General features: G+C 73.2%; 51 protein-coding genes (1 of these 51 only partly in view). 28 read left to right on the top strand and 23 right to left on the bottom strand.

The window, feature by feature from the left end; translation table 11 throughout:
• From ACFWUY_RS26620 to ACFWUY_RS26605, 4 genes are all read left to right on the top strand, one after another.
• Positions 1-93: the end of a sensor histidine kinase gene (locus ACFWUY_RS26620; protein ID WP_384114250.1), read on the top strand. The gene continues 1,341 nt to the left of window position 1, outside the view; the window shows 93 of its 1,434 coding nt (coding positions 1,342-1,434); its start codon lies beyond the left edge, outside the window; the stop codon is at positions 91-93.
• Positions 90-770 carry a response regulator transcription factor gene (locus ACFWUY_RS26615; protein WP_229314340.1) on the top strand — a complete coding sequence of 227 codons (681 nt, stop codon included), beginning with the start codon at positions 90-92 and terminating at the stop codon, positions 768-770. Before ACFWUY_RS26620 ends, ACFWUY_RS26615 begins: the two co-directional genes overlap by 4 nt.
• Positions 771-1,151: 381 nt before the next feature.
• The gene (locus ACFWUY_RS26610; protein WP_384114246.1) at positions 1,152-2,132 is read left to right on the top strand and encodes an alpha/beta hydrolase; all 981 of its coding nucleotides are present in this window, start codon (positions 1,152-1,154) and stop codon (positions 2,130-2,132) included.
• The gene (locus ACFWUY_RS26605; RefSeq protein ID WP_384114243.1) at positions 2,129-3,325 is read left to right on the top strand and encodes an acyltransferase; all 1,197 of its coding nucleotides are present in this window, start codon (positions 2,129-2,131) and stop codon (positions 3,323-3,325) included. Before ACFWUY_RS26610 ends, ACFWUY_RS26605 begins: the two co-directional genes overlap by 4 nt.
• 64 nt (positions 3,326-3,389) lie before the next feature.
• Here the strand turns inward: ACFWUY_RS26605 and ACFWUY_RS26600 are convergent, their stop codons facing one another.
• From ACFWUY_RS26600 to ACFWUY_RS26590, 3 genes are all read right to left on the bottom strand, one after another.
• Positions 3,390-3,860 carry an SUKH-3 domain-containing protein gene (locus tag ACFWUY_RS26600; RefSeq protein WP_384114239.1) on the bottom strand — a complete coding sequence of 157 codons (471 nt, stop codon included), beginning with the start codon at positions 3,858-3,860 and terminating at the stop codon, positions 3,390-3,392.
• A gap of 161 nt (positions 3,861-4,021) precedes the next feature.
• Positions 4,022-5,047, bottom strand: a complete 1,026-nt coding sequence (locus tag ACFWUY_RS26595; protein ID WP_384114235.1) for an aldo/keto reductase — start codon at positions 5,045-5,047, stop codon at positions 4,022-4,024.
• Positions 5,044-5,457 carry a MerR family transcriptional regulator gene (locus ACFWUY_RS26590; RefSeq protein WP_384114350.1) on the bottom strand — a complete coding sequence of 138 codons (414 nt, stop codon included), beginning with the start codon at positions 5,455-5,457 and terminating at the stop codon, positions 5,044-5,046. The genes ACFWUY_RS26595 and ACFWUY_RS26590 overlap by 4 nt, the downstream gene beginning before the upstream one ends.
• Before the next feature lie 61 nt (positions 5,458-5,518).
• On the opposite strand from ACFWUY_RS26590, the gene ACFWUY_RS26585 reads away from it, so the two are divergent.
• On the top strand, positions 5,519-6,352 hold the full coding sequence (locus ACFWUY_RS26585; protein WP_384114232.1) for a serine hydrolase domain-containing protein: 834 nt from the start codon (positions 5,519-5,521) through the stop codon (positions 6,350-6,352).
• 163 nt (positions 6,353-6,515) lie between these two features.
• On the opposite strand, the gene ACFWUY_RS26580 is transcribed toward ACFWUY_RS26585, so the two are convergent.
• A complete protein-coding gene (locus ACFWUY_RS26580) occupies positions 6,516-7,397 on the bottom strand; it encodes an NAD(P)-dependent oxidoreductase (RefSeq protein WP_384114229.1) in 882 nt (293 codons plus the stop codon).
• A gap of 109 nt (positions 7,398-7,506) precedes the next feature.
• Between ACFWUY_RS26580 and ACFWUY_RS26575 the strand changes: the two genes are divergently transcribed.
• Positions 7,507-8,106, top strand: a complete 600-nt coding sequence (locus tag ACFWUY_RS26575; protein WP_384114226.1) for a TetR/AcrR family transcriptional regulator — start codon at positions 7,507-7,509, stop codon at positions 8,104-8,106.
• Positions 8,107-8,157: 51 nt separating this feature from the next.
• On the opposite strand, the gene ACFWUY_RS26570 is transcribed toward ACFWUY_RS26575, so the two are convergent.
• Genes ACFWUY_RS26570 through ACFWUY_RS26550 form a run of 5 tightly spaced genes read right to left on the bottom strand, consistent with a single transcriptional unit; the run spans position 8,158 to position 13,828 of the window.
• A complete protein-coding gene (locus tag ACFWUY_RS26570; RefSeq protein WP_384114223.1) occupies positions 8,158-8,787 on the bottom strand; it encodes a hypothetical protein in 630 nt (209 codons plus the stop codon).
• Positions 8,784-10,307, bottom strand: a complete 1,524-nt coding sequence (locus tag ACFWUY_RS26565) for an ATP-binding protein (RefSeq protein WP_384114220.1) — start codon at positions 10,305-10,307, stop codon at positions 8,784-8,786. The genes ACFWUY_RS26570 and ACFWUY_RS26565 overlap by 4 nt, the downstream gene beginning before the upstream one ends.
• Before the next feature lie 8 nt (positions 10,308-10,315).
• Positions 10,316-10,999: a response regulator gene (locus ACFWUY_RS26560; RefSeq protein WP_384114217.1), complete on the bottom strand. Its 684-nt coding sequence runs from the start codon at positions 10,997-10,999 to the stop codon at positions 10,316-10,318.
• A gap of 43 nt (positions 11,000-11,042) precedes the next feature.
• Positions 11,043-12,656: a murein biosynthesis integral membrane protein MurJ gene (gene murJ / locus ACFWUY_RS26555; protein WP_384114211.1), complete on the bottom strand. Its 1,614-nt coding sequence runs from the start codon at positions 12,654-12,656 to the stop codon at positions 11,043-11,045.
• On the bottom strand, positions 12,653-13,828 hold the full coding sequence (locus ACFWUY_RS26550) for a lipid II:glycine glycyltransferase FemX (protein ID WP_384114204.1): 1,176 nt from the start codon (positions 13,826-13,828) through the stop codon (positions 12,653-12,655). Before ACFWUY_RS26550 ends, murJ begins: the two co-directional genes overlap by 4 nt.
• Before the next feature lie 207 nt (positions 13,829-14,035).
• Here ACFWUY_RS26550 and ACFWUY_RS26545 point away from each other — a divergent pair, with 207 nt between their 5' ends.
• Entirely contained in the window at positions 14,036-15,205 is a 1,170-nt protein-coding gene (locus ACFWUY_RS26545) for an Ig-like domain-containing protein (protein ID WP_384114201.1), read from the top strand.
• Positions 15,206-15,209: 4 nt separating this feature from the next.
• Here the strand turns inward: ACFWUY_RS26545 and ACFWUY_RS26540 are convergent, their stop codons facing one another.
• On the bottom strand, positions 15,210-15,878 hold the full coding sequence (locus ACFWUY_RS26540) for a pirin family protein (RefSeq protein ID WP_384114195.1): 669 nt from the start codon (positions 15,876-15,878) through the stop codon (positions 15,210-15,212).
• An 82-nt stretch (positions 15,879-15,960) separates the two neighbouring features.
• Between ACFWUY_RS26540 and ACFWUY_RS26535 the strand changes: the two genes are divergently transcribed.
• The 5 genes from ACFWUY_RS26535 (at position 15,961) to fabF (ending at position 20,846) form a co-directional block, all read left to right on the top strand.
• Entirely contained in the window at positions 15,961-17,142 is a 1,182-nt protein-coding gene (locus ACFWUY_RS26535) for a PucR family transcriptional regulator (protein ID WP_384114189.1), read from the top strand.
• Positions 17,143-17,231: 89 nt separating this feature from the next.
• A complete protein-coding gene (locus ACFWUY_RS26530) occupies positions 17,232-18,149 on the top strand; it encodes an ACP S-malonyltransferase (protein WP_384114181.1) in 918 nt (305 codons plus the stop codon).
• 18 nt (positions 18,150-18,167) lie between these two features.
• Positions 18,168-19,199 carry a ketoacyl-ACP synthase III gene (locus ACFWUY_RS26525; RefSeq protein WP_384114178.1) on the top strand — a complete coding sequence of 344 codons (1,032 nt, stop codon included), beginning with the start codon at positions 18,168-18,170 and terminating at the stop codon, positions 19,197-19,199.
• A gap of 56 nt (positions 19,200-19,255) precedes the next feature.
• On the top strand, positions 19,256-19,504 hold the full coding sequence (locus tag ACFWUY_RS26520; RefSeq protein WP_384114175.1) for an acyl carrier protein: 249 nt from the start codon (positions 19,256-19,258) through the stop codon (positions 19,502-19,504).
• A gap of 79 nt (positions 19,505-19,583) precedes the next feature.
• On the top strand, positions 19,584-20,846 hold the full coding sequence (gene fabF / locus ACFWUY_RS26515; protein ID WP_384114167.1) for a beta-ketoacyl-ACP synthase II: 1,263 nt from the start codon (positions 19,584-19,586) through the stop codon (positions 20,844-20,846).
• Between the two features lie 242 nt (positions 20,847-21,088).
• Here the strand turns inward: fabF and ACFWUY_RS26510 are convergent, their stop codons facing one another.
• Positions 21,089-22,600, bottom strand: coding sequence for a PQQ-binding-like beta-propeller repeat protein (locus ACFWUY_RS26510; protein ID WP_384114164.1), 1,512 nt, complete (start codon positions 22,598-22,600; stop codon positions 21,089-21,091).
• Positions 22,601-22,665: 65 nt separating this feature from the next.
• Positions 22,666-23,160 (bottom strand): DUF3145 domain-containing protein, encoded by a 495-nt coding sequence (locus ACFWUY_RS26505; protein ID WP_015033415.1) that lies wholly within the window; start codon positions 23,158-23,160, stop codon positions 22,666-22,668.
• A gap of 259 nt (positions 23,161-23,419) precedes the next feature.
• On the opposite strand from ACFWUY_RS26505, the gene ACFWUY_RS26500 reads away from it, so the two are divergent.
• Entirely contained in the window at positions 23,420-24,325 is a 906-nt protein-coding gene (locus ACFWUY_RS26500) for an SGNH/GDSL hydrolase family protein (RefSeq protein WP_384114159.1), read from the top strand.
• 60 nt (positions 24,326-24,385) lie between these two features.
• Here the strand turns inward: ACFWUY_RS26500 and ACFWUY_RS26495 are convergent, their stop codons facing one another.
• Positions 24,386-26,812: a glycoside hydrolase family 3 protein gene (locus ACFWUY_RS26495; RefSeq protein ID WP_384114156.1), complete on the bottom strand. Its 2,427-nt coding sequence runs from the start codon at positions 26,810-26,812 to the stop codon at positions 24,386-24,388.
• Between the two features lie 146 nt (positions 26,813-26,958).
• Here ACFWUY_RS26495 and ACFWUY_RS26490 point away from each other — a divergent pair, with 146 nt between their 5' ends.
• Together ACFWUY_RS26490 and ACFWUY_RS26485 are read left to right on the top strand one after the other, a co-directional pair.
• Positions 26,959-27,534, top strand: a complete 576-nt coding sequence (locus ACFWUY_RS26490) for a TetR/AcrR family transcriptional regulator (protein ID WP_384114153.1) — start codon at positions 26,959-26,961, stop codon at positions 27,532-27,534.
• A 32-nt stretch (positions 27,535-27,566) separates the two neighbouring features.
• Positions 27,567-28,280, top strand: coding sequence for a carbon-nitrogen hydrolase family protein (locus tag ACFWUY_RS26485; RefSeq protein WP_384114150.1), 714 nt, complete (start codon positions 27,567-27,569; stop codon positions 28,278-28,280).
• Positions 28,281-28,338: 58 nt separating this feature from the next.
• Here the strand turns inward: ACFWUY_RS26485 and ACFWUY_RS26480 are convergent, their stop codons facing one another.
• The 4 genes from ACFWUY_RS26480 to ACFWUY_RS26465 form a co-directional block, all read right to left on the bottom strand.
• Positions 28,339-29,157: a pectate lyase gene (locus ACFWUY_RS26480; protein ID WP_384114147.1), complete on the bottom strand. Its 819-nt coding sequence runs from the start codon at positions 29,155-29,157 to the stop codon at positions 28,339-28,341.
• 12 nt (positions 29,158-29,169) lie between these two features.
• Positions 29,170-30,000: an EI24 domain-containing protein gene (locus ACFWUY_RS26475; RefSeq protein ID WP_384114143.1), complete on the bottom strand. Its 831-nt coding sequence runs from the start codon at positions 29,998-30,000 to the stop codon at positions 29,170-29,172.
• A 120-nt stretch (positions 30,001-30,120) separates the two neighbouring features.
• Positions 30,121-30,543, bottom strand: coding sequence for an organic hydroperoxide resistance protein (locus ACFWUY_RS26470; protein ID WP_384114140.1), 423 nt, complete (start codon positions 30,541-30,543; stop codon positions 30,121-30,123).
• 64 nt (positions 30,544-30,607) lie between these two features.
• Entirely contained in the window at positions 30,608-31,627 is a 1,020-nt protein-coding gene (locus ACFWUY_RS26465) for an NADP-dependent oxidoreductase (protein ID WP_384114137.1), read from the bottom strand.
• 105 nt (positions 31,628-31,732) lie between these two features.
• Here ACFWUY_RS26465 and ACFWUY_RS26460 point away from each other — a divergent pair, with 105 nt between their 5' ends.
• Positions 31,733-32,176 (top strand): MarR family winged helix-turn-helix transcriptional regulator, encoded by a 444-nt coding sequence (locus ACFWUY_RS26460; RefSeq protein ID WP_384114134.1) that lies wholly within the window; start codon positions 31,733-31,735, stop codon positions 32,174-32,176.
• Here the strand turns inward: ACFWUY_RS26460 and ACFWUY_RS26455 are convergent.
• Positions 32,173-33,114: a hypothetical protein gene (locus ACFWUY_RS26455; RefSeq protein WP_384114130.1), complete on the bottom strand. Its 942-nt coding sequence runs from the start codon at positions 33,112-33,114 to the stop codon at positions 32,173-32,175. The genes ACFWUY_RS26460 and ACFWUY_RS26455 overlap by 4 nt on opposite strands.
• A 253-nt stretch (positions 33,115-33,367) precedes the next feature.
• On the opposite strand from ACFWUY_RS26455, the gene ACFWUY_RS26450 reads away from it, so the two are divergent.
• From ACFWUY_RS26450 to ACFWUY_RS26435, 4 genes are all read left to right on the top strand, one after another.
• On the top strand, positions 33,368-34,429 hold the full coding sequence (locus ACFWUY_RS26450; RefSeq protein WP_384114125.1) for a rod shape-determining protein: 1,062 nt from the start codon (positions 33,368-33,370) through the stop codon (positions 34,427-34,429).
• A 75-nt stretch (positions 34,430-34,504) separates the two neighbouring features.
• On the top strand, positions 34,505-36,049 hold the full coding sequence (locus tag ACFWUY_RS26445; RefSeq protein WP_384114347.1) for a GAF domain-containing protein: 1,545 nt from the start codon (positions 34,505-34,507) through the stop codon (positions 36,047-36,049).
• Positions 36,050-36,261: 212 nt separating this feature from the next.
• Entirely contained in the window at positions 36,262-37,446 is a 1,185-nt protein-coding gene (locus ACFWUY_RS26440; protein ID WP_384114344.1) for an MFS transporter, read from the top strand.
• Positions 37,447-37,503: 57 nt separating this feature from the next.
• Positions 37,504-38,964: an acyl-CoA synthetase gene (locus ACFWUY_RS26435; protein ID WP_384114122.1), complete on the top strand. Its 1,461-nt coding sequence runs from the start codon at positions 37,504-37,506 to the stop codon at positions 38,962-38,964.
• A gap of 69 nt (positions 38,965-39,033) precedes the next feature.
• Here the strand turns inward: ACFWUY_RS26435 and ACFWUY_RS26430 are convergent, their stop codons facing one another.
• From ACFWUY_RS26430 to ACFWUY_RS26415, 4 genes are all read right to left on the bottom strand, one after another.
• Entirely contained in the window at positions 39,034-42,756 is a 3,723-nt protein-coding gene (locus ACFWUY_RS26430) for a S8 family serine peptidase (RefSeq protein ID WP_384114119.1), read from the bottom strand.
• Between the two features lie 155 nt (positions 42,757-42,911).
• Positions 42,912-44,183: an MFS transporter gene (locus ACFWUY_RS26425; protein WP_384114116.1), complete on the bottom strand. Its 1,272-nt coding sequence runs from the start codon at positions 44,181-44,183 to the stop codon at positions 42,912-42,914.
• A complete protein-coding gene (locus ACFWUY_RS26420) occupies positions 44,180-44,626 on the bottom strand; it encodes a GNAT family N-acetyltransferase (RefSeq protein WP_384114113.1) in 447 nt (148 codons plus the stop codon). The genes ACFWUY_RS26425 and ACFWUY_RS26420 overlap by 4 nt, the downstream gene beginning before the upstream one ends.
• A 187-nt stretch (positions 44,627-44,813) precedes the next feature.
• Positions 44,814-48,335, bottom strand: coding sequence for a BTAD domain-containing putative transcriptional regulator (locus ACFWUY_RS26415; protein WP_384114110.1), 3,522 nt, complete (start codon positions 48,333-48,335; stop codon positions 44,814-44,816).
• Between the two features lie 158 nt (positions 48,336-48,493).
• Here ACFWUY_RS26415 and ACFWUY_RS26410 point away from each other — a divergent pair, with 158 nt between their 5' ends.
• The 3 genes from ACFWUY_RS26410 to ACFWUY_RS26400 all read left to right on the top strand — a co-directional run bounded on the left by ACFWUY_RS26410 (position 48,494) and on the right by ACFWUY_RS26400 (position 51,485).
• The gene (locus ACFWUY_RS26410) at positions 48,494-49,261 is read left to right on the top strand and encodes an SDR family oxidoreductase (RefSeq protein WP_384114108.1); all 768 of its coding nucleotides are present in this window, start codon (positions 48,494-48,496) and stop codon (positions 49,259-49,261) included.
• Positions 49,262-49,401: 140 nt separating this feature from the next.
• Positions 49,402-50,007 carry an NAD(P)H oxidoreductase gene (locus tag ACFWUY_RS26405; RefSeq protein ID WP_384114105.1) on the top strand — a complete coding sequence of 202 codons (606 nt, stop codon included), beginning with the start codon at positions 49,402-49,404 and terminating at the stop codon, positions 50,005-50,007.
• Complete coding sequence (locus tag ACFWUY_RS26400; protein ID WP_384114102.1) at positions 50,004-51,485, top strand: MFS transporter; 1,482 nt, start codon at positions 50,004-50,006, stop codon at positions 51,483-51,485. The genes ACFWUY_RS26405 and ACFWUY_RS26400 overlap by 4 nt, the downstream gene beginning before the upstream one ends.
• 6 nt (positions 51,486-51,491) lie before the next feature.
• Here the strand turns inward: ACFWUY_RS26400 and ACFWUY_RS26395 are convergent, their stop codons facing one another.
• Complete coding sequence (locus tag ACFWUY_RS26395) at positions 51,492-51,974, bottom strand: MarR family winged helix-turn-helix transcriptional regulator (protein ID WP_384114099.1); 483 nt, start codon at positions 51,972-51,974, stop codon at positions 51,492-51,494.
• A 120-nt stretch (positions 51,975-52,094) separates the two neighbouring features.
• Between ACFWUY_RS26395 and ACFWUY_RS26390 the strand changes: the two genes are divergently transcribed.
• From ACFWUY_RS26390 to ACFWUY_RS26370, 5 genes are all read left to right on the top strand, one after another.
• On the top strand, positions 52,095-52,511 hold the full coding sequence (locus tag ACFWUY_RS26390) for an organic hydroperoxide resistance protein (protein WP_384114096.1): 417 nt from the start codon (positions 52,095-52,097) through the stop codon (positions 52,509-52,511).
• 281 nt (positions 52,512-52,792) lie between these two features.
• Positions 52,793-54,850, top strand: a complete 2,058-nt coding sequence (locus tag ACFWUY_RS26385) for a phosphocholine-specific phospholipase C (protein ID WP_384114093.1) — start codon at positions 52,793-52,795, stop codon at positions 54,848-54,850.
• A gap of 192 nt (positions 54,851-55,042) precedes the next feature.
• Positions 55,043-55,456, top strand: coding sequence for an SHOCT domain-containing protein (locus tag ACFWUY_RS26380; protein WP_384114090.1), 414 nt, complete (start codon positions 55,043-55,045; stop codon positions 55,454-55,456).
• Positions 55,457-55,564: 108 nt separating this feature from the next.
• Positions 55,565-55,972: an amphi-Trp domain-containing protein gene (locus ACFWUY_RS26375; protein ID WP_384114087.1), complete on the top strand. Its 408-nt coding sequence runs from the start codon at positions 55,565-55,567 to the stop codon at positions 55,970-55,972.
• A gap of 92 nt (positions 55,973-56,064) precedes the next feature.
• On the top strand, positions 56,065-56,451 hold a 387-nt coding region (locus ACFWUY_RS26370), incomplete at its 3' end, for a DUF2252 family protein (RefSeq protein ID WP_384114085.1).

The following is a 56,451-nucleotide window of genomic DNA, read 5'->3' as shown; positions in this document are numbered from 1 at the left end:
ACGACCGTCACCACCACGACCGCCACGCCTGCCACGCCTGCCACGCCTGCCACGCCTGCCACGCCTGCCACGACCGTCAAGGAACCCGAGTGACCATCCGTGTGATCATCGTCGACGACCAGGCCATGGTGCGGGCCGGTTTCGCCGCGCTGCTCGCCGCCCAGCCCGACATCGACGTGGTGGGCGAGGCCCCGGACGGGCGGCAGGGCGTGGACGTGGCACGGTCGACGCACCCGGACGTCGTGCTGATGGACGTACGGATGCCGGAGCTGGACGGGCTCGCCGCCGCCCGGGAGATCCTGCACCCGCCGACGGGGGTCACCCACCGCCCGAAGGTGCTGATGCTGACCACCTTCGACGTGGACGACTACGTGTACGAGGCGCTGCGCGCGGGCGCCTCCGGTTTCCTCCTGAAGGACGCGCCGCCGGCCGATCTGATCGCGGCGGTACGGGTGGTGGCGGCGGGCGAGGCGCTGCTCGCCCCGTCCGTGACCCGGCGGCTCATCGCCGACTTCGCCGCCTCCCGGCCCGCGCCGCGCAAGGACACCACGGCGCTGCGCCTGAACGGTCTCACCCCGCGCGAGACGGAGGTCCTCGAACTGATCGCCCGGGGGCTGTCGAACCAGGAGATCGCGGACCATCTGGTCCTCGCCGAGCAGACGGTGAAGACCCACATCGGCCGGGTCCTCGCCAAGCTGGACCTGCGCGACCGGGCGCAGGCGGTGGTCTTCGCGTACGAGTCGGGCCTGGTGACCCCGGGTACGTCGTGACGCGAGCAGGTCACGACCCGGGTGCGCCGTGACCCGGGCAGGTCCCACCCGGGTACGTCCCCGCCCGGACGCTTTCCCACCCGGGCACGTCGTGACCCGGGCAGGTGCCGGCGCGGGCACGTTCCCGCCCGCTCACGTCCTGACGCCCCGGCACGTGCCCTGACCTGCGTACGGGCGCAAGGTGCCGCCCCCGGGCCGCCGCGCGCACCTGCCACCCCCGGGGGGAAATCCCCACCCCTTCCCTGGTGTTGGCCGCTCCTCCACCCCCTACCCGGGTATCAGCCCACGGTTGGCTCTCCGGTGTGACGTGCCGTCACCCACCGTCTTCCTACCTTCCTCTCGCCGACGAACGAGCGAGAACCGGAGAGGGAGGGCGAGCCCATGCGCCGCTTTGCGAGGACCCTGACCACCGTTGCCCTGGTGGCCACCGTGATCGCCGGGACGGCCGGGTGGGCGTCCGGGAACACCCAGCAGGCCGTCACCGGCGCCCCGGCCGGGACGGGGGCGTGGCGGGCCGCGGGGCTGCCGGACCCGGAGCGGACGAGCCCTGCCGAGATCGCGCGCTTCTTCGCGGGACTCGACCCCGTACGACAGCGTGCGCTGGCCCGCACCCATCCCACGGTCGTCGGCAACCTCGACGGCGCACCCCTGGCCCTGCGGTACGAGGCCAACGCCCGTTCCACGGAAGGCCGGTACGACGGGGCGCGGGTCCTCGCCCACGATCCGCGCGGCCGCGGCCAGGTCGCCCTCGTGTACGGGGACCTGGCGCGGGCCGAGCACGTGGCGGTCCTCGTGCCCGGCTCCGACATCGACGCGCACCACGTGCGGCCGCTCGCCGACATGGCGACCGCCCTGCGCCGGGCGACCGGCGGGCGTACGGCGGTCGTCGCCTGGGCCGGGTACACCACGCCCGTCGGCGTCGGCCTCGACGCGGCCACCGGCCGGCTCGCCGAGGCCGGGGCCGGCCGGCTCAGCCGGTTCACCGACGGGCTCGCGGCCGTCGGGGCGGCCGAGCCGTCCGTGTTCTGTCACAGCTACGGCTCCGTGGTGTGCGGCCTCGCCGCCCACGCCCTGAAGGCCAAGGACCTGGTGGTCCTCGGCTCCCCCGGGATGCGCGCCGAGAACGTCGCCGAACTCGGCACCTCCGCCCGCGTCTGGGCCGCGAAGGATCCCGCCGACTGGATCGACCGGGTCCCGAACGTCGAGTTCGCGGGCCTCGGGCACGGCGCCGACCCCGCCGACCCGGCCTTCGGCGCCCGCCGGATCCCGGCCGACGACCGCACCGGCCACGGCGGCTACTTCGCGCCCGGCACCACCTCCCTGCGCGCCTTCGCCGCCATCGCCGAGGGGGACGTCCGATGAACAGGCTCATCGAGAAGGTCGAGGCGGGCACCCCCGTCCACCGCGACCGGGCGATCGACGGGCTGCGCGCCCTGGCCCTGCTCGCCGTGCCCACCGGGCACTGGCTGCTCGGCGGCTTCACGCTCTCCTCCGACGGCGCGATCCACAACGCGAGCCCGCTGGGCGCCTTCGCCGGCCTCGCGCCGGTCAGCTGGGTCCTCCAGATGCTGGGCGTCTTCTTCCTGGTCGGCGGCTACGCCTCGGTCCTGTCGTACCGGCGCCGCAAGGGCTCCACGGGTGAGTGGCTGAAGGGCCGCCTGGCCCGGCTCGGCCGCCCGGTCCTCGGGGTCACCGCCGTGTGGGCGGCGCTCCTGCCGCTGCTCCACTTCGGCGTCGGGGTGCCCGTGGACAGTCTGCGGACGGCGTCCACGCTGGTGATCCAGCCGCTCTGGTTCGTCGGGGTGTACTCGGTGGTCACCGCGCTCACCCCGCTGTGCGTACGGGCGGCCCGCCGCCTCGGCGTCTGGGCCGCGGCCCCGCTGCTCGGCTCGGTCGCCGTCGTCGACCTCCTGCGGTACGGGCCGTACGCCGACGCCGTGCCGTCCTGGCTGAGCCTCCTGAACATCCTGCCGGGCTGGCTGTTCGCGTACCAGCTGGGCGTCTCCTGGGGCGAGGGCCGGGTCACCCGGCGCCACGCGTGGGCGCTGCTCGCCGGCGGGGCCGCGCTCTTCGCGACCCTGCTGCTCGTCTTCGGCTACCCGGCGTCGATGGTCGGCGTCCCCGGCGAGGCCCGCACCAACTCGCATCCGCCGTCGCTGCTCGTCCTCGCCCTCGCCGCCGCGCAGAGCGGTGCGGCGATCCTGCTCCGCGACCGGCTCGGCGGGATCCTGAGGCGGCCCGCGCTGTGGGCGCCGGTCGTGCTGGTCAACCTGTCCGCGATGACGATCCTGTGCTGGCACCAGACGGCGATGCTGACCGCCGCGATCCCCGCCTCGTACCTCGGGGAGGTCCCGGGCCTGGTCGGCGCGCCGGACTCGGTCGGCTGGATCCTCGCCCGGCTGGCGTGGATGCCGGTCTTCGCCGGACTGCTCGTCCTGATCGGCCGGTACGCGCGCGGCTTCGAGTCCCCGTGGGCGAGGACAGGACCGGCCCGCCGCGCCTTCGCGGGGCTGCTCGCGGCGGGGTTCGCGGTGTTCGCCCTGGGGCTGGGATGAGGGATGTGGGGTGTGGGGTGAGGGGTCCTGGTCCGGCGAGGAGGAAGTCGTGTCCGGGATCGCGTCAGGCGAAGTACTTCCCCGCTTCCCGCCGGGGGCCGCGCAGCAGGCAGCTGACGGCCTCGTGGGTGTCCACCCCCAGGAAATAGGGACCGGTGTGGTGCATGAGGAAGAAGCGTCCGGTCTCGTCGATGAGGACCATTCCCCCGTCGAACTCCTCGTACCCGACCGGGAACAGTCTCCGGCCCAGGTCTCCGGCGAGCTCGGCCACGTCCTCGCCGCTCTCCTCGTAGATCCAGTGCGGGGTGAAGCCGATGGCGTCCGGCGGATGCCCGGGAACGACCAGGCGCAGCCCGCCGAACTCGCGCACGAAGGCCTCGGCGGCCCGGAACGGCTCGACGGGGTGCCCTTCGTCGGCGAAGCGTTCCGTCACGACCCGCAGGAGTCCGGGCAGTCGCTCACCGATGTCGCGCCCACGGGACCAACCCGCCTCGGTCAGGACGGCCTCGACCTGGTCCGCCGTCATTCTCGGCATGTCTCGCTCTCTCGTGGGTCGACATCCGGAAGACATGGACTCCGGGAGACGTGGACTCCGGGAGACGTGGACTCCGGAAGTCACCGACGCGCGGCGGTTCCTGGCGTCGTCCGCACGCGCCCGCCCGCGGGGCGGGCGCGGCAGCACGTCCGCGGGGGCTTCTAGACCTCGCGCGTCACGGAGGTGAAGCGCATGTCCGGGTAGCGGTCGCCCGCCACCAGACCGGCGATCGGCTCCAGTTCGGCGAGTTCGGCCTCGGTGAGGGTGATCCGGGTGGCGGCCGCGTTCTCCTCCAGGCGGGCCCGCTTGCGGGTGCCGGGGATCGGGACGACCGTCAGGCCGTGCACGGAGGCCCGCTGCTGCACCCAGGCGAGGGCGATCTGCGCGGGGGTCGCCCCGTGCGCGGCGGCGATCTTCCGGACCGGATCGAGCAGGGCGGCGTTCCGCTCCGCGTTCTCGCCGGTGAACCGGGGCTGGTACCGGCGGAAGTCGCCGCCCGACAGGTCCTTGGCGGCGTCCGCGAACGCCCCGGTCAGGAAGCCGCGGCCGAGCGGCGAGTACGGCACGAAGGTGACGCCGAGTTCGGCGGCGGCGCCGACGGCGCTGCGCTCCACGTCCCGGGAGAAGAGCGACCACTCCGACTGGAGGGCGGCGATCGGGTGCACGGCGTGCGCCTCGCGCAGTTCGGGCCCTGTGACCTCGCTGAGGCCGAGGTGACGGACCTTGCCCTCCTTGACGAGTTCGGCCATCGCGCCGACGGACTCGGCGAACGGGACCTCCGGGTCGCGGCGGTGCATGTAGTAGAGGTCGATGGTCTCGACGCCGAGGCGGCGCAGGCTGGCCTCGGCGGCCTTCCTGATGTAGGCGGGGTCGTTGCGGACGGCCCGGTGGGCCGGGTCGTCGGCGCGCCGCTCGATGGCGAACTTGGTCGCCAGGGTGACCTCGTCGCGGTGGGCGGCGAGGAAGGGGGCGAGGAACTCCTCGTTGGCGCCGCTGCCGTAGATGTCGGCGGTGTCGATCAGGGTGACGCCGGCCTCCAGGGCGGCGTCGAGGGTGTCGCGGGCGGCGGCCTCGTCGGTGTCGCCGTAGAACTCGCTGATGCCCATGGCCCCGAAGCCCTGGACGCCGATCTCGGGTCCGTCCTGGCCGCCGAGACGTATGGTGTCGATCCTGGTCACACTGGTCATGAAGCTGTGCCTCCGCATGCGGTCCCGTAATGGCTGATCTTGACGTCGAGCACGGCGAGCGTGTCCTGGAGCTCGGTGATCCGCGACAGGACGTCCTGCCTGGTGGTCTCCAGGAGCTCCCGTCGCGCGTCGCGGGTGTGGTCGCCCTCGCGGACCAGCTCGGCGTACCGGACCATGTCGGCGACCGGCATCCCGGTCAGCCGCAGTTTGCCGACGAAGCCCAGCCAGCCGAGGTCCCGTTCGGTGAAGCGGCGCTGGCCCGTGTGCGAACGGTCGACGTGCGGCATCAGACCGATCCGCTCGTACCAGCGCAGGGTGTGCGCCGAGAGGCCGGTCAGGGCGGCGACCTCGCTGATGGTGTAGTGGGTCCGGGGCGCACCCGGGTTCACGCCGGTGCTCGTGCTCGCCATCACGCTCATGCCCCCCACGCTAAAACGTTGGAGTGCGCTCGAAGCAAGTAGGCTCGGCCGCATGCAGAGCAGCGTGCCGAGCCTGGCGTCGATCGAGAACTGGCCCGTCCCCACCGCGTCCGCCGCCGTCGTCCGGGCGGACGGCACCCTGGCGGGGGCCCACGGCCCCACCGGGCGACGTTTCCCGCTCGCCTCCGTCACCAAGCCGCTCGCGGCGTACGCCGTCCTCGTCGCGTACGAGGAGGGGGCGATCGACCTCGACGAACCGGCCGGGCCCGAGGGGGCGACCGTCCGCCATCTCCTCGCCCACACCTCGGGGCTCGCCTTCGACGAGAACCGGGTCATGGCCGCGCCCGGCACCCGCCGCATCTACTCCAACACCGGCTTCGAGGCGCTCGGCGACCACGTCGCCAAGGCGACCGACATCCCCTTCGCCGAGTATCTGCGCCAGGCGGTCCTGGAGCCGCTCGGCATGACCGCCACGTCCCTGGAGGGCTCGCCCGCGAAGGACGGCGTGTCGACCGTGGACGACCTGGTGCGGTTCGCCGCCGAGGTGCAGGCGCCGCGACTGCTCGACCCGCGCACCGTCCTGGACGCGATGAGCGTCACGCACCCCGGCCTGACCGGCATCCTGCCCGGTTACGGGCACCAGAGACCGAACGACTGGGGCCTCGGCTTCGAGATCCGCGACGGGAAGTCCCCGCACTGGACGGGCGCCACCTCCTCGCCCCGCACCTTCGGGCACTTCGGCCAGTCCGGCACCTTCCTGTGGATCGACCCGGACGCGCGGGCCGCGTGCGTGGCGCTCACCGACCGGCCCTTCGGCCCGTGGGCGGTCGAGGCCTGGCCGCCGTTCACGGACGCGGTGCTCGCGGAGCTGCGCGCCGCCCGGTAGCGCCGGCACCCGCACGGCCCGCTCCTCGCAGGTCGGGGCACCTCCGTCGGCCACCTCCGCCGATCACGTCCGGCGATCACCTCCGCCGATCACGTCCGCCGATCACGCGGTCACGTCCGCCGATCACGTCCGGCGCGGTGAACCACTCGCCGGGCAGGGGCGGTCACGCCCCGGCCTTCTTCATCGACTCCACCAGGCTGGAGAAGCTGTCCCCGGCGTGGCCTGCGTCCATGCCGCGCCGGAAGAGTCCCGCGACCGCGGCCGGGAGCGCGGTGTCGACCCCCGCGTCGGCGTTGGTGTGCAGGACGTGCTCGACGCTGGCCATTCCCATGGCGAGGCGGTCCACGTCGCCGACGTGCCGGCCGGCGTCGATGCGTTCGGCGTAGAAGGAGAAGAATCCCGGCAGCGAGTTCGCGGTCTCCACGGCGTGCGGCAGGATGTCCGCCGCCGTCAGGCCGTTGGCGTCGGCGAGGGCGACGGCCTGCCAGTAGCTCAGCATGGAGGTCCAGAACATGACCATGCCGATCTGGTACATGAGCGCGGCGAGCCCGGGGTCCTCTCCCCGGTGGTCGGTCCGGCCCGTGATGACTTCGAGCGCGGCCCTGTGCCGGTCGAAGACCTCGCGCGGGCCGCTGTAGAAGGTCGACGATTCGGCCTGACCGATCCCGGAGGGCGGCACGGTGACGCCGCCGGTCAGCTGGACGGCGCCCCGCTCGGCTGCCCACCGGGCGGCGGCCCGGGCCTTCTCGGGCGTGTCCGAACTGAGGTTCACCAGGATCCGGCCGGCCAGCGCGGCCTCGGCGGGCTCCAGCGTGGCGTACACGGCGTCGTAGTCCGTGAGGCTGAGGACGACCAGCTCGTTGGAGGCGAGGGCCTTCTCCACGTCCGGCGCGAGGATCGCGCCGCGCGCGACCAGGTCGTCCGCCCGCGACGCGGTGCGGTTCCAGACGGTGACGTCGTATCCGCGGTCGAGGAAGGCGCCGGCCATGGCCTGCCCCATGGGGCCGAGGCCGATGACGGTGACCGACTGCTGGGTGCTGCTCATGACGAGTTCTCCATCTCTCACTAAAACGAGCGCTCTATTTAGCGCGTGGTGAGAACGTACCACAGCTCTAGAACGAGCGCTCTACCCAATGGGCCGATACGGTGGGTCCATGCAGACCAGCACACGGGACCGGATCGTCGTCGCCGCCTCACGCCTCCTGCAGCGGCAGGGCTACGTCGGCACGGGAATCAAACAGATCGCCCAGGAGTCACAGGCCACCCTCGGCTCCGTCTACCACTTCTTCCCCGGCGGCAAGGAGGCCGTCGCCGTCGCCGCGATCAAGTACGGCACCGAGGAGTTCTCGACGCTCCTGCGGAAGGCGCTGGACAGCGAGGACGACCCGGCGGAGGCGGTGAGGGCCTGTGCCCGGCAACTCGCCGACGAACTGCGCGAGTCGGGCTGGACCGACGGCTGCCCCGTCACGGCGGCGGCTCTGGAGACGCTCGGCACCGACTCGGAGATCCAGCGGGCGTGCGCCGACGCCCTGCGCGGCTGGGAGCAGTTGGTCCACGACAAGCTGCTGCGCTGCGGCTTCCCCTCCCAGAGCGCCCGGGAACTGGCGGTCACCGTCATCTGCGCCCTGGAGGGCGCCGAAGTCACCGCCCAGGTCAACCGCAGCGAGGAACCGCTCCAGGTGGTGGGCCGGCAACTCGCCCGTCTCGTGCGCTCGTACGAGGGCCGGCCGCCGTCGGCGAGCGACGGACGCTGACCGGAGGAACCGGGGCTAGGGCGTGCCCGTCGGATCATGGCCGGGCACGCCCTAGTCGGCGGCGTCGCAGCTGGTGGTGGGCAACGGCCCGTCGGGGCCGACGACCGAGACGTCGACCAGGCCGGCCGGGTGCTCCGCGTAGGCGGTCGTGCACACCAGTTGCCGGACCGCCGCCCCGGTCAGTTCCCTGACGGGGAACGGGGCCCGGAGCAGGAGCGTCCGGCGCGCGGAGGCGGTCGTGTCGACCGGTACGACGTGCGGCCCGCCGACGGTCTTCGGCAGGGCGGTGGTGACGCCGGCGGAGGCCTCGTCGGGCCGGGGGCCGGCGAGGAGCATGGCGAGGACCTTGTCGGTGGCGGACCGCGTCCTGCGCAGCTCTTCGGCGGACATCTCGTAGTCCGGACCGAATCCCTCGTAGGGGAGCCGGTCGGCCGCCGAGCCGTCCGAAGGGGACGTGCGCACCGCCTCGGGGACGTCGGAGCCCCGGGACACCGGCATCGACCGGCCGTCGGGGCCGAGGAAGTAGAGCACGATCCGCTCCTCGGGTATCGGCGCGACGATGACGGTCGCGGCCCCGCCCGCCTCGACGACGTCCGTCTCCTGTATGCCGCAGCCGGACAGCGCCGCCACGAGGGCGAGCGGGCCGAGCAGGGCCGCGGCGGCGGCCGTCCCGCGGTTCACAGCGGCGTCCGCACGGTGAAGACGGCCCCGCCTTCGGGATGGTTGGCGGCCGTGACGGTGCCTCCGTGCAGCCGTACGTTCTCCAGGGTGATCGCCAGGCCGAGACCGCTGCCCGCCGAGCGGGTACGGGCCCGGTCCGCCTTGTAGAAGCGGTCGAAGACGTGCGGCAGGACGTCCGGGTGGATCCCCGGCCCCCGGTCGGCGACCTCCGTCACCAGCTCGTCCCCCTCCGCGTACAGCCGTACCGTCACCGGCGCTCCGCCGTGCCGCAGGGCGTTGCCGACGAGGTTGGCGACGACGACGTCGAAGCGGCGCGGGTCGAGCCGGGCCCTGATCCCCTCGGAAAGATACGGGACGACCCGCGCGGGGTCGGTCCAGTGCCGGTGCTGGAGGGTCTTGCGGACGCAGTCGGCGGCGTCGACCTCGTCGGTGTGGAGTTCGGCGGCGCGCGCGTCGAAGCGGGAGATCTCCATCAGGTCCTCGACGAGCACGGCGAGTTTCCCGGTCTCGGCGCTGATCAGACGGACGGCGCGGGCGGTGTCGCTGTCGAGGCTCCCGGCGTCCTCGTCGAGGACCTCGGTGACCGCGAGCATCCCGGCGAGCGGGGTGCGCAGTTCGTGCGAGACGTCGGAGGCGAAGCGGCGGGCGCGGGCCTCGGCGTTGCGGAGTTCCGCGACGGAACGTTCCAGCTCGGCGGCGGACTCGTTGAACGTCCGGGCCAGATCGGCGAGTTCGTCGCTGCCCTTGGCATGGATACGGGTGTCGAGGCGGCCGCGCCCCATGCTGTGGGCCGCGTGGCGCAGTTCGCGCACGGGCCGGAGCACGCCCCGCGCGGCGATCAGCGCGGGGATGAGGGCGATGGCGAGGGCGGGGAGCGCGCCGTCGCGGGCGGCCATGACCATGGCCTCCACGTTCGCCTCCTCCGCGCCGAGGTCCATCACCGCGTAGAGCACCAGACCGGTGCGCTGGGGCGGCCCCTCGGCCGAGTGGGCCAGGAAGACGGCGGGGACGGCGATCGTGAGGTACGGGGTGCCGCCCTTGACCACCCGCTGGAAGCTGCCGTGCGGGATCGCCTGGTCGGTGGCGCGGGCCCGCAGCTCCGGGGTGATGACGGAGGAGGTGGGCCGGTCGGTGGAGGAGACGCGGATGTCGCCGTACTCGGCGTAGACGCGCCAGGGGCGCGGCTTGCCCTGGCGGGCGATCCGCAGGAGCGAGTCCCGCAGGGAGTCCGACTCGACGGGCAGCGTGATGTTGAGTGCCTCGACCTGCTCGCGGAAGGCGGACACGGCGGTGTCCTGGGTCTGTTCCAGGATCGCGTTGCGGGCGGCCCGGTAGGTGAGGGCGGCGGTGGTGCCGCAGCCCACGGCGGCCACCAGCAGGAAGGCGAGGACGAGACGGGTGCGCAGGCCGAAGGGGTGCGGGCGCAGGCGGGGGGCGCGGGCCTTCCGGCGCGTGGCCCGGTCGGGCTCCTCCTGGTCCTGGTCCTGGTGCTGGTGCCCGGTGTCCGGCTCCGGGCTCACGCAGGTCTTCACAGCGGTCCGAAGCGGTAGCCGAAGCCGCGCAGGGTCTGGATGTAGCGGGGTTCGCCCGGGGTGTCCTCGATCTTGTTCCGCAGCCGGCGGACACAGGCGTCGACCAGCCGGGCGTCCCCGTGGTAGCTGTGCTCCCAGACGTGTTCGAGGAGCTGCTGCCGGCTGAAGACCTGCTCGGGCGCGGCCGTGAGGTGCAGAAGGAGTTTCAGCTCGGAGGGGGCGAGGGCGATGCGCTCACCCGACTTGGCGACGGTGAGGCCGGCCCGGTCGATGGCCAGTTCCCCGTGGAACTCGACGGCGGACCGGCTGCCTCCGGGCTCCTCGATGCGGCGGAGCACGGCCCGGATCCGGGCCTCGATGACCTCGGTACGGGCGGGCTTGACGATGTAGTCGTCGGCGCCGGCCTCCAGGCCGATGACGACGTCGAAGTCGTCGCCGCGGGCGGTCAGCATGATGATCGGCAGCTGGCTGCTCTCGCGGACCCGGCGGCAGACCTGGACGCCGTTCATGCCGGGCAGCATCAGGTCGAGCAGCAGCAGGTCCGGCCGGAACTCGCCGAGCGCGTCGAGACCGGCCTCCCCGGTGGGCGCGGTCCGCACCTCGTGCCCGCGGCGGCGGAGCCCGAGCTCGACGCCTTCACGGACGGAGGGGTCGTCTTCTATCAGGAGCACGCGGGGCATGTGTGGAGTATCCCAGGGTCGGGGCGGGGGTCCGGCGGGGTCGTCACCGGCGGTGGAGGCGGGCGGAGGCCGAGGCGAGGAGGGTCCGGAGTTCGGTGAGGCGGAGCGGTCGGGCGAGGACCGCGAAGACGCCGATGACGGTCAGTGCCCCGGCGAGCCCGGCGGGCACCGCCCCCGCGGGCCCGGTGAGGTCGGTGACGAGGAGTCCGTACCCGGCGGCGGGGACGGCCGCGGCCAGCAGCCGTACGAGCGCGGGGGCGGCGCCGCCCGACGGTGTCCCGCCCAGTCGGCGACGCAGTACGTACGCCGTGAGGCCCCAGCCCGCCCACAGGGCCAGGGAGTACCCGGCCGCCATGCCCGCGACGGCCCAGTGCGTCGGCAGGTAGTGGTACGCGGTGAACGACAGGAGCGCGTTCAGGCCGGCGATCACCAGGTTGAGCAGGAAGGGGGTGCGGGTGTCGCGCAGGGCGTAGAACGCGCGGGTGCACACGTACTGGCCGGACAGGGCGACGAGGCCGGGCGCGAAGGCCATCAGGATCCAGGACATCGCGCGGATGTCGTCGGCGCTGGTCGCCCCGTACCGGAAGACGACCGTCATCAGCGGTACGGCGAGCGCGAGGAGGGCGCAGGCCGCGGGGACGACCGCCGCCGAGCTGGTCCGCAGCGCGTACGAGACGTCCCTGCGGACCCCCGCGAGGTCGCCGTCGGCGGCGGCGCCGCTCATCCGGGGCAGCAGCGCGGTGACGAGGGAGACGGTGATGATGCCGTGCGGGACGGTCCACAGCAGGTAGGCGTTGTTGTACGCGGCGAGGCCGCCGCCGCTGACGTCCTCGCCCGCCGAGGTGGCGAGCAGGGTGGTCACCCAGTACGCGCCCTGGTTGGTGAGGACGAGCAGCACCAGCCAGCCGGCCGAGCGCAGCGGTGCGGCGAGGCCGCTGCCGCGCCAGTCGAACCGGGGCCGCCAGCGGAAGCCGGCGGCGCGCAGCGAGGGCACGAGGGCGAGGGCCTGGAGGGCGATGCCGGCGGTGGTGCCCCAGCCGAGCAGCGCGGTCTCGCCGGGGGTGAGGGTGCCGCCGTCGCTGACGACGAGGAAGAGGCCGAAGACGGCGACGACGACCACGTTGTTGAGGACGGGCGTCCACATCATGGCGCCGAACCGGCCGCGGGCGTTGAGGACCTGGCCGAGGAGGGTGAAGAGCCCGAGGAAGAGGATCTGCGGGAGGCACGCGCGCGCGAAGGCCGCGGTCATCTCGCGCCGCTCGCCCGTGTAGTCGGTGTACAGGTCGACGACCTGGGGCGCGGCGAGGACCGCGACGGCCGTGATCAGGGTGAGGGCGAGCGCGCAGAGGGTGAGGAGCCGGTCGGTGTAGGCGACTCCGCCGTCGTCGTGCTCCTTGGCGGCCTTGACCAGTTCGGGGACGAAGACGGCGTTGAGGGCGCCGCCGAGGAGCAGCGTGTAGACGATGGTGGGGACGGAGTTGCCGACCGCGTAGCCGTCGGCGACGTAGCCCGCGCCGAGCGCGGCGGCGACGACGGCGGCCCGGACGAAGCCGGTGGCGCGGGAGACGAGCGAGCCGGCGGCCATGAGCGCACCGCTGCGCAGCGCGGACGGCGTGCCCTCGGCGCGGGGGCGTTCGGCGGTGAGCGTGGCCGTCATCGGCGGGCCATGTACGCCTGGAAGGCGCGGTACAGCGCGTGGTTGGTCGTGCCTCGCATCGGTGTCTCCCACTCCCCCAGGGTCTCGACGACCTGTCCGCCCGTGCCGAGCTTCCAGCGGAGGAGGCCGTGGGCGCGGTCGTCCGGATCGAGGGTGGAGGGTACCCCGCGCAGGTCGTAGACGGCGGCGCCGAGGGCGTGCGCGTCGAGCAGCATGCGCCACTGGAGGGCGTTGGAGGGGCGGACCTCGCGGCGGTGGTCGGCGGAGGCTCCGGTCTGGTACCAGACGCGGCCGCCCACGGTGACCATGGTGTGGGCGGCGAGGATCTCGCCCTCGTGGCGGGCGAGGTAGAGCTTCATGCGGCCGGGCTGTTCGGCGTTGAGGACGGCGTACTGGCGCTCGTAGTACGCGAGGGAGCGGCCGAGCCGGAAGCCGTCGCGCTCCTCGGTGATGCGGAGCAGCCGGTAGAACTCGGGCAGGTCGGCGGCGGATCCGACGGTGATCTCGACGCCTGACTTGCGGGCCTTGCGGACGTTGCGCCGCCATTCCTGGTTGAGGCCGTTCCACAGGTCGTCGGTGGTGCGGCCGGTGAGCGGGACCTGGAAGACGTGCCGGGGCTGGGCGTCGGCGCCGTCCTCGGACTCCCCGCCGCAGCGCCGCCAGCCGCGCGCCCGCAGGCGTTCGGCGACGACGGTGCCGAGCGGGTCGACCTCGTCGGCGAGGACGTCGGCGAGCCGGCGGCGTGGTCCGGTGCCGGCCTTGACGGTGGCGGCGCTCCAGCGCCGGTGGGCGGGTCCCGGTCCGATGCGCACGGCGAAGGCGCCCGAGGCGCGCAGGTGGCCGAGCAGCGGGTCGAGCCAGCCGTCGACGTCGGGGTCGGACCAGTCGGCGACGGGCCCTTCGGGAAGGTAGGCGAAGTACTTGCGGGTGCCGGGGAAGGGCCGCAGGAGGACGAGGGCGACGCCGGTCAGCGGTCCGGAATCGGGCCCCCAGCCGACGAGTTGGTGGTTCCAGCCGTCCTTGACCTGCGCCCAGGAGGGGACTTGGAGGAAGCTGGCCCCGTCGGCGCCGGTGCGGGTGGCGAGGAAGGCACGGTAGGCCTCGGGGGTCACGGGACCGAGCCGCAGGGCGCGGTGGTCGGCGGGTGCGGCCGTCACGAGCAGCGCTGACACAACGGGAGCCTCCTTGTTCCGCCCCTCGGTGGTGGGGCGCACAGCAGGCTCACAGCCGTTTTCGACGGAAGCGCGCGGTCAATGTGACCGGACCATGACCGTTGCGTCGCAGCCCTCGTCACATGGCCCTCGCGCGGCCTCCGGGCGCCGGGGGCGACCTACAGTCCAGGACATCCCACCCACTTCCCACCATCGCGGAGGTCTTCCGTGCTGCGCATACGCACACCCCGTCCCGTTCTCGCGGCCGTGGCCGTGAGCGTCTCCCTCACGGCCTGTACGGCGCAGGCGGCGAACGGCCCTTCGCGGGACCGGGCCTCCGCGTCGGCGGCTCCGCCCGCGAAGGTGACCGTCGTGGACCCGGCGGCCGGCCGGCCGGTGACCGTGACCGCGTCGGGCGGCACGATCGCCGAGGTCACGGTCGTCGACGCGGACGGCGGGGCCCTCACCGGACGCACGGGCGCGGACGGGGCGCGCTGGACCTCCGACCGCAAGGCGGTGCCGGGCGGCTCGTACACGGTGAAGGTGACCTCCCGTACGGCCGACGGCAAGGAGTCGACCACCCGGTCCTCCTTCACCACCCCGGAACCGGAGCGGGTCAACAAGCTGACCCTGGCGCCCGGCAAGAACACCACGGTGGGCGTCGGACACCCGCTGTCGATCGTCTTCGACCTGCCGGTGACGCGGAAGGCGGACGTGGAACGGCAGCTGAAGGTGACCACGTCGAACGCCACCGAGGGTTCCTGGGGCTGGGTCAAGGACTACTCGGGCCGGGACAGGGCCGACTGGCGGCCCCGGGAGTACTGGAAGCCCGGCACGAAGGTCACCCTGGAGGCGGACCTGAACGGCACGGACTCGGGCGGCGGCTGGTTCGTGCGGGACTACCGCACCGGCTTCACGATCGGCGCCTCGCAGATCGTGAAGGTCGACCTCGACCGGCACCGGCTGACCGTGCACCGGAACGGCCGGGCCGTCCGCACGATCCCGGTCTCCGGCGGCACCCCGGGCGGCGACAAGCGGTCCTGGCGGGGCACGGCCGTCCTGATGGCGAAGGAGGGCACCATCAACATGAACTCGGAGACGGTGGGCCTCGGCGACGCCTACGACAAGATGGTCGACCACTCGATGCGGCTGACCTGGTCGGGCATGTACGCGCACGCCGCCCCGTGGAACGCGGCGTACTTCGGCAACGCCAACAAGAGCTCCGGCTGCATCGGCATGAGCGACGCCGACGCGGCGTCCTTCTACGCCTCGGTGAACGTCGGCGACCCCTTCGAGATCAGCGGTCGCGACACGAAGGGGGTCGTGGCGGAGGGCAACGGCTACGGGGCATGGAACGTCAGCTGGGAACAGTGGAGGGCGAAGAGCGCGCTCGCCTGAAGGGTCAGCCCAGGGCCTTGCGCCGGTCCCGCATCTCCCAGACCAGGACCTCCGCGTCGCCCGTGGCGGCCAGCTCCGTCCCCCCGGTGCCGGTGAGGCGGGCCGCGTCGCCGGGGGCGAGGTCCTCGCCGTCCAGCCGCACCGTGCCGCGTACGACGTGGACGTACACGAAGTCGGCCGCCGGTACGGCGGTGCGGGCGCCCGCCGTCAGGCGGTGGACGTGCAGTACGGCGTCCGATTCCGGCAGGTCGTACGGCCCGTCGAGGCCGCGCACCACCTCGTACGACGGCTCCCCTCCCGGCGAAAGGGGCGCGAGCCACATCTGCACGAAGACCAGCGGTACGTCGGCGTCGTTGCGTTCGACGTGCCGGACGCCGCCGGCGGAGCCGAGGCGCTGGAGGTCGCCGGGGCGCACGACCGTGGTGTGGCCGGCCGTGTCGTGGTGGGTGAGCTCGCCCTCGACGACCCAGGTGACGATCTCGGTGTGGCTGTGCGGATGCTCGTCGAAGCCGGCGCCGGGCGCGAGGCGCTCCTCGTTGCAGGCGAGGAGGGCGCCGAAGCGGAGGTTGTCGGGATCGTAGTGCGGTCCGAAGGACAGGGCGTGCCGGGTCTCGATCCCGGCCGCCGGGTCGCCCCCGGGGTACCGCTCGGCGGCGCGCTGGATGCGTATCACGGGCCCCACGGTAGTGCCGCCCCCGGAGGCGAAGCCGCCCCGACCCCGCACGCCGCCGTCCCGATAAGGCAGTCTTGTCCCCGTGCCAGAACCCACGAACCGCCCTCACCCGCACACCGCGACCCTGAAGCGCCTCGAACAGTCCTCCGGGCGGCTCGCCGCCGGTGCCATCGCCCGCATGGACGAGACGCTTCCGTGGTACCGGGCGATGCCGCCCGAGAACCGGTCGTGGATCGGTCTGGTCGCCCAGGCCGGTATCGCCGCGTTCACCGAGTGGTTCCGGCACCCCGAGACCCCGCAGGCGATCTCGACGGACGTCTTCGGCACGGCGCCCCGCGAGCTGACCCGGGCGATCACCCTGCGCCAGACCGTGGAGATGGTCCGCACCACGATCGAGGTCATGGAGTCGGCGATCGAGGAGGTCGCCGCCCCCGGCGACGAGTCGGTGCTCCGTGAGGCGCTGCTCGTCTACGCCCGGGAGATCGCCTTCGCGACGGCCCAGGTGTACGCGCAGGCCGCCGAGGCCCGGGGCGCCTGGGACGCGCGTCTCGAATCGCTCGTGGTGAACGCGGTCCTCTCCGGCGAGGCCGACGAGGGCGCCGTCTCCCGCGCGGCGGCCCTCGGCTGGAACTCCCCCGACCACGTGTGCGTGATCCTCGGCACGGCCCCCGACGGTGACAGCGAGCTGACGGTCGAGGCGATCCGCCGGGCGGCCCGCCACGCCAAGCTCCAGGTCCTCACCGGTGTGCTCGGCGACCGTCTCGTCGTCATCGCGGGCGGCAACGACAACCCGCTCGCCGTGGCGAAGGCCCTGATCGGCCCGTACGCCGCGGGTCCTGTCGTGGCGGGCCCCGTCGTCCCCGACCTGCTCGCCGCGACCCGCTCCGCCCAGGCGGCGGCGGCCGGCCTCAAGGCGTGCACGGCGTGGCAGGACGCCCCGCGGCCCGTTCTGGCGGACGATCTCCTCCCGGAGCGCGCCATCGCGTCCGACCCTTCGGCGCGGGAGCAGTTGGTGGAGGAGATCTACAGACCGCTGGAGGAAGCGGGTTCGGCGCTCCTGGAAACTCTCAGTGTCTACCTGGAGCAGGCCAGCAGCCTGGAAGGCGCGGCCCGGATGCTCTTCGTCCACCCGAACACCGTGCGCTACCGGCTCCGACGTGTGACCGACGTCACCGGTTGGTCACCCTCCGACGTCCGCTCCGCGTTCACGCTGCGGATCGCGCTCATCCTGGGGCGCTTGGCCGACGGAGATACGCAGTCCTAGACTTTTGTCGAACATCGACAATTACCCCGACGGTTCTTCGTCCCTGTCCCCACGGGCGCTCGGAGCCGTCCCCAAGAGAGAGTGTGAGGGTGCTCGTACTCGTCGCTCCCGGCCAAGGCGCCCAGACGCCCGGCTTCCTGACTCCCTGGCTCGAACTCCCCGGTGCCGCCGACCGCGTCGCGGCCTGGTCCGACGCCATCGGGCTCGACCTCGCCCACTACGGCACGAAGGCGGACGCGGACGAGATCCGTGACACCGCCGTGGCCCAGCCGCTGCTCGTCGCCGCCGGCCTGCTGTCCGCCGCGGCGCTCGGCGCCGTGTCCCCCGGTGTCGTCGCCGGCCACAGCGTCGGCGAGTTCACCGCCGCCGCGTTCGCGGGCGTCCTCGACGACACCGCCGCGCTGCGTCTCGTACGCACCCGTGGGCTCGCGATGGCCGAGGCCGCCGCGATCACCCCGACCGGCATGTCGGCGCTGCTCGGCGGCGACCCCGAGGTGACCCTCCCGCATCTGGAGAAGCTCGGCCTGACCCCGGCCAACGTGAACGGCGCCGGGCAGATCGTGGCCGCGGGCACCATGGAGCAACTGGCCGCCCTGGAGGCCGACAAGCCCGAGGGCGTCCGCCGGGTCGTCGCGCTGCAGGTCGCCGGCGCCTTCCACACCCACCACATGGCCCCGGCCGTGGCGAAGCTGGAGGAGGCGGCGAAGCAGCTGTCCCCGGCCGCCCCGGCCATCCGCTACGTCTCCAACAAGGACGGACGGGTCGTCACCGACGGCGCCGAGATCGTGGCCCGCCTGGTCGGCCAGGTCGCGAACCCGGTCCGCTGGGACCTGTGCATGGAGACCTTCCAGGAACTCGGCGCGACCGCGCTGGTCGAGGTGTGCCCCGGCGGCACCCTCACCGGCATCGCCAAGCGCGCCCTGAAGGGCGTCGCCACGGTCGCCCTCAAGACTCCCGACGACCTCGACGCGGCCCGTACGCTCATCGCTGAGCACGCGGCCGTCTGACAAGGAGTGTCGAGAAGCATGTCGAAGATCAAGCCCAGCAAGGGCGCCCCGTACGCACGGATCCTCGGTGTCGGTGGATACCGCCCCACCCGGGTCGTGCCGAACGAGGTGATCCTCGAGACGATCGACTCGTCCGACGAGTGGATCCGCTCGCGCTCCGGTATCTCCACCCGCCACTGGGCCTCGCCCGAGGAGACCGTCGCCGCCATGTCGGTGGAGGCCTCGGGCAAGGCCATCGCCGACGCCGGGATCACCCCGGAGCGGATCGGCGCCGTGATCGTCTCCACGGTCTCGCACTTCAAGCAGACCCCGGCCGTCGCCACCGAGATCGCCGACAAGATCGGCGCCGGGAAGCCGGCCGCGTTCGACATCTCCGCCGGCTGCGCGGGCTTCGGCTACGGCCTGACCCTCGCCAAGGGCATGATCGTCGAGGGTTCGGCGGAGTACGTCCTGGTCATCGGTGTCGAGCGGCTCAGCGACCTGACGGATCTGGAGGACCGCGCGACGGCCTTCCTGTTCGGCGACGGCGCCGGTGCCGTGGTCGTCGGCCCCTCCGACGAGCCGCACATCGGCCCCACCGTCTGGGGCTCCGAGGGCGACAAGTCGGAGACGATCAAGCAGACCGTCCCGTGGAACGAGTTCCACGTGGGCGACGTCTCGAAGCTTCCCCTCAACGAGCAGGGCGAGATCAAGTTCCCCGCCATCACGCAGGAGGGTCAGGCGGTCTTCCGCTGGGCCGTCTTCGAGATGGCGAAGGTCGCCCAGCAGGCCCTGGACGCCGCCGGCATCTCGGCGGACGACCTGGACGTCTTCATCCCGCACCAGGCGAACATGCGGATCATCGACTCGATGGTGAAGACCCTGAAGCTGCCGGAGCACGTCACCGTCGCCCGCGACGTCGAGACCACCGGCAACACGTCGGCCGCCTCGATTCCGCTCGCGATGGAGCGGCTCCTGGAGAGCGGTCAGGCGAAGAGCGGCGATACGGCGCTCATCATCGGCTTCGGGGCGGGTCTCGTCTTCGCCGCGACGGTCGTTACCCTCCCCTAGGCACTCCGGTTCTTCCGGAAGCCCGAACCCAAGCACACACAAGAAGGAGCGCCACCATGGCTGCCACCCAGGACCAGATCGTCGAAGGCCTCGCCGAGATCGTCAACGAGATCGCCGGCATCCCGGTCGAGGACGTCCAGCTGGACAAGTCCTTCACCGACGACCTGGACGTCGACTCGCTCTCCATGGTCGAGGTCGTCGTCGCCGCCGAAGAGCGCTTCGAGGTCAAGATTCCGGACGAGGACGTCAAGAACCTCAAGACGGTCGGCGACGCTGCCGACTACATCCTGAAGAACCAGGCCTGATTCGGCCCTTGCTGACTCGGTCCGCCACCCGGCGGTGGCGCCGTATTCCGACCATCACACACATGGAGAACGAATTCCTGTGAGCTCGACCAATCGCACCGTGGTCGTTACCGGTATCGGCGCAACCACACCGCTGGGTGGCGACTCCGCGTCGACCTGGGAAGGTCTTCTCGCGGGGCGCTCCGGCGTCAGGCCCCTGGAGGGCGAGCGCTTCGCCGAACTGCCCGTGCAGATCGCCGCGACCGCCGCCGTCGACCCCGGTGACGTCCTTCCCCGCCCGCTCGCCCGCAAGCTGGACCGCTCGGCGCAGTTCGCCGTGATCGCGGCCCGTGAGGCCTGGGCCGACGCGGGTTACACCGCCCCGGCCGGCGACGACGAAACGATCGTTCCCGAACGGCTCGGTTCCGTCATCGCCTCCGGCATCGGCGGCGTCACCACACTGCTCGACCAGTACGACGTGCTGAAGGACAAGGGCGTACGCCGCGTGTCCCCGCACACCGTGCCCATGCTCATGCCGAACAGCCCCTCCGCCAACGTGGGCCTGGAGGTGAACGCCCGGGCGGGCGTCCACACCCCGGTCTCCGCGTGCGCGTCGGGTGCCGAGGCGATCGGCTACGCCGTCGAGATGATCCGCACCGGCCGCGCCGACGTGGTCGTCGCCGGCGGTACCGAGGCCGCGATCCACCCGCTGCCGATCGCCGCCTTCGCCAACATGATGGCGATGTCGAAGAACAACGACGAGCCGACGAAGGCCTCGCGTCCCTACGACACCGGCCGTGACGGCTTCGTGCTCGGCGAGGGCGCGGGCGTCGTGATCCTGGAGTCCGAGGAGCACGCGAAGGCGCGCGGCGCGCGCATCTACTGCGAGGTCCTCGGCCAGGGCCTGTCGGCCGACAGCCACCACATCGCGCAGCCCGAGCCGACCGGCCGGGGCATCGCCGCCGCGATGCAGAACCTGCTCGACTCGACGGACCTCAAGCCGTCCGAGGTCGTCCACCTCAACGCGCACGCCACGTCGACGCCGCAGGGTGACGTCGCCGAGATCAAGGCGCTGCGGAAGGTCCTGGGCGACGACCTCGACCACGTCGCCATCTCCGCGACGAAGTCGATGACCGGCCACCTCCTCGGCGGCGCCGGCGGCATCGAGACCGTGGCGACGGTCCTGGCGCTCCACCACCGCCTGGCCCCGCCGACGATCAACATCGACGAGCTGGACGAGGCCATCGAAGCGGACATCGTCCGCGACGAGCCCCGCGAGCTCCCGCAGGGCACGATCGCCGCGATCAACAACAGCTTCGGCTTCGGTGGCCACAACGTGGTCCTGGCGTTCCGCACCGTCTGACGCCACGCCCGACACCACGGAGGCCCGCTCCCCGCCCGGGGAGCGGGCCTCCGCCACACCCCCCGCCGGACGGAGTCCGGCACAGCGCCCCGAAGCCCGCGGAGCGGCGCGAGGGGCGCACGGGGAAGAGGCCAACAGCTTCGGCTTCGGTGGCCACAACGTGGTCCTGGCGTTCCGCACGGTCTGAGCCACACCCGACGTGTGAGGCCCGCCCCCGACCGGGGGCGGGCCTTTCGCGTGGGTCAGCGCAGGGCGAAGGCGGCCGGTTCGGCCTGGACCAGGACCTGGTTGAGGACGACGTGACCGCCGGGGACGGGGACCAGCTCCGGGTAGATGGAGACCTCCGGCTGCTTGCCCGTGCCGGGGGCGAGGACGCCCCGGACCTTGCCGGTGGCGCGGTCGAGGAGGGTGATCGTCGCGTCGTACCCGAGGTAGGCGACCCGGCCGTCGGGCTCGGTCGCGAGTGCCATCATCTGGGCGTCGCTGTCGTGCGCCCACACCTTCCGGCCGTCCTTCAGGGAGTACGCGACGACCGTGCTCGGAGAGGTCGAATCGCTCGCGGCGAGGGTGACGAGGAGGCCGTCGAGGACGAGGGGCCTGACGGTCCGGCCCTCGCGGACGCTCCAGAGGCCGGAGAGGACGCCCTCAGGACCGGTGAACGGCACGCTCACGGTCGGGGCTCCCTTGTCGTCGAAGCCGAGGAAGGCGTGGGTGCCCCGGGTGTCCGCCTCGTCGACGGCGAGGACGGCCGGGGAGACGGAGACCACCGAAGCCGAGGCCGTCGACTCGACGGGCAGGTCCCGGGCCCACCGCTGGGCTCCGGTACGGGTGTCGAGGGCGAGGAGCCGTGCCCCCTTGCCGCACTGTTCGACGACGAGGGTACGGGTGGCGTCGGCGTCGAGCGCCAGGACCCGGCACCCCTTGGCCACCGCCCGCTCCCAGCGCTGTTCGCCGGATTGGGCGGAGCGGGCCCGTACGGCCCGGTCCTCGGCGGTGACCGCGGTGGCGCCGCCGACGGCGAGGGCACCGCCGACGAGGCCCCCGCCACCGAGGGTCCGCTTCCACAGGACCTTGCCGTCCGGGGCGCCGACGGCGAGCAGGGTGGTGCAGGGCTTGTCGTGGCGGCCGTGGGCGATCAGGCCGACGCCCTCCCCGGTCTTCGGGGACATGGCGCAGAGCGCCTCCCGGGTGGGCGCGGGCACGCTCCAGCGGACGGTTCCGTCGGCGCCGTCGTACGCGAAGAGCCCGTCGATCCGCCCATGGGCGACGGTGGAGCCGAGGCCCCAGGAGCCGGCGCCGTGGTCGTATTTCTGGCCGGCGCCCGGGATCGTCCACGCGACGGCCGGCTTCCGGTCGGGGGACGGGGAGCCGGAGGCCGCGGGCTTCCCCGCGTCGTCCTCCCGCTCGTCGTCCTCGTCGTCGCCCGCCGCGATCCCCCAGACACCGGCGGCGAGGAGCGCGAGGGCCCAGACGACGGCGGCGGCCACGAGGGAGGACCGGCCTCGGAAGGCGGGGCCGGTGGTGCTGTCGGTCTTGGACGGGCCCGCGTGGCCGTGCGGCACCGCGTCCTGCCGCCCGGCCGTCGGTGTCGTACCGCCCCGCCGTGCCGCCCGGACCGTGACCCCCACGGCCGTGAGGACCACGGCGCACACCAGCGCCGCCCAGCCCGTCGGCCAGGCTCCGCCGACGACTCCCGCCCCCAGGAAGACCACCGCCGCGCCGAACAACGCCCCCGTCGCGCTGTCGCGTATCACGTCTCTCCCGCCCGGCGCGCCCCCGCGCGCCCGGACGGAATCTACAGCGCGCCGGTGAAACCCCGTCAGACGACCTGGTGGAGCCAGCGGACGGGTGCGCCCTCGCCCGCGTACCGGAAGGGCTCCAGTTCGTCGTCCCAGGGCTTTCCGAGGAGCTTGGCGATCTCGGCCTCCAGCTGGGTCTCGCCCTGCGCGGAACGCGCCAGGGCGGCCCGCAGCCGGTCCTCGGGGATCAGGATGTCACCGTGCATGCCGGTGACGGCGTGGAAGATGCCCAGGTCGGGGGTGGCGCTGTAGCGCTCGCCCTCGGCGGTGGGGCAGGGCTCCGCGGTGACCTCGAAGCGGAGCATCTGCCAGCCGCGCAGGGCGGAGGCGAGTTCGGACGCGGTGCCGGTGCGGCCCTGCCAGGAGAACTCGGCTCTCCAGGTGCCGGGGGACGCCGGCTGGCGGATCCAGTCGAGCTGGACCCGCGCGCCGAGGACACCCGCGACCGCCCATTCGACGTGCGGGCACAGCGCGCGCGGTGCGGAGTGAACGTACAGGACTCCACGTGTCGTCACCGGGACCTCCAGTGTGGGACGAGGTTCGCCTTCCCCAGCGGCCTCAGTAAACAGCATCAGGAGCGAAACATCACAAACCACCCAAAAAGGGACAGTATGTGACGTGATGTAATTTACCGGAGCCGGTCGGCGAAGGCGCCTCTGGTTCGACGGGGGAAAAGCTACCGTGCCGCGCCGTCGTCGGTGTGACGTACGGTCGGTCCGGGGGCGGGTGAACACGAAGCTTTCACCCGCCAGGACGCCGAAGGAGGGGCCGGGGATGCGCGGCCGACGCCGATTCCGTACCGCTGTCGCCACCGCGACGGCGGCACTGCTGTGCGCGGGGGTACTGTCCGGCTGCACCTCGGAAGAGCCCGCGGTGAAGACCGCCACGGCGGACCCGACGCCGAAGGCGGCACCGAAGCCGACGCCGAAGCCGGCCCCGCTGTGGGACGTCTCCCCCGGCTCCGTCGCCGCCGTCGGCGATTCCGTCACCCGGGCCTTCGACGCCTGCGACGTCCTCGCGGACTGCCCCGAGGTGTCCTGGGCGACCGGCACGGACACCACGGTGAACAGCCTGGCGCTCCGCCTCCTCGGCCCTGCGAAGGTGGCCGGCCGCAGCTGGAACCTGGCCCGGACGGGTGCGCGGATGGCCGAGCTTCCGGAGCAGATGGCCCAGGCGGCCGCCGAGAAGCCCGAGCTCGTGACGGTGATGATGGGCGCGAACGACGCCTGCCGGCCGACCCCGGACCTGATGACGCCGGTCGCCGATTTCCGCGCCTCCTTCGAGGCGGCGCTCGCCCGGCTGCGGGCGGGCGCGCCGAAGGCGCAGGTGTACGTGGCGAGCGTGCCCGATCTCAAGCACCTGTGGTCGACGGGGCGGCTGAGCCCGATGGGACTCGAGGTGTGGAAGCTGGGGATCTGCGGCTCGATGCTGGCGGACGCGACGGACCTGGGCCCGGTGGCGGAGCGGCGACGGACGACCGTCCATGAGCGGGTGGTCGCGTACAACTCGGTCCTGCGGGACGTCTGCGCGAAGGACACGCGGTGCCGGTACGACGGCGGGGCGGTCTTCGGTTTCCGCTTCGACGGCGGGCAGCTGAGCCCCTGGGACTGGTTCCATCCGAGCAAGGACGGGCAGGCGCGGCTCGCGGAGCTCGCGTACCGGCGGATCACGAAGGAGTGAGGGACCCCGGGGCGGTTGTCAGGTGCCGCCCCGGGGTCGGTCGTGGGGTTCCCCGGCAGGTCAGACCTCCAGGGTCACGGTCAGTCGGGTGTCGGCGAGGGAGTGGGCGGCCCGTACCTCGTAGCGGCCGGGGACGAAGGTCCAGGCGTTCTTCTCCTCGTCCCAGATCTCGAAGGCGCGGCGGGGCAGCGCGATCTGCGTCTCGACGGTCTCGCCGGGGCCGGCCTCGACGCATCCGAAGCCGGCGAGCCGGCGTTCGGGGCGGTCGGGGCCTCCGGCCTGCGGCGCCAGGTAGATCTGGACGACCTCGCGGCCGGTCCTGGCGCCGGTGTTGGTGATCCGGACGGTGGCCGTGTCCGGGCCCGCGACGAGGGAGTCGTACGACCAGGTGGTGTAGCCGAGGCCGTGGCCGAAGGCGTACGCCGGGGGCTCCTGGAGCCGGTCCCAGGCGCGGTATCCGATGAAGAGGCCCTCGTCGTAGGCGAGTTCGCCGTCGACGGGGGTGACGTCGGTGACGGGGGCGTCGGCGAGGGCGGCGGGCCAGGTGGTGGGGAGGCGTCCGCCGGGCTCCTCGGCGCCGGTGAGGACGTCGGCGAGGGCGGCGCCGCCCTCCTGGCCGGGGAACCAGGTGAGCAGGATCGCGGCCACGTCCTCGCGCCAGGGCAGCTCGACCGGGGAGCCTGCGTTGACCACGACGACGGTGTTCGGGTTGGCGGCGGCCACGGCCCGTACGAGGTCGTCCTGGCGGCCGGGGAGGGCGAGGTCCTTGCGGTCGAAGCCCTCGGACTCGACGCGCTCGGTGGTGGCGACGACCACGACGGCGGTGTCGGCGGCGCGGGCGGCCTCGACGGCTTCGGCGATCAGTTCGTCGGCGTCACGGCGGGGACCGAGGTGGACGAAGGAGAACACGACGGCCGGCAGCGGGACGGCGAACTCCTTGTCGAGGGTGTGGAGCAGGGACACCTCGACGGTCTCGCCGGCGGTGAGCTCGATCTTGGCGCGCTCGACCGGAGCGCCGAAGAGGGCCTCGAAGGGGTCGCTCTCGGGGCCCATGGCCTGGACGCCGTCGAAGACGGTCTCCCCGGCGACGGTGAGGGTGTAGGCGCCGAGGCCCCGGGTGCCGAAGGAGTGCGTGCCCGTCTCGCGCGGGGTGAAGGTGCCGACGACCTCGACGGAGGCGAGGGTGTCGTGGGTGACGCCGGCCGGCAGGTCGTCGCCGATCCACTGGACCTGCCCGTTGGGCAGGGAGCCCTCGCCGAGGAGCCGGCCCCCGGCGTCGCGGCAGCGGGCGCGGAGGGTGAACCCCTGGTCGGCGGGCGCGAGTTCGTCGCTGGGGTCGGCGCCGATCGCGTACGTCAGGGTCCCTTCGGGGAGGGCGGCGGTGAGGCCGTCCAGCGGGGAGACGACGTGGTCGGGGAAGACCTGGGCGGAGCCGCCGCCGAGGACGCGGGCGTCGCGGGCGGCGGCGCCGGAGAGGGCGACGGTGCCGTTCGCGGGCAGCGGGAGCGCTTCGTTCTCGTTCCGTACGAGGACGAAGCCGCGGCGGGCGATCTCGCGGGCGAGGGCGTCGCCGTCGATCGCGGCGGGCGGCTCGGTGACGGCCGGCGGGGCGCCTTCGAGGGCGCCGACGCGGGCGGCGAGCCGCAGCACGTTGCGTACGGCCGTGTCGACGGCGGACTCCTCGACCTCGCCGGCGCGGACGGCGGCGGCGAGGGCCTCGCCGTAGACGGTGACGGGGCCGGGCATGGCGACGTCGAGGCCGCCCTCGATGTCGCCGGTGGTGGAGCGGGCGGCCATCCAGTCGGAGACGTTGATCCCGTCGAAGCCCCACTCGCCGCGCAGGACCTCGTTCACCAGGTACCGGTGCTCGGTCATGGTCACGCCGTTGACCTGGTTGTAGGCGGTCATGATGCCCCAGGGGCGGGCGTTCTGGACGATGGCCTCGAAGGGGGCGAGGTAGAGCTCGCGGAGCGGGCGCGGGGCGATCCTGTTGTCGACGGTGAAGCGGTCGGTCTCGGCGTCGTTGGCGACGAAGTGCTTGACCGTGGTGCCGACGCCGCCGTCCTGCACGCCCCGCACGTAGCCGGTGCCGATCTCGCCGGTGAGGAAGGGGTCCTCGCTGTACGCCTCGAAGTGGCGTCCGCCGAGCGGCGTGCGGTGCAGGTTGACGGTGGGCGCGAGGAGGACGTGGACGCCCTTGCGGCGGGCCTCCTGGGCGAGGAGGCGGCCGGCGCGGCGGGCGAGGGCGGGATCCCAGGCGGCGGCGAGCGCGGTCGGGGACGGGAGGGCGACGGACGGGTCGTCGGCGGTCCAGCGGACGCCGCGGACGCCGACGGGGCCGTCGGACATGACCAGGGACTTCAGGCCGATCTCGGGCAGTGCGGGCAGGGACCACATGTCCTGGCCGCCGAGCAGCCGGGTCTTCGCGTCCAGGTCGAGCTTGGCGAGCGCCGCGTCGACGACCTCTTCGCGTGCCGTGTCCGTCATGGCCGTACCTCCTCGTTGACGTACTGGTGACCCCGATGCGGCCATCGTGCACCCCCACCCTGTAGAACGGTAGGTAACGTAATCTTCTTGTTATTTTTGCGGAAGCGGTACGGTCCTCTCGGAAACTCGGAAAGGGGGCCACGGCGATGGCGCGGGCCAGGAGTGAGGAGCGGCGGACGGACATCCTCCGCGCCGCCCTCGAAGTGATCGCCGAGCGCGGCTACCGGGGCGCCACCCTGGGCTCGGTCGCCGAACGGGTCGGGCTGACCCAGCAGGGGCTCCTGCACTACTTCCCGACGAAGGAGGCGCTGCTCGTCGCCGTCCTGGAGGAGCGCGACCGCTGGGACACGAGCGGCGGGCGTGACCGCGAGGGCTGGCGGCTCGACCTGCTCGAATCCCTCGTCGAGTACAACGCGATGCGGCCGGGGATCGTGCAGACCTTCTCCGCGCTGCTCGGCGAGAGCGTCACGGACGAGCACCCGGCGCGCGCCTTCTTCACCGAGCGGTACGCGCAGGTGCGGGCCAACATGGCGCAGGTGCTCCGCCTGGAGTTCGGCGAGCGGCTGCCGGGCGGACTCACCCCGGAGCGGGCGGCGCCCCTGCTCACGGCGGTGATGGACGGGCTCCAGTACCAGTGGCTCCTGGACCCGGCGGCGGTGGACATGCCGGCCGCCTTCCGTGACTTCCTGCGCCTCCTTCACGGGGGCGAGGAGCCGGGCTAGGAGCTCCGGGGGACGGGCGGGATGATGGCGTCATGATCGTCGCAGCCACCCAGTTCGCCCCGGTCGCCGGGGACATCGACGCCAACGTCCGTACGGTCGCCGGTCTGGTCCGGGCCGCCGGGGCCGAGGGGGCCCGCGTGGTCGTCTTCGCCGAGCTCTGCCTGAGCGGGTACGAGCCGTCCCTGATCAGGGACACCCCGGGGCTCGTGCTCACCGAGGACGACCCGCGCCTCGAAGCCGTACGGGAGGCCTGCCGCGCCGTCTCGGCGGCGGCCGTGGTCAACGGGCCGGTGCGGACGGACGGCGGACGGCCCGCGGTCACCACGCTGGTGATCGGTCCTGACGGGTCGCTCCTCACGCGCTACGACAAGCAGCACCTGTACGGGATCGAGCTGGAGGTCTTCGCGGCGGGCACCACCGACGGGCGGTTCACGCTCGACGGGGTCCGGTTCGCGACCGCCACCTGCTACGACAACCGCTTCCCGGAGCTGGCCGAGCGGGCCGTCGCCGACGACTGCGCGGTCTACCTGGCGAGTTCGGTGCTCTCCGCCGACAACGACTCGTTCGAGAAGGTGTATCCGGTACGGGCCCGGGACTTCGGGCTCTACGTGGTGCTCGGCAACGTCCTCGGGTCCAACGAGGACGGGGTCGGCACCGGGCTGGCCGGGGCCTGGGGTCCGGACGGGGAGCGGATCGCGGACGCGGGGAGCGACGGGCCGGGCTTCGTGCTCGCCGAGGTCGGCTGAGCGGGGCCGGACAGGGCGCCCGGCCCCCGCGGGCCGGGGGGCCGGGCGCCCACGGACGTCAGTCGTGGGAGAGGTCGCCCGCCGAGTAGCGGCAGGTGGTGCCGTCGGGGCCGGTGCCGATCTCCTTGGGCTCCTTGCCGGTGTTGTTGCCGGCGAAGCGGGTGCACGGCTTGATCTTCTTCTTGGTGTCGCCGTGGACGCGGATGTTCCGGAGGGTGGCGGTGTCGCCGTAGTTGGCGTTGACGCCGACGATCGACTTGCCGGGCGTGGTGATGTCGACGTCGTTGATCAGGATCGTGCGCGGGTACTGCTTCTTGCAGTTGCCGCAGGAGCGGACCAGCTTGCCGAAGTCGGACACCTGGAACTTGTTCACGACCAGCTTGCCCGCGCCGTTGAACTGGAAGACCTTGTCGGACGCGCTCTTCGCGCCGCCGCCGTGGACCGCGTACACGGCGGACGCCGAGGTGCCCTTGAAGGTGGCGGCGTCCTCGCCGACGTTCTCCCACCAGACGTTCTGGAGGGTGCAGCTGCCGAGACAGTGGACCCCGTCGGCGGCCGGGGAGCCGATGATCACGTTCTTGAGGACGGCGCCGTCCTTGAGGACGAAGACGGGCTGCTGGCTCTCGTCCTGGCCGTCGGAGCCCAGCTCACCGGTGCCGTAGAAGCGCTGGAGCTTGCCGTCGTACGTACCGGAGACCTGGATGCTCGCGGGGACCGCCTTGCTGCCCTTCGCCTGCGGCCAGGCCGCCACCGCGCTCGCGGCGCCCGCCGGGGCGAGCAGGGTGCTGGTGACGACGGCGGCGCCGGTGATGCCGAGGGCGCTCAGGCCGGCGATGACCGCGCGACGGCGGCCCGTCTTCCGCTTGTGGGACGTCATGGTGCTTCTTCCTTAGTGGGGGAGGTGGTACACCCCCTTGTCGCCACCGGCGGGAGGAAGGTTGCCGCCTTCTTGATCGTTCTCTTCGGCGTTCTCGTCGCCGGGCGTCTCGCCGCGCAGTTCACGGGCCATCAGGGTGGCGCCCGCGACGGCTCCCGGCATCAGGAGGACGGCGACGAAGGGCACCAGGAAGGAGAGGGTCAGCGGGACACCGAAGCCGAGGACGACCTTCCTGCGCCCGCGGAGCAGCCGCAGGTGCTCCTTGAACTCGACGCCCCGGCGCTGGAGCGCGACGGACGTCAGCTCATGGGTGAGGAAGAAGCCGGAGACACAGAAGCCGATGACGGGAACGACGGTCTGGCCGACCACCGGGATGAAACCGCAGGCGAAGAGCAGGATGCCGTAGAACGCGACCCGCAGCAGGACGCGGAGGCTGTCCCGGGCCGAGATCCACAGCTCGCGCCAGAGCGGCAGCCCGGACTCGGGCACCTCGCCGCCCTCGCTGCGGTCGACCGCCTCGGAGAGCGACTCGTAGAAGGGCTGGCCGACGAGCAGGGTGACGGCGGTGAAGGTGATGACCGCGAGGAAGAGCCCGAAGGCGAAGACCAGTGCCGTCAGGGTGCCGCGGAGGAAGCCGAGCCAGGGAGAGGACCAGTCGTCGGCGAACGGGGTCGCCCAGGCGGCCAGGTCGTCGGCGCCGTACCCGAGGCCGATCAGCGCGCCCACGTAGAGCACGAGGGTCACGAGTCCGGGCAACAGCCCGAAGCCGAACCACCGCCCGTGCCGGGCCACCCACTGCTGGCCCTGCACCAGGAAACCGAAACCCACCCCGAGATCGCGCATGGGGGTCACTTTATCGGTGGCTTCATCAGTGGCGTCCGGGGCGTCCGCCGGGCGGCCGGGGGTGCGGCGAGGGCCGCACCCCCGGTGGGGATGCGGCCCGTCGGTCCCGCGCGTCCGGACTCAGACGGCGAGCTCGACCGTGATGTTGCCGCGGGTCGCCTTGGAGTACGGGCAGACCTGGTGCGCCTTCTCGATCAGGCTCTTGGCGGTCTCGGCGTCCACGTTCGGGATGGTCGCCGAGATCTTGACGATGATGCCGAAGCCGTCGTCGTTCTTGCCGATGCCCACCTCGGCGGTGACCGTCGAGCCGGAGACGTCGGCCTTCTCGTTGCGGGCGACGACACCGAGCGCGCCCTGGAAGCAGGCGCTGTAGCCCGCCGCGAAGAGCTGCTCGGGGTTGGTGCCCGCACCGGAGCCGCCCATGGCCTTGGGCGGGTTGACGACGAGGTCGAGCTGGCCGTCGTCGCTGGCGACACGGCCGTCACGGCCGTTCTCCGCGGTGGCGACGGCGGTGTAGACGACGTCGGAGTGCTGGATCGACATGCGAGGTACTTCCTTCATGGGTTCGCCGCGACTCGCGCCCACGATCGCGACGGCTGAGGGAAGACTATCGGGTCGTCGATACGATCATCTTTCCGGTGTTGTCGCCGCGGAGCAGTCCGAGGAAGGCCTCCACGCCGTTCTCCACGCCCTCGACGAAGGTCTCGCGGTGCTTCAGCTCGCCGGAGGCGAGCCAGCCGCCGACCTCCTGGACGAACTGCTGCTGGAGGCCGTAGTGGTCGCCGACGAGGACGCCCTGGAGCCGCAGCCGCTTGCCGATGATCATCGCCATGTTGCGCGGGCCGGGGACCGGCTCGGTGTCGTTGTACTGGGCGATCATGCCGCAGATGGTGGCGCGGCCGTGCACCTTGAGCGAGGAGATGGCGGCTTCGAGGTGGTCCCCGCCGACGTTGTCGAAGTAGACGTCGATGCCGTCCGGGGCGGCCTCGCGGAGCTGCTCCTTGACCGGGCCGTTCTTGTAGTTGAAGGCGGCGTCGAAGCCGAGCTCCTCGACGAGCCACTTGACCTTCTCGTCGGAGCCGGCGGAGCCGATGACCCGGGAGGCGCCCTTGAGCCGCGCCATCTGGCCGACCTGGCTGCCGACGGCTCCGGCGGCGCCGGAGACGAAGACCGCGTCGCCCTCCTTGAAGGAGGCGACGTCGAAGAGGCCCGCGTAGGCCGTGAGGCCGGTCATGCCGAGCACGCCGAGGTAGGAGGAGAGGGGCGCGAGCGCCGGGTCGACCTTGGTGGCGTGCTGGGCCGGGACGTCGGCGTACTCGCGCCAGCCGAGGCCGTGCAGGACGTGGTCGCCGACGGCGAAGCCCTCGGCGTTGGAGGCGACGACCTCGCCGACGGCGCCGCCGTCCATGGGGTGGTCGAGCTTGAACGGCGGAATGTACGACTTCACGTCGTTCATCCGGCCGCGCATGTACGGGTCGACCGAGAAGTGCAGGTTTCGCACCAGGACGCGGCCTTCGGCGGGCTCGACGACCGGGGTCTCGCGGAGGGCGAAGTCCGCGGGAGCGGGCCAGCCGTGCGGACGGGCGACGAGGTGCCACTCACGGCTGGACGCGGGAAGAACGGACATGAGCACGGCCTCCGGTAAAGCTTGAGATCAGAAAAGGTTCACTTCCTGAAACAACCATGCGCCTGGATATTTCATGTTGTCAAGTATCTGGGTAGGATGTGTGCCATGGCCACCCCACGCACGGACCCCCTGACCGTCGAAGTCGTCGAGCTGATCGGCACGGTCGTGGCGCGCTACTACGCGGAGTACGAGCAGGCGGCCGCGCAGCACTCGCTGACCGGCGCCCAGGCGCGGGTCCTCGGCCTGCTCTCGATCGACCCGCTGCCGATGCGCCGCATCGCCCAGAAGCTGAAGTGCGAGCCGTCCAACATCACCGGGATAGTGGACCGCCTGGAGGCCCGCGGCCTGGTGGAGCGGCGCCCGGACCCGGACGACCGCCGCGTCAAACTGGCCGTCCCCACCGAGGAGGGCCGCGCCACGACCCGCCGGCTGCGCGAGTCCCTCGACTTCGCCCGCGAACCCCTCGGCGAGCTGACCGTGGCCGAGCGCACCCTGCTGCGGGACCTCCTGAAGCGGATGCTCGGCGAGGACCCCGCAAACCCGTCTTAGACGCACCACCAGAGGAAGCGGGTGCAGGTCGGCTCCGGGGACGGGGTCGCGGTCGGCGTGCGGGGCGTGGTCGAGGGGGTGGGGCCGCCGGTCGTCGCCGTGGGAGGCGGGGTCGCGTCCCCCTCCGTGGCGGACGCGGTGGCGGTGGCGGTGGGCGTGGCGGGCGGCGTGACGGACGGGGACACCGGTTCCGTGGGCGTCGGCGACTCCTCGGGTGCGTCCCCGCTCCCGGCCCCCGTTCCGGATCCCGTCCCCGTACCGGAGCCCGTGCCCGGACCCGTACCGGAGCCGGATCCCGAGCCCGAGCCGGATCCCGTACCGGATCCGGAGCCCGTGCCCTTTCCCGTACCCCCGCCCGTGCCCGATTCCGCGCTCACCCGGCGGGGGCGGGTCGGCGTCTCCGAGACCGGGGACGGGCCCGAGCCGTCCGGGAGGGCGGTGTTCTCGACGGGTTCGGGGGACGTCGTGACCTCGGGGACGTCCTGCTCCTCGACGGTCGTGGCGGCGCCCAGCGCCTCCGGCTCCTCCAGGGCCAGCCGTGCCAGGGTCAGCGACCCGGCGGCGAGCACCAGGCCGAGCGTCCCGACCAGGACCGTACGACCCCGGCGCCCCCGGGCCCTCCTGCTCCCGCGCGCGGCGGAGCGGCCCTGGGCGGCTCGGCGGCCACGGGCGGCACGGCGGCCGCCGTCGGCACGGCTCGGCGGCTCGACGACGTCGAGCTCGTAGACGTGCTCGGACCCGGCGGGTTCGACGGGCCCGGCGGGATCGAAGGGCTCTGCCGGCGCGAACGGCTCGGTCGGCCACGTCGGCTGGACCGGCCGGCCGGTCCGGACGGGTATGTGGGGGGTCTCGTACCGCAGTTCCTCGACGGGGGTCCCGCACCCGGCACAGGCGAGGGCCCCGTTGAGATGCCGCCGGCACGCGTGGCAGTAGTCCATGGGCCCCGCAGGCTATGCGGCCCGGTGCGGCCGCAGGTAGGCGCGGAAGTGAGGATCCTGTGAGGAAGCCGCAGGTCGGCGGCGGTGCGTCGCGATTCTCCCGCTTCGGTACGTCCCGGCAAGAGCCACCGCGCCGGGCCCCGGGCGGCGCAGCCCAGCGCGCGCCGCGCCCCGGACGGCCGGACGATGCCAACAGGACCGCGAAACGCGAAACCCCTCGCCCGTGCCAGCACCGCACTCCGGAGGATCCGCCGTGACCGTCAGCCTCGAACAGCTGCGCCGTTGCCATGTCGCCGTCGACCTGGGTGCCGCCCGCACCCGGGTCTTCGTCAAGGGCGCCGGACTCGTCGTCGACGAGCCGAGCGTCGCCGCCGTCAACACCCGTACCGGAGCGCTGATCGCCGTCGGCGCGCTGGCCGAGAAGATGACCGGCCGCACCCCCGACTACATCCGGGTCGTCAGACCGGTCTCGGGCGGCACGGTCGTCGACATCGAGATGGCGCAGCGGATGCTCCGCCACCTCCTCGGCGAGAAGCTCCGCCGCCAGCTGCGCCGCAAGCCCCGGCTGCGCGCCGCCGCCTGCACCCCGCACGACAGCGACCCGCTCGCGCAGCGCGCCGCCGTGGAGACCCTCGTCGGTCTCGGGGCGCGCCGGGTCGAGCTGGTCGACACGCTGATCGCGGCGGCCGTCGGCTGCGGCCTTCCGGTCGAACAGCCCACCGCGACCATGATCATGGTGTGCGGGGCGGCGACCACGCAGGTCGCGGTGCTCTCGCTCGGCGCGATCGTCACGGCGGAGCGGATGCCGGTCGGCGGTGACGCCATCGACCACGCCGTCATCCAGCACCTGCGCCACCACCACGAGCTGATGCTGCCGAGCCAGTCGGTGCGTCCGCTGCAACTCGCCCTCAGCGGCAACGGCCTGACGCCCCACGGCCCGGCCTGGACCGAGATCCACGGGCGGGACGTCGCCACGGGCCTGGCCCGCTCGGTGACCGTCGACACCGCCGCCGTACGGGAGGCGATCCACACCCCGCTGACGGCGGTCCTCGACGGGATCGGGAAGGTGCTGCGGGACTGCCCGCCGGACCTGGTGGCCGACCTCGCGGACCGCGGGATCATGATGGTGGGCGGCAGCGCCCTGCTGCCGGGGCTCGACCAGATGCTGCGCGAGGCGACCGGGATGCCGGTGCACATCGCCGAACGCCCGGACGTCTGCGCGGTCCTGGGTCTCGGCGCGATGCTGGAGGGCAAGGTCCAGCCGATGGTCCTCGACCCGCTGTCGGTGCGTGACCCGCTCGCCGACGAGGACTGAGTCCCGGCGGCCCCCGAGGGCGGACACAAACCGACGAAACCGCCCGATTCATACGACAATGAGACCATGACGATCATGGATGAGGACAGGGCCGGGGACGCGGGCGAGGACACGGACGAGGACGCTCCCCGCCTGCCCATGCTGCTCGAAGCGGTCCTCGGCGTCGGCACGGACCTCGAACTCCGCGCCACCCTCCAGCACATCGTGGACTCCGCCGCCGAGCTGACCGGGGCCCGCTACGGGGCGCTCGGGGTCGTCGACCCCGAGCGCCACCGGCTCACCGAACTCTTCACCTCCGGCATGACGGACGAGGAGCGGCAGCGGATCGGCCGCCTCCCCGACGGCCGCACCGGGCTGCTCGGCGTCCTGATCCAGGACCCGCAGCCGCTGCGGCTAGACGACCTGACGGCCCACCCGCGCTCCTCCGGCGTACCGGCAGGCCATCCGGAGATGCGCACCTTGCTCGGCGTACCGATCCGGGTCCACACCGAGGTCTTCGGCAATCTGTACCTCACCGAGAAGCGCGGGGGCACCTTCACCGAGGAGGACCTCGCGCTGCTCCGCGTCCTCGCCTCGCAGGCCGGGATCGCCATCGGCAACGCCCGCCTGTACGAGACCGCGCGGCAGCGGGAGCGCTGGATCGAGGGCGCGGCCGCGGTGACCACGGCCCTGCTCACCGGCGCGTCCGCGGAGAACGCCCTGACGACCGTCGCCGAGCAGGCCCGTGTGCTCGCCGGCGCCTCGGCCGGGGTGGTCCTCCAGCCCACCCCGGAGGGCGGGATGGAGATCGTCGCCGCGTCGACCACGGACGACCCGGGCGATCTGGTCGGCACGGCGATCGCGCCCGGCTCCCCCGTCCTGGTCCAGCTGCTCGGCGGGGAGCCCGTGTTCGTCGAGGACTCGGCGACCGATCCGCGGATGACCACCCATGTCCGGTCCCGTTTCGGCCCGTCGATGATGCTGCCGCTGCAGAGCGGCGGGAGGCTCATCGGCACCCTCGCCCTCCCCCGGCGGCGCGGCGGACCGCCGTACAGCGCGGTGGACCGGCTGCTCGCCTCGCAGTTCGCCTCGCAGGCGGCGCTCGCCCTGGTCCTCGCGGGCGCGCGCCACGACAGGGAGCGGCTCGCGGTGTTCGAGGACCGGGACCGGATCGCGCGGGACCTGCACGACCTGGTCGTGCAGCGGCTGTTCGCCACGGAGATGATGCTGGAGTCCACCCGGCGGCGGGCGGCCGGCACCTCCGACGAGAACGCTCTGCTCGGGCGGGCGGTGGACGAGCTGGACTCGACGATCCAGGAGGTCCGCACGACCATCTTCGCGCTCCAGCAGCCGCCCGCGGACGCGCCGGCCTCCTTCCGGGGGAAGGTGCTGCGCGAGACCGGCGGGGCGGCGGCCCTGCTGGGCTTCCAGCCGTCCGTGCACTTCGCCGGCGCGGTGGACACCCTCGTGGACGAGGAGACGGCGGGGAAGCTCCTCGCCACCCTGCGCGGGGCGCTCGCGGCGGCGCACCGGCGGTCCGGGGTCGGCGCGATCACGGTCGAGGTGTCGGCCGGGAGCGGGGGCGTCCGGCTGCGGGTCGAGGACGACGGCACCCCGCCGACCGTGGTGACCTGGCCGTGAGGACACGGACGGCCACCCGGACAGGCCCACACGCCCACACGCCCGCACGCGAACACGCCCGCACGTGAACACGCCGGCACCCGGGCACGCACGCTCGCGCGCCGACCCCGTACGGAGCATTCCGGCGCGCCGCGGTTCCCGCGCCGATCTTCACTGGAGTCGTGACCACCGAGACCACTCCCCCGACAGCGGCCGCCTACCGCAACCTGGCGATGGCCACCATCGGCTTCACGCTCACCTTCTGGGCGTGGAACCTGATCGCGCCGCTCGCCGGCTGGTACGGCGACCGGCTCGAACTCAGCTCCTTCCAGCAGTCGCTGCTCGTGGCGGTGCCCGTCCTGGTCGGCTCGGTCGGCCGCGTACCGGCCGGCGCGCTGACGGACCGGTACGGGGCGAAGGTGATGTTCCCCCTGGTCTCGGCGCTGACGATCGTTCCCGTGCTGCTGTTGACGGTGGTCAAGGACAGTTACGGCCTGCTGCTGATCGTCGGCTTCCTGCTCGGCCTGGGCGGGACCACGTTCGCGATCGGCATCCCCCTGGTCAACTCCTGGTTCCCGCCCGCCAAGCGCGGTCTGGCGCTCGGGGTGTTCGGCATGGGCATGGGCGGTGTGGCGCTCTCCGGCTACTTCACGCCCCGGATCGCGAAGCACGGCGAGAACCTGCCGTTCCTCGTGGTGGCGGTCGCGCTCGCCGCGTTCGCGGTGCTCGCCTTCTTCCTCATCACCGACCGGCCCGACCGGCCCGTGCCCACCGCCTCCCTCGGGACCCGGCTGGGCTCGGCGGCGCGGCTGCGGGTGACGTGGGAGCTGTCGGCGCTGTACGCGATCGGTTTCGGCGGCATCGTCGCGTTCGGCGTCTACCTGCCCACGTACCTGAAGACCTGGTACGAGCTCGACCCGACGGACGCGGGCACCAAGGCCGCCGGGTTCGCCCTGGTCACCGTCGTCTTCCGGCCGATCGGCGGCTGGCTCTCGGACCGGTTCCACCCGGCGCTCGTGACGGCCGCCGCGCTCGGCACGACCGCCCTGTTCGCGATCGTCCAGGCCTTCGACCCGCCGCTGGACCCGGGCGGCACGATCGCCCTGCTCGTCATGGCGGCCGGGCTCGGCACGGCGAGCGGTTCCGTCTTCGCCCTGGTCTCCCAGGTGACCCCGCAGGCCAAGGTGGGCAGTGTGACCGGCATCGTCGGCGCGATGGGCGGGCTCGGCGGCTTCCTTCCGCCGCTGGTGATGGGCGCGATCTACAGCGCCAAGGACTCGTACTCGATCGGTTTCATGCTCCTGTCCGACCTGGCGCTCGCGGGCTGCGTGTACGCGTACGGGCGGATGCGCGGGATCCGCCCCGACGGCGGGGAGCCGGCGGCGGAGGCGACGAAGGTCACGGCCGGCAGGTCCTGACGGCCCGGCAGAATGCGTTCCGGCAACCCTCGACGTCGACCCCGAGGAGTACGACCGGTGAGTGCGCTCTTCCCGGCCCTTGCGGCCCCTTCCGACCGGCCCGCGCTGCGCTGCGGCGCGGACGGCCTGACGTACGAGGAACTGGCGCGGGCCGCCGGGGCCCTGGCGGCCCGGATCGGGGGCGCGGGGCGGGTCGCCGTGTGGGCCACGCCGACCGCGCGCACGGCGGTCGCGGTGGTCGCGGCCCTGCTCGCGGGCGTGCCCGCCGTACCGCTCAATCCGCGCACGGGCGAGCGGGAGCTGGCGCACATCCTCGGTGACAGCGGGCCCGCGGTGGTGTTCGCCGGGCCCGGGGACGAGCTGCCCGCCGGGCTCGCGGGGCTTCAGCGGATCGACGTGGACCTCCACGTGGACCCCGCCGCGGCCGGCCCGGTGCTCGCGGACCCGGACGCCGACCCCGAGTCCCCCGCCCTGATCGTCTACACCTCCGGCACCACGGGCCCGCCGAAGGGGGTCGTCCTCTCCCGGCGGGCGATCGCCGCCTCGCTCGACGCGCTCGCCGAGGCCTGGTCCTGGACGGCGGACGACGTCCTCGTGCACGCGCTGCCGCTGTTCCACGTCCACGGTCTGATCCTCGGGATCCTGGGGCCGCTGCGGCGGGGCGGCGAGGTCCGGCACCTGGGCGCGTTCTCGGTGGAGGGCGTGGCGCGGGAGCTGGGCGCCGGGGGCGGCACGATGCTGTTCGGCGTACCGACCATGTACCACCGGCTCGCGGACGCGCTCGCCGGCGATCCGGCGCTCGTCGCGGCGATGGCGGGGGCGCGGCTCCTCGTCTCGGGTTCGGCGGCGCTGCCGGTCCACGACCACGAGCGGATCACGGCGGCGACGGGCCGGGCGGTGGTGGAGCGGTACGGGATGACCGAGACGCTCATGAACACCAGCGTGCGGCCGGGCGCCGGTCCGCGCCCCGGGACCGTCGGGACGCCGCTCGCGGGCGTCGGTCTGCGCCTCGTGGACGAGGACGGCTCCGTGCTCGACGAGTGCGACGGGGAGACCGTCGGTGAGGTGCAGGTCCGTGGCCCGAACCTGTTCTCCGGCTACCTCGGCCGGCCGGAGGCGACGGCGGAGGCCTTCGACGGCGACTGGTTCCGCACCGGCGACATGGCTGTCCGGGAGGCGGACGGAACGATTCGTCTGGTGGGCCGCAAGGCCACCGACCTGATCAAGAGCGGCGGCTACAAGATCGGGGCGGGCGAGATAGAGAACGCGCTCCTCGACCACCCCGGGGTGCGGGAGGCGGCCGTCACCGGCGAGCCCGACCCCGACCTGGGCGAGCGGATCGTCGCCTGGGTGGTGCCGGCGGACCCGTCGGCGCCCCCGGCGGAGGAGGAACTCGCCGGTCATGTGGCGCGGCTCCTCGCCCCGCACAAGCGGCCCCGGGTGGTGCGCCACCTCGACGCGCTCCCCCGCAACGACATGGGCAAGGTCCTGAAGAAGGCGCTCCCCGCGGTGAGTTGACCGCGTGAAGGCCGGGACCCGACGAAGGCCGGGACCCGACAGCGGGCCCCGGCCTTCGGCTTCCTCCGGTTACCTCACGCCGACCGCGCGGATCAGCTCCTGCTGGACCGAGCCGCCCCGGTCGTCGCTCGCGCCGGCCCGCAGGGAGACGGTCTCCGCGCCGGACGGAATCCGCAGTTCACCGTTCCAGGCAGCACCGCGCCACGACTTCTTGAGGGCGACCTCCGTCCAGGTCGCGCCCTCGTCGTAGGAGACCTCCAGGGTGCCGCCGGTGACCGTGCCGGTGCCGGTCGCGCCCTCGACGTACTCGGCGAAGATGCCGACGGGGAGCCTGCTTCCGGCGCGGACGTCACCGTTCAGGTCGGTGTCCAGGTCGAAGCCGAGGTTCAGCATCGGCAGGTAGGTGGTCCGGTCGGACGGGGTCTCCGCGGAGCGGAAGGTCCACTCGCTGCGGCCCTTGCTCCCGAGCCGCCAGCGGTCCGCGTCGAGCGCGGTCTCGGTGACGACCTTGTACGTGGCCTCCTCCGCCGGGGCGTCCCAGGCGTAGGCGGCGGAGCTCATCTTCCGGTCGACGCGGACCCCGTCGACGTACACCTCGGTGTACTGGGTCATCGAGTCGTCGCCCCACACGTTGCCGAAGCCGGTGTGGTCGGTGCCGGAGTCGCCCCAGCCGGGGGTGTTGAAGCGCAGGCTGTTGCCGGTGCGCTGCTGGCCCCAGCCGAGGCCGGTGCCCAGCCACGGGTGCCAGACGGGGCCGAACCAGTCGAGGCCGACCCGGCTGCCGCCCCGGTAGGACGGGGTGCCGGACCGCTGCTCCAGGGAGTCGCCGAGGTCGACGGACTCGTGCCAGCGCTGGCCGGTGCCGGTGGAGACGTACTCGGTGCGCTCGGTCGGGAAGGCGATCCACTCCTTGAAGCCGAAGCCGATCGGGAAGGTGTCGGTGATCGAGTACCGGAACTCGCCGCCCAGTTCCTTCCGCTTGGTCGGCATGTGGAAGGTGGAGCTGATGGTGGCGAGTTCGTCCTCGTCGGGGCGGAACACGAGGTCGGTGCCGATGGCGCCGGGGTGCCCCTCGGAGAGGTCGTAGGTGTACGGGGTGAAGCGGGTGCCGGTCAGGTCGACGCGCTGTCCCCGGGCCGCGCCGGCGGCGAGCCGGTTGCCGTCGGCGGTGTTGACGGTGGCGACGGGCAGCGGCCGGTCCTCGTAGTCGGCGGTGCCGAACCACTTCATCAGCCGGCCAGCCCGGTCGTCGGTGACGAACAGGGCCTTGGCGCCGGCGTCCTGCGCGGTCTGGGCGAGGAGCGTCGGGTCGGCGCCGTCGGTCAGCCGGACGAGGACGGCCCTGCCGGTGACGTCCTTGCCGGTGTACTCGGCGGGGGTGCCGGTGCCCGCGTCGACGAGGCCGAGGCGGTGGCGGCCCTCCAGGAGGCCGGTGCCGGCCTGCGGGGTGGCGCCGGAGAGCCGGACCCCGTCGACGCTCGCGTCGAGCATCGGCTTGCCGAGGCGCCAGACGGTCCGGTACTCGAAGGTGCCGGTGGCGGGCTTCCGGGTGGGCGCCGCGAAGATCGAGTCGTACAGCGGCGGGACCTGGACGGCTCCGCCGTAGGAGGCGCCGTTCGCCACCCGGTCGAACTCCATGAGGAGCTGCCGGGTCTCGGTGCGCTTCTCGACCTCGGCGCGGATCTCGCGCAGCCGCCGGCCGTCGAGGGTGATCTCGCGGTCGCGGTCGAGGGTGATCTCCGGCTCGGTGAGGAAGCCGAGGCCGAGGGAGTCGGCGCCGTGGGAGCCGCGCACGTCGAGAAAGGTGTCGACGGTGTACGTACCGGGCTTGAGGCGCAGTTCGAGGGTGCCGGACTCGCCGACCGTGGCGGGGAAGGGGTCCTCGCCCTGCGCCAGCTTCTGGACGCCGAGGAAGGCGGGGGCGGGGGCGCCGTCGCGGTCCTTGACGTGGACGGTGAGGGTGTAGCGCTCCTCCTCCTTCACCAGGCCGAGCGCGGTGTGCGCGACGGGCGCGCCGCCCGCGGTGGCGGTGACCCGGCCGGAGGACCGGCCCACGGGGGCCTTGGTGCCGTCGCCGGTGACGGTGGTGCTCGCGGTGCCGTGGGCGGGGACGGTGAGGACGGTGTCGGCGAGGGTGGCGACCCCGGCCGGCATGCCCTCCACGGTGAGGTTCAGCTCGACGGCCGTGTCGGAGGAGTTGGTGTACGTGACGGTCCTGGTGACCGGCTCGTTCGCCTCGTACGGCCAGGAGAAGAAGCCGAGGTCGGCGGAGCCGGTCGCGATGACGTCCGCGGTGATCGCGGCGGCCACGTCGACCCGCCCGGAGCCGAGCGCGTACGCGGAGGCGTCGAGCGTCTTCGACGAGGACATCAGCGCGTCCTTGAGCCGGGCGCCGGTCCAGTCGGGGTGCTTCTCGGCGAGCAGGGCGGCGACACCGGCGATGTGCGGGGTCGCCATCGACGTACCGCTCAGGGAGGTGTAGAGGCCGCTGCCGGGGGAGAGCTGGGAGCGGGCCGCGAGGATGTCGACGCCGGGCGCCGACAGGTCGGGCTTGAGGGCCTGGTCGCCGTGGCGGGGGCCCTGGCTCGTGAAGTACGCGGCCTCGTCGGCGGAGTCGACGGCGCCGACGGTGAGCGCGGAGTCGGCGGCGCCGGGCGAGCCGATGGAGCCGGGGGCGCCGGAGTTGCCGGCGGCGATGACGAAGAGGGCACCGGTCTCGGCGGACAGGGCGTTGACGGCCTGGGCCATCGGGTCGGTGCCGTCGCTCGGTTCGCGGGAGCCGAGGCTCATCGACACGATCTTCGCGTCGACGTCCTTGGCGGCCCACTCCATGCCGGCGATGATCTGCGACTCCGAACCGGATCCCTCGTCACTGAGGACCTTGCCGACGGCGAGGGTGGCGCCCGGGGCGACGCCCTTCTCCTTGCCGTCGGAGCCCGCGCCGCTGCCGCCGACGGTGGAGGCGACGTGCGTGCCGTGGCCGTCGCGGTCGGCGACCTCCTGGCCCTCGATGAACGACCTGGACTCGGCGACCCGGCCCGCGAGGTCGGGGTGGCCGAGGTCGGCGCCGGTGTCGAGGACGGCGACCTTGACGCCCTTGCCGGTGAGCCCGGCCTCCCAGGCCTTCGGGGTGCCGATCTGGGCGTTGGACTCGGCCATGGCGGCCTCGACCCGGCCGTCGAGCCAGACCTTGACGGGGGCCGGGGCGGCGGCGCGGGCGTCCGGGGCGTTGCGCGCGTCCGGGGCGTTACGCGCGATGAAGCCCTGCCAGAAGGCGGCGGGGTCGGTGGCGGTGACGGCGGCGCCGCCGATGCTGGGCAGCGGGCGGACGGTCTCGGTGCCGCGCGGGGCGGGAGCGGCGGCCCTCCTGTTCCCGGCCGCGCCGGACGTGACGATCAGCGGCACGTCGCCGGTGACGCCCTGCTCGACGAGGCCTGTGACGTCGAAGAGGCGCGGGTCGAGCACGCCGGAGGCCAGGTAGGGGCGGGCCTCGTCGGGGACGACGGTGACCCGGCCGTCGGTGATCCGGCTGCGTATCGCCCCGGTGGCGCCCTCGGCCCGGTCGACGGTGACGGTCTGCCGGCCGCCGCCGAGGTCGGTGAGGGTCACCCGGTCACCCGTGACGAGGGTGACGGTGGCGCTCGCCGCCGCCGTTCCCCTGAAGGTGTCCGGTACGGCGGAGGCGGTGCTCCCGGCCGCGGCGGTCTGCCCGGCCGAGAGCATCACGAGGGAGACGCCCGCGGCGAGCAGCGCGGCTCTCCCTCTGCCGAAGGGGGTGGTCCTCGACGTCATCGTTCGAACTCCTCGCGGACCCGGGGTCGGGGGTGTTTCCGGGTGCCGCGAGGAGTCTTGGCCCTGAGGAGGGGAGTTGACTCCGGTCGCCCCTGGCGGTTATGTGCCGTGGCGGCCAACCGCCAGAACAGGACGTGCCGTTCGGGGAGAATTGCTCACGGAGTCGGGTCGAGCGCGTCGTACCGGCGGAAACCGCGCCCGTACACGGCGAGGACGCCGACCGCGAGGACACACGCGATCCCGCCGCCCGTGACGGCGACGGCCGGCGAGGTCAGGTCGGCGACCGAGCCCGCGAGGAAGTCCCCGAGCCGCGGCCCGCCCGCGACGACCACGATGAACACGCCCTGGAGCCGGCCGCGCATCTCGTCGGGCGCGGCGACCTGCATCATCGTGTTCCGGAAGATCATCGAGACGGTGTCGGAGTACCCGGCGAGAGCGAGCAGCAGCAGCCCGAGCCACAGGTTCCGGGTCAGCCCGAACACGGCGATCGCGGTGCCCCAGCAGGCGACGGCGATCAGGATCGCCTGCCCGTGGTGCCGGATACGGCCCTGCCAGCCGGAGAGGACACCGCCCAGGAGCGCCCCGAACGCGGGCGCCGCCACCAGGAGTCCGGCGGTCTTCGCGTCACCGCCGTACCAGAGCACGGCGACCGCGGGGAACAGCGCGCGGGGATGGGCCAGGATCATCGCGCAGAAGTCCGAGAAGAACGTCATGCGCAGGTTGGGGCGGGTGGCGAGGAACCGCAGACCGTCGAGGACCGAGGCCCTCTTGCCACCCGTCCGGTCCGGGAGCATCGACGGCAGCCGCCACATGGCGTAGAGGCTCGCGGAGAAGGCGACGGCGTCGATCAGGTACGCGACCTGGTAGCCGGCGAGTCCGACGATCAGGCCGCCGAGGCTGGGACCGACGAGCGTGCCGAAGGTCATGACCATCGAGTTGAGCGCGTTGGCGGCGCGCAGCTGCTCGGGCGGCAGGAGCCGGGGGATCATCGAGGTGCGGGCGGGCGAGTTGAGCGCGGCGCACACGGCCTGGAGGGCGACGATCCCGTACAGGAACCAGACCCGGTGGAAACCGGCGAACGCGGCGGCGGCGAGCGCGACCGAGAGGACGGCGGAGCCGCAGGCGCTGTAGAGACCCAGCTTGCGGCGGTCGACGGTGTCGGCGACGGCACCGCCGTACAGGCCGAAGACGACGAGCGGGACGAGCGAGAACAGCCCGACGAGCCCGACGGAGAAGGGCGAGCGGGTGATGTCGTACACCTGGAGGGAGACGGCGAGGGCCGTCATGCCCTGCCCCACCCAGGAGACGGTGCTCCCGAACCAGAGCCGGCGGTAGTGCACGGAGGTCCGCAGCGGGGTGAGGTCCGCGAAGACCCGGCGGCGGTCCCGCTCCTCCCGCTCCTCCCGCTCCTCCTTGGTGGCGGTCACGCGACGTCGTACCGGAGCTCGGGGCGGTCCCAGTGGATGTGCCCGGTGGGCGGCACGGTCCCGGTGCGGACGGCGCCGGTACGCAGGTAGAACTCCTCGGCGGGCGGATGCGAGACGACCCGGACGGCCCGGAGCCCGGCGGCCGCGGCCCGCCCGGTCATGTGCGCCATCAGCAGCCGCCCGATGCCGAGGCCCTGGGCGCTGTCGGCGACGAAGGCGAGGTCGAGTTCGGCCTCGTCGACGAGGAGCGCGTAGAACCCGAGCACGCGGTCGTTCTCGTCGACGGCGACGAAGACGGGGTGGTGCTCGATGTACGCGCCGCCGACCTGGTACCCGTCGACCATGGCGGCGTAGTCCCCCCGGTACGCGCGAGAGCTCCGGACGAGGCGGGTGAGCCGCTTGGAATCGTCGGCGGTGGCACGCCGGATGGTGATGTCGGGCATGGGGTGAGTATAGGGGCGGGGCGGGAGTTCGCTCCTTACGATTTCGGGGAGGGGCGGGTGGCACCGCTCATCGGGCGGGGAGGGGCGGGGGCGGGCTGGCCGGAGGCGGGCGCCGTCGGGCGGGAGAGGTGCCGGACCGGCCGAGGGCCCGCGCCCTCACGCGGGAGCGGTGCCTGAGCGGGTGCCGTCAGGCGGGAGCGGGGGGCGAGTGGTGTGCCTGTGTCGCCGCTGTCTCGGGGGGCAGGGTCGTGCCGTGGGTGAAGGCCGCCGTGAAGGCCGCCGCGCCCAGGGCCGTACGGGCCGTCTCCTCCGTGCGGTCGACGTCCGCGCGTTCCGCCGGAGGCAGCGGCGCGCCCGTCGAGGCGCGCAGGGCGGCCGCCGCGCCCAGCAGGAGCGCGGCGCCCCTGGCCCGCCCCGCCGGAGCGTGCGCCGAGGCCAGGCCCTCCAGGGCGAGCGCGAGCGCCCGGGGATCGCCGGACGCCAGCGCGGTCCCGTACCCCTCCTCCTGGAGCTTCAGCGCCCCCGCCACGTCGCCGCGCGCGAGCGCCGAGAAACCGAGCTCGGCGAGGACCAGCGCGTTGGCGCTGTCGAGACCGACCGCGCGGTGCCAGTCGAGGACCTCCCGCATGTGGCCCTCGGCCTCCTCCACCAGGCCCTCGCGGCGGGCGCCCAGACCGAGCCCGAGGACCGCGTTGATCTCCCCCGCGCGGAAGCCGACCTCCACGGCCCGCTCCCGCGCCGCCGCGTGGTACGTCCGCGCCTCCGCGAGATCGCCCCTGAGCAGGGCCGTACGCCCGATCCCGGCCAGCAGGTCGGGCACCTCGGTCGTCAGGCCGAAGCCCTCCGCCGCCGCCAGGCCCGCCCGCTTGAGCCGGTCGGCCCGCTCGTACGCGCCGTGGATCTCGGCGACCGTCGCCAGCGGGTACACCGACCACAGCCGGCAGCACGCGTCCCCCAGCTCCGCGAAGAGCGCGTCCGACCGGGTCGCGTCCTCCTCCGCGCCCGCCACGTCACCGGCGAGGAGCCGCTGCACCGAGCGGTCCGCGAGCGCGGCCGCCTCGCCCCAGCGGTCCCCGTGGGCCCGGAAGCCTTCGAGCGCCCGCCTGGTCAGCTCGCCGCCCTCGCTCCGGCTGCCCGTTCCGCAGAGCGCGTGGGCGAGGAACCAGCGCGCCCAGGGGCGGCTCTCGGGCCGACAGGCCGCGTCGTACGCGGTGAGGGCCTCGGCGATCCGGCGCCGCCGGTCCGTTCCGTCGCCGCCCATGATCGTGAGGCCCGTGCGCCAGACCTCCACGCGGGCGCGCAGGGCGGCGGGTTCGGGCGCCGTGTCCCCGCCCCGGTCCGGCCGCAGCGCCGCCGTCGCCGAGCGGAGCGCCTCGCCGAGGCGGCCGCGCATGATCCAGTACCAGGCGAGGGCGTCGACGAGGCGGAGCGCCGTCTCGGCGTTCCGCCCGGCGTCGGGCGCGGTGAGGGCCCGGTCGAGCGCCCGGTCGAGGGCGGCCCGCAGGTTCGGGGTCTCCGCGTCGAGGCGGGCGAGGCGGCGGCGCTGGTCAGGGCCGCGCAGGGCGGGCGCGGCCTCCTCGGCGAGGCGCAGGTAGTGGTCGAGGTGCCGTTCGCGTACGGCCTCGGTCTCGCCGGCGTCCCGCAGCCGTTCGAGGCAGTACGCGGCCACGGACTCCAGGAGCCGGTAGCGCGGCCCGTCCGGACCGTCGACGGCCACGACGAGCGACCGGTCCACGAGCCGCACGAGCAGCCCGAGCACGTCCCCGGCGGTAACGGTCCCGGCGGCGACGGTCCCTCCGCCCGCGGCTTCCCCCGCCGCCTCCCGGTCCGTACGGACCGCCTCCCCCGCCGTCTCCCGCCGGTCCGCGCAGACCTCCTCCGCCGCCGTGAGGGTGCAGCCCTCCGCGTGGACCGCGAGGCGGCGCAGGACCGTCCGTTCGGGTTCGCCGAGGAGTTCCCAGCTCCAGTCGATGACCGCGCGCAGGGTCTGCTGCCGGGCGGGCGCGCCGCGCAGGCCCGCGTCGAGCAGCCGGAACCGGTCGTCGAGCCGTTCCAGGAGTCCGTGCACGCCGAGGGCGCGGACGCGGGTCGCGGCCAGTTCCAGGGCGAGCGGGATGCCGTCGAGGCGGCGGCAGATGGCCCGGATCGCCTCCTGGGCGGCGGCGTCGAGGGCGGCGCCGGACGCGAACCCGGGTGCGGACGCCGCCGCCCGCGCCGTGAACAGCTCGACCGCGCCCGCGCCGTCGAGCGGCTCCACCGCCCAGAGCGTCTCGCCCGCGAGCGCGAGGGGCTCCTGGCTGGTCGTCAGGACGACGAGGCCGGGCGCGGTGCGCAGCAGCAGTTCGGTGAGGGAGGCCGCTTCGTCGACGACGTGTTCGCAGTTGTCGAGGACGAGCAGGGTGCGCCTGCCGCGCAGGACCTCGGCGAGCCGCTCCCCCGTGGTGAGCGGCCGCTCGCCCTCGGGCCGCAGCCCCCAGGCACCGTCGTCGCGGAGTTCGAGCGCGGTGGCGACGACCTCGGCGAGCTCTCCGCGCGCGCCGGCGAACTCGACGAGCCACACCCCGTCCGTGAACTCCTCCCGGAGCCGTCCGGCCGCCTCCACGGCGAGCCGGGTCTTGCCGACTCCGCCGGGCCCGGTGAGGGTGACGAGCCGGCGTTCGCCGAGGAGCGCCCGCACCTCGGCGACGGCCGCGTCCCGGCCGACGATCCCGGTGAGCGGCACGGGCAGATTGCCCCGCACGGGTCCGGCCGCCACGGGCCGGGGCGCCGGGACGGCACCGGGGCCGGCCGTGGGGCCGGCGGTGGGCGCGGACGCCGAGGGGGACGGATCCTGGCGGGACATCACGGCCTGGAGCGCGGGCCCGGAAAGATCCGAGGGCTGCCCGGGTATCGCCGCCCGCGGCGCGGACGGCGCAAGAGCCGGGTCCCGACCGGGCATCGCCGCCTGGAGCGCGGGCACCGAAAGAGCCGGGTCCTGACGGAGCATCGCCGCCTGGAGCGCGGCCAGTTCGGGACTGGGGTCGAGTCCGAGTTCGTCGGCGAGGCGGACGCGCAGCTCCTCGTACCCCGCCAGTGCCTCGCTCTGCCGTCCGGCCCGGTACAGGGCGCGCAGCTGCACGGCCCGCAGGCGTTCGCGCAGCGGATGGCGGGCGACCAGCTCCGCCAACTCTCCGGCCAGCACGTCGTGTTCACCGGCGTCGAGCCGCGCCTCGGCCAGCGTCTCGCGTACGGCGAGCCGCTCCTCCTCCAGGCGGTCCGCCGCACCCCGTACGAACGGCTCCTCCGCGAAGTCGGCGAACGCCGGTCCCCGCCACAGTCCGAGCGCCTCACCGAGCAGCTCCGCCCTGGCCCGCGGGTCGGCCGTGTCCCTGGCCCGTGCGGCGAGCCGCGCGAACAGGTGGGCGTCCAGGGCTCCTTCGGGTACGGCGAGGAGGTAGCCGGGCGCCCTGGTGACGACGAGTCCGCGCCCGCCGGGCTCGGCCTCCTCCAGGGCGCGGCGCAGCTGGGAGACCTTGGCCTGGAGGGCGCGGAGCGGGCTGCCGGGCGGTTCGTCGCCCCAGAGGGAGTCGACGAGGCGGTACGCGGCGACCGGCCGGCCCGCGTCGACGAGGAGCGCGGCGAGCAGGGCCCGCACCTTCAGCTCGGGGACCCGGACGGGCGTGCCGTCCTCGGTCCGTACGGCCGTCTCCCCCAGCACCGCGAATCGCATGCGGCCACCGTAACCCGGCCCGAACAGGCCGAAGTCATCGCCCGAACAGGCCGGGGCCGGGCCCGAACAGAACCCGAGCCGTACCCGAACAGCCGCCCAGCAGAGTCGTCCCTGCCGGCAGGAAACGGCACACGGAAACCGAAACAAGGAGCAGGAACATGAGCAGCAGCGACACCCTCGCCGGCAAGACCGCCCTCGTCACCGGCGGCAGCCGCGGCATCGGCCGGGCCGTCGCCCTCCGTCTCGCCGCGGACGGCGCCCGGGTCGGCGTCCACTACGCGAGCAACGAGACGGCGGCGAAGGAGACGGTCACCGCGATCGAGGCGGCCGGCGGCTCCGCCTTCGCCCTCCGTACCGAACTGGGCGTCCCCGGCGACGCCGACGCGCTCTGGGCGGCCTTCGACGCGGCGACCGAGGGCGACCACGGTCTCGACATCCTGGTCAACAACGCCGGGATCTCCGGCCCCGGCCTGATCCACGAGGTGACGGAGGCCGACTACGACCGGGTGTTCGCGGTCAACGCCAAGGCGCCGTTCTTCATCGTCCAGAAGGGCCTCGACCGGCTCCGCGACGGCGGCCGGATCATCAACGTCTCCTCCGGGGTCACCAAGATCGCCTTCCCCGGCATGACCTCGTACGCCGCCTCGAAGGGCGCCGTCGAGGTGCTGACCCTCACGCTCGCCCAGACCCTCGGCTCCCGGGGCATCACGGTCAACGCGGTCTCGCCGGGCACCATCGAGACCGACATCCACCCGTGGATGGCCGACGCGGCCGCCAAGGCGCACGCCGCCGGCTTCTCCGTCTTCAACCGGGTGGGGCAGCCGGGGGACGTGGCGGACGTCGTCGGGTTCCTCGCCTCCGACGACGCCCGCTGGATCACGGGCCAGAACATCGACGTGAGCGGCGGCTCCGGCCTCGGCCTCTGACCGCGCCGACGCCGACACCGACGCCGACGCCGACGCCGACGCCGACCGTCCAGGGGCGGGCCCGCGACCACCCGGGCCTGCCCCCCTTCCCCACACACACGCACAAAGCCTCTCCCCGTCCGAGCGAAGGAACTCCCGCCATGGCGCCGCACACCCTCCTCGTCCACGCCCACCCCCGCACCGACTCCCTCACCGCCCAGGTCGCCGCCCGGCTGCGCACCCGCGTCGAGAACGAGGGCGGCACCGTCGACGTACTCGACCTGTACGCCGAGGGGTTCGACCCGGCGCTCCGCCCCGACGACGAGCCGGACTGGGAGGACCGCGAGAAGGTCTACTCCCCCGAGGTCCGGGCCCACATGGACCGGATCCTGGCCGCCGACGACATCCTGGTCGTCTTCCCGGTGTGGTGGTTCTCGCCGCCGGCCGTCCTCAAGGGCTGGATCGACCGGGTGTGGAACTACGGCTTCGCGTACGGGCGGAGCCGGCCCCGGCTGGCGGGGAAGCGGCTGCTCTGGCTCGCCCTGATGGGCAATACGGCCGAGGAGAACGCGGAGCTCGGCATGGAGAAGGCCCTCGACCTCCTCCTGGTGACCGGCGTCTCCGCGTACTGCGGGCTCCCTGACGCCACCCTGGACGTCCTGTACGGCACGGAACTCTCCGGTATGCCACGGGAGTTGCGCGCCGGGCGGGTCGCGGAGCTGCTCACCGCAGCCGAGAAGGCCCTGGACGGGGGGCTGCCGCGATGACGACGGCCCTCGCGGCGGAGGCCGCGACTCCGCCCCGGGCCGGGGCCCGCCAGTGGATCGGTCTCGCCGTGCTCCTGCTCCCCGTCACCCTGATGACCGCCGACCTGGGCGTGCTGTGGCTGGCCACCCCGTACCTGTCGGCCGATCTGCGTCCCAGCGGCGCCCAGTTGCTGTGGATCACGGACATCTACGGGTTCCTCACCGCCGCGACCCTCGTGGTCATGGGCACGCTCGGGGACCGGCTCGGCCGCCGCAGGCTCCTGATGGCGGGGTCGGCCGGCTTCCTGCTCGCCTCGCTCCTCGCCGCGTACGCGCCGAACGCCGGGGCGCTGATCGCGGCGCGCGCCCTCCTCGGCGTGGCGGGCGCGGCCGTCCTGCCCTCCACGCTCGCCCTGATCAGCCACATGTTCGCGGACGCCCGGCAGCGGGCCACGGCCATCGCGATGTGGGTGACCGCGCTCTCGGTGGGGCTCGCGGTCGGGCCGGTGATCGGCGGGGTGCTGCTCGCCTCCTGGTGGTGGGGCTCGGTCTTCCTGATGGGCCTGCCGGTCATGCTGATCGCCCTGGTCACGGCGCCGCTGCTGCTGCCCGAGTACCGCGATCCGAACCCGGGACGGCTCGACCCGGCGAGCGTGCCGCTCTTCCTCCTCGCGGTCCTGCCGCTGGTGTACGGGGTGAAGTCGCTGGCCGCGCACGGTCCGACGGCCGGGGCGGCGGTCGCCTTCGTCCTGGGCGCGGCCTTCACGACGGCCTTCGTCCGCCGCCAGAACCGTCTGGAGTCCCCGCTCCTCGACCTGCGGCTGTTCCGTAACCGGGCCTTCACGGGCGCGCTGCTGACCCTGCTCCTGGGGATGACCGCGCTCAACGGCGTCGAGTACCTGGTCCCGCAGTACCTCCAGGCGGTCGCAGGACTGCCGCCCCTCGAGGCGGGGCTGTGGCTGCTGCCGGGGGCGGCCGGTCTGATCGCCGGTTCACAGCTGACGCCGTTCGTGGCGCGGCGGACGCGTCCGGCGTACGTGCTGGCCGGCGGGCTCCTCGTCTCGCTCGCCGGGTACGCGGTGATCGCGCTGGCCGAGGGGGTGGTCGTGGCCGCGCTCGGCCTCGCGGTGATCATGTTCGGCGCGGCGCCGATCAGCGTCCTGGGCACGGCGCTCGCGGTCGGCGCCGCGCCGCCCGAGAAGGCGGGCGCGGCGGCGGCGACCGGTCAGACGGCGTACGACCTGGGTCTCGCCCTGGGGATCGCGGTCACCGGGAGCGTGGCGGTGGCCGTCTACCGGGGCGGCGTCCCGGCGGGCGCCCCGGCCGCGGCCCACGAGAGCGTGGGCGCGGCGCTGGCCCTGCCGGACGAGGGGCTGCGGGAGCAGGCCCGGGAGGCGTTCACGACGGCCCTGCACTCGGCGTCGGCGCTGAGCGCGGTCTTCGCCCTGGTGACGGCGGTGGTGGTCCTCACCCTGCTCCGCAAGGTGCCCCGCGCCTGACGCGCCTCAGCCGCAGGAGCCGAGGCCGTCCGGGTCGACGCCGTCGAGCCGGACGGCCAGCGCGTCGAGCCGTTCCCGCAGGTCGCGGATCTCCTCCAGGTCGAGGCCGGTCGCGGTGGCGATCCGGCGCGGTACGGCACGGGCCCTGTCCTTGAGTCCGGCCCCCTCGGCGGTGGGCCGGACGGTGACGGACCGCTCGTCCTGGGGGCTGCGGCGCCGCTCGACGTATCCGGCCGCTTCCAGGCGCTTGAGCAGCGGCGACAGGGTTCCGGAGTCGAGCCGGAGGCGTTCGCCGATGCCCTTCACGGGCAGCTCGCCGTGCTCCCAGAGCACGAGCATGACGAGGTACTGGGGATAGGTGAGCCCGAGTTCCTTGAGGGCCTCGCGGTAGACGCCGTTGAACGCCCGGGTCGCCGCGTGCAGCGAGAAGCAGATCTGGTGGTCGAGCCGGAGGAAGTCCTCGTCCGGGACCGTGTCGAGCGTCTCCATGGCTCCAGGATACGCGAGGACAGCTCGCACGCGATTCAGTTGTGCACAATCAAATTGTGCGCTATCAATAGAGGGTCACCGCATCACGGCACCACTCCCCGAGGACAGGAACGGAAGACCATGGACGCGATCTACACCGCAGTCGCCACCGCCAACGGCCGCGAGGGCCGCGCCGTCAGCTCCGACGGCCACATCGACCTCCCCCTCGCCCACCCCCAGGCCCTCGGCGGCAACGGTCAGGGCACCAACCCCGAGCAGCTCTTCGCCGCCGGGTACGCGGCCTGCTTCGCCAGCGCGATGGGTGTGGTCGCCCGCCAGGAGAAGATCGACATCTCCGACGCCTCGGTCACCGCCGAGGTCTCGATCGGCAAGGACGCCACGGACGGCGGCTTCGGCCTCGCGGTCGTCATGCGCGCCGAGTTCCCCGACCACCTCCAGGGCGAGGCGGGCCTGACCCTCCTGGAGAAGACGCACGCCTTCTGCCCGTACTCGAAGGCGACCCGCGGCAACATCAAGGTCGAGCTCGTCGTCGAGTAGTCGCTCCACCCCGGGGAAGTCCCCGGACACACGGGAAGACCCTGGACACATGGGAAGCCCCGGGCACACGGGAAGACCCCCGGCGCGCATCACCGCGCGCCGGGGGTCTTCCCGTACGCGCACGAGGGATTCGTCTTCCGTACGGCGGGCAGTCATGGGACGGCCGCCGGACGGTGGGGCGCGGGCGCTGTCCTTGGGGCGCTTCGCGTCCGGCCCGCCCGGCCGGCCGAGCGCACCCGCACCCGTAATCGTCCGCTTCCACCCCGGAGGGCAACTCCCCCATGGTCGACCTCGATCGCCGCAGGTTCCTCCAGCTCGCCGGTGGCGCCGCCGCCCTGACCATGCTGTCCGACAGCATCGCGCGCGCCGCCGCCATTCCGGCCCAAGGCTCCACCGGCACGATCCAGGATGTCGAGCACATCGTGGTCCTCATGCAGGAGAACCGTTCCTTCGACCACTACTTCGGGGCGATGAAGGGCGTACGGGGCTTCGGCGACCCGCGTCCCGTGACCCTGCCCACCGGCAAGTCGGTCTGGAACCAGGAGAACAACGGAAAGGTCACCCTGCCCTTCCGGCCGCCGAGCGACGACCTCGGCATGGAGTTCCTCCAGGGCCTCAACCACGACTGGGCGGGCGGACAGAAGGCCTTCAACAAGGGCAGGTACGACCAGTGGATACCCGCGAAGACCCCGGCCACGATGGCGTACCTCACCCGTGAGGACATCCCCTTCCACTACGCGCTCGCCGACGCCTTCACGATCTGCGACGCGTACCACTGCTCGTTCATCGGCTCGACCGACCCGAACCGCTACTACCTGTGGTCCGGGCACACGGGCAACGACGGGACGGGCGGCGGCCCCGTCCTCAACAACGCCGAGGCGGGGTACGGCTGGAAGACGTATCCCGAGCGCCTGGAGGCGGCCGGGATCTCCTGGCGGGTCTACCAGGACATCGGCGACGGCCTGGACGCCGCCGGCCACTGGGGCTGGATCAACGACGCCTACCGCGGCAACTACGGCGACAACTCCCTCCTCTACTTCCACACCTACCGCAACGCCCAGCCCGGAAACCCGCTGTACGACAAGGCCCGCACGGGCACGGAAGCGAAGAACGGCGACGGCTACCTCGCCGACCTGCGCGCCGACGTCCAGGCCGGCCGGCTGCCGCAGGTCTCCTGGATCGCGGCCCCGGAGGCGTTCTCCGAGCACTCCAACTGGCCGTCCAACTACGGCGCCTGGTACATCGCCCAGGTCCTGGACGCGCTGACCTCGAACCCGGACGTGTGGGCCCGTACGGCCCTGTTCATCACGTACGACGAGAACGACGGCTTCTTCGACCACGTCGTCCCGCCGTACGTCCCGGCCTCCTCCGCGCAGGGCCTTTCCACCACCCCGACGGCGCTCGACCACTTCCCGGGGAAGACGGGGTACGTCGCCGGCCCGTACGGTCTCGGCCCGCGCGTCCCGATGATCGTCGCCTCCCCCTGGTCCACCGGCGGGTACGCCTGCTCCGAGACCTTCGACCACACCTCGGTCATCCGCTTCATGGAACAGCGCTTCGGGGTGCGGGAACCCCAGATCTCGCCCTGGCGGCGGGCCGTCTGCGGCGACCTGACCTCGGCCTTCGACTTCACGCGTGCGAGCACCCAGTCCGCCCCGCTGCCGCCGACCGACGGCTACTACCCGCCGGACCGCAGCCGCCACCCCGACTTCCTCGCCACCGCCCCGGCCACCGGCACGATGCCCCGTCAGGAACCGGGCGCCAGGCCCACCCGCCCGCTGAAGTACGCCCCGTACGTGGACGGCGCCGCCGACACCACGGCGGGCACCTACCGCCTCACCTTCGGCGGCGGCCCGTCGGCGGGGGCGCAGTTCTACGTGACCTCGGCGAACCGCACCGACGCGCCCTGGACGTACACGACCGAGGCGGGCAAGTCCCTTTCGGACACCTGGAACACCAAGTACTCCAAGGGGCTCACCGACCTCACGGTCCACGGCCCCAACGGCTTCCTCCGCCGCTTCCGCTCCCCCGGCAAGGCGGCGGTCCCCGAGATCACCGCCCGCCACGACACGGCGACGGGCAACCTGGAGCTGACGCTGACGAACGCCACCTCGGCGGCGGCCACCCTCACGATCACGAACACCTACGCGGGCGCCCCGCGGACGGTGACGGTCCCGAGGGGAGCGACGGTCACCCATACGGTCGACCTGACGGCCTCGGCCCGCTGGTACGACGTGACGGTCACGACCCCGTCGAACGCGGACTACCTCCGCCGCCTCGCGGGCCACGTGGAGACGGGCATGCCGGGAGTGTCGGACCCGGGCATCCTGACGTACTGAGCCGCTCCCGCCCATCGGGCACCCGCGGTGGCGGGCCCCGCGCTTCGGGTCCCTCCGCCGATCGGGTGATCCTTCGGCCCGCCCGGAATGCGGAAATCCCGGCCGCACCGCACGCTGGAGGCAGTTCGTCCCTCCGGGCCGCGGCCTCCGAAGAGGAGGCCGCGGCCCGCCACGACCGGCGGGAGATCGGCCATGCGCGACTCGATGGTGAACCTGGCGGTGGACTACCCGCTGCTGAACATGTTCTGGACCATGCTGATGATCTTCTGCTGGGTCCTCTGGTTCATGCTGCTCTTCCGCATCATCGGCGACATCTTCCGCGACGACGCGCTGGGCGGCTGGGGCAAGGCGGGGTGGAGCGTCTTCGTCATCCTGCTGCCCTTCCTGGGCGTGTTCGTCTACCTGATCGCCCGCGGGCGCGGGATGGGCGAGCGCGAGCTGAACCGGGTCCGCCAGAACGAGCAGCAGTTCCGCTCCTACGTGCGCGAGACCGCCGGGAGCGGCGGCCACGCGGAGGAACTGTCCCGGCTCGCCGAGCTCAGGAGCAGCGGCGCGATCACGGAAGCCGAGTTCGCGCAGGCCAAGGCCAAGGTCCTCGCGAGCTGACCGGGTCCGGCGTGCGCGCCCCCGAGAAGGACCGGCTCGACCTCACGAACCCGCACCCGGGACCCGAACGGGTGCCGGCCACTGTTCCCACCGGATCGGAAACGGCACATGAAGGATCTCAAGTTCGAGCAGAAGCGTTCGATGTCACGCCTCGAGGCGGCCGATCAGCTCGCGGCGCTCGCGGAAGCGCTGCGGCAGGGCGGCGAGGTCGACATGGAGTTCGGCCTCGGGACACTGAGCCTGCAGATTCCCGACGACCTTCGCGGCGAGGTGGAGGTCGAGATCGGCAACGGCGAGGTCGAGCTGGAGATCGAGTTCACGTGGCCGACCGCGGCCCGGAGGGCCCCGTCCCCGGGAGCGGCGGACACGGAGAAGGCTGACACGGAGAAGAGGACCGTGCGGAAGCGGAAGAGCGCGCCCGCCGGAGCCGGGCGCAGGAGCGCCGGCACCGCACGGAGCGGTACCGGCACCACGTCGGGCAAGCGTGCCGAGCCGCCCGCCCCGAAGAAGTCCTGAGCGAAGCCGGGAAAGCCGTGGGGCGTTCAGCCCGGCAGGCCCCGTGCCGGAGCGCCCCGAACGGCCGGCAGGGCCGGGCAGGAGAGGTTTCGATGCCCCAGAACACGACCACGGCGATGCGCGCGGCACGCCACGCCACACCCGCGGAACGCGCGGCGCTCGGCAAGGAGGCCCGGCGCCGCTCGCCGCGGTCGGGCCACGCCGTGTACCGGCCTTCCGCCGACAGGCCCGACCCGCTGGCGATCCTGGAGGCGCAGTCGGCGACACGGGTCCCCGAGCTCGTACCGATCCGCTACGGCCGCATGACCGAGTCCCCGTTCCGCTTCTACCGGGGTGCCGCCGCGATCATGGCCTCCGACCTGGCCGGCACCCCGCGCTCCGGGCTCACGGCCCAGCTGTGCGGGGACGCCCACCTGCTCAACTTCCGGCTGCTCGCCTCGCCGGAGAGGCAGTTGATGTTCGACATCAACGACTTCGAC

The sequence above is a fragment of the Streptomyces sp. NPDC058664 genome (assembly GCF_042716635.1).
GTDB lineage: Bacteria > Actinomycetota > Actinomycetes > Streptomycetales > Streptomycetaceae > Streptomyces.
This window is presented reverse-complemented; position numbering and strand designations above follow the sequence as displayed.

Bases quoted from the DNA above. Each gene is read 5' to 3' on its own strand.
- ACFWUY_RS26610 (WP_384114246.1), top strand. From the start codon at position 1,152: ATGCGCCGCTTTGCGAGGACCCTGACCACCGTTGCCCTGGTGGCCACC.
- ACFWUY_RS26605 (WP_384114243.1), top strand. From the start codon at position 2,129: ATGAACAGGCTCATCGAGAAGGTCGAGGCGGGCACCCCCGTCCACCGC.
- ACFWUY_RS26600 (WP_384114239.1), bottom strand. From the start codon at position 3,860: ATGCCGAGAATGACGGCGGACCAGGTCGAGGCCGTCCTGACCGAGGCG.
- ACFWUY_RS26595 (WP_384114235.1), bottom strand. From the start codon at position 5,047: ATGACCAGTGTGACCAGGATCGACACCATACGTCTCGGCGGCCAGGAC.
- ACFWUY_RS26590 (WP_384114350.1), bottom strand. From the start codon at position 5,457: ATGGCGAGCACGAGCACCGGCGTGAACCCGGGTGCGCCCCGGACCCAC.
- ACFWUY_RS26585 (WP_384114232.1), top strand. From the start codon at position 5,519: ATGCAGAGCAGCGTGCCGAGCCTGGCGTCGATCGAGAACTGGCCCGTC.
- ACFWUY_RS26580 (WP_384114229.1), bottom strand. From the start codon at position 7,397: ATGAGCAGCACCCAGCAGTCGGTCACCGTCATCGGCCTCGGCCCCATG.
- ACFWUY_RS26575 (WP_384114226.1), top strand. From the start codon at position 7,507: ATGCAGACCAGCACACGGGACCGGATCGTCGTCGCCGCCTCACGCCTC.
- ACFWUY_RS26560 (WP_384114217.1), bottom strand. From the start codon at position 10,999: ATGCCCCGCGTGCTCCTGATAGAAGACGACCCCTCCGTCCGTGAAGGC.
- murJ (WP_384114211.1), bottom strand. From the start codon at position 12,656: ATGACGGCCACGCTCACCGCCGAACGCCCCCGCGCCGAGGGCACGCCG.
- ACFWUY_RS26525 (WP_384114178.1), top strand. From the start codon at position 18,168: ATGTCGAAGATCAAGCCCAGCAAGGGCGCCCCGTACGCACGGATCCTC.
- ACFWUY_RS26520 (WP_384114175.1), top strand. From the start codon at position 19,256: ATGGCTGCCACCCAGGACCAGATCGTCGAAGGCCTCGCCGAGATCGTC.
- ACFWUY_RS26500 (WP_384114159.1), top strand. From the start codon at position 23,420: ATGCGCGGCCGACGCCGATTCCGTACCGCTGTCGCCACCGCGACGGCG.
- ACFWUY_RS26495 (WP_384114156.1), bottom strand. From the start codon at position 26,812: ATGACGGACACGGCACGCGAAGAGGTCGTCGACGCGGCGCTCGCCAAG.
- ACFWUY_RS26490 (WP_384114153.1), top strand. From the start codon at position 26,959: ATGGCGCGGGCCAGGAGTGAGGAGCGGCGGACGGACATCCTCCGCGCC.
- ACFWUY_RS26485 (WP_384114150.1), top strand. From the start codon at position 27,567: ATGATCGTCGCAGCCACCCAGTTCGCCCCGGTCGCCGGGGACATCGAC.
- ACFWUY_RS26480 (WP_384114147.1), bottom strand. From the start codon at position 29,157: ATGACGTCCCACAAGCGGAAGACGGGCCGCCGTCGCGCGGTCATCGCC.
- ACFWUY_RS26475 (WP_384114143.1), bottom strand. From the start codon at position 30,000: ATGCGCGATCTCGGGGTGGGTTTCGGTTTCCTGGTGCAGGGCCAGCAG.
- ACFWUY_RS26470 (WP_384114140.1), bottom strand. From the start codon at position 30,543: ATGTCGATCCAGCACTCCGACGTCGTCTACACCGCCGTCGCCACCGCG.
- ACFWUY_RS26465 (WP_384114137.1), bottom strand. From the start codon at position 31,627: ATGTCCGTTCTTCCCGCGTCCAGCCGTGAGTGGCACCTCGTCGCCCGT.
- ACFWUY_RS26460 (WP_384114134.1), top strand. From the start codon at position 31,733: ATGGCCACCCCACGCACGGACCCCCTGACCGTCGAAGTCGTCGAGCTG.
- ACFWUY_RS26455 (WP_384114130.1), bottom strand. From the start codon at position 33,114: ATGGACTACTGCCACGCGTGCCGGCGGCATCTCAACGGGGCCCTCGCC.
- ACFWUY_RS26445 (WP_384114347.1), top strand. From the start codon at position 34,505: ATGGATGAGGACAGGGCCGGGGACGCGGGCGAGGACACGGACGAGGAC.
- ACFWUY_RS26440 (WP_384114344.1), top strand. From the start codon at position 36,262: ATGGCCACCATCGGCTTCACGCTCACCTTCTGGGCGTGGAACCTGATC.
- ACFWUY_RS26430 (WP_384114119.1), bottom strand. From the start codon at position 42,756: ATGACGTCGAGGACCACCCCCTTCGGCAGAGGGAGAGCCGCGCTGCTC.
- ACFWUY_RS26420 (WP_384114113.1), bottom strand. From the start codon at position 44,626: ATGCCCGACATCACCATCCGGCGTGCCACCGCCGACGATTCCAAGCGG.
- ACFWUY_RS26415 (WP_384114110.1), bottom strand. From the start codon at position 48,335: ATGCGATTCGCGGTGCTGGGGGAGACGGCCGTACGGACCGAGGACGGC.
- ACFWUY_RS26410 (WP_384114108.1), top strand. From the start codon at position 48,494: ATGAGCAGCAGCGACACCCTCGCCGGCAAGACCGCCCTCGTCACCGGC.
- ACFWUY_RS26405 (WP_384114105.1), top strand. From the start codon at position 49,402: ATGGCGCCGCACACCCTCCTCGTCCACGCCCACCCCCGCACCGACTCC.
- ACFWUY_RS26400 (WP_384114102.1), top strand. From the start codon at position 50,004: ATGACGACGGCCCTCGCGGCGGAGGCCGCGACTCCGCCCCGGGCCGGG.
- ACFWUY_RS26395 (WP_384114099.1), bottom strand. From the start codon at position 51,974: ATGGAGACGCTCGACACGGTCCCGGACGAGGACTTCCTCCGGCTCGAC.
- ACFWUY_RS26390 (WP_384114096.1), top strand. From the start codon at position 52,095: ATGGACGCGATCTACACCGCAGTCGCCACCGCCAACGGCCGCGAGGGC.
- ACFWUY_RS26385 (WP_384114093.1), top strand. From the start codon at position 52,793: ATGGTCGACCTCGATCGCCGCAGGTTCCTCCAGCTCGCCGGTGGCGCC.
- ACFWUY_RS26380 (WP_384114090.1), top strand. From the start codon at position 55,043: ATGCGCGACTCGATGGTGAACCTGGCGGTGGACTACCCGCTGCTGAAC.
- ACFWUY_RS26375 (WP_384114087.1), top strand. From the start codon at position 55,565: ATGAAGGATCTCAAGTTCGAGCAGAAGCGTTCGATGTCACGCCTCGAG.